This window comes from Paenibacillus sp. FW101-FHT12H11 (assembly GCF_058790355.1).
In genome coordinates this window covers 230687-288357 of sequence record NZ_JBYTCO010000010.1, presented here as the reverse complement: position 1 = coordinate 288357, position 57671 = coordinate 230687, and the positions used below count along the sequence as shown (strand labels likewise).

Annotated in this window: 51 protein-coding genes, 1 other RNA gene and 1 pseudogene (1 of these 53 cut by a window edge); 49 read left to right on the top strand and 4 right to left on the bottom strand. The window is 47.6% G+C overall.

Annotated elements, in window-relative coordinates; all coding sequences use genetic code 11:
- Positions 1–507: 507 nt before the first annotated feature.
- From AC3WTJ_RS29460 to AC3WTJ_RS29430, 7 genes are all read left to right on the top strand, one after another.
- Positions 508–1626 (top strand): citrate synthase, encoded by a 1119-nt coding sequence (locus tag AC3WTJ_RS29460; RefSeq protein WP_492524744.1) that lies wholly within the window; start codon positions 508–510, stop codon positions 1624–1626.
- A gap of 180 nt (positions 1627–1806) precedes the next feature.
- Positions 1807–5334 (top strand): helicase-exonuclease AddAB subunit AddB, encoded by a 3528-nt coding sequence (addB, locus tag AC3WTJ_RS29455; RefSeq protein ID WP_492524743.1) that lies wholly within the window; start codon positions 1807–1809, stop codon positions 5332–5334.
- 25 nt (positions 5335–5359) lie between these two features.
- Positions 5360–9322: a helicase-exonuclease AddAB subunit AddA gene (gene addA, locus AC3WTJ_RS29450; protein ID WP_492524742.1), complete on the top strand. Its 3963-nt coding sequence runs from the start codon at positions 5360–5362 to the stop codon at positions 9320–9322.
- A gap of 15 nt (positions 9323–9337) precedes the next feature.
- Positions 9338–10525 carry an exonuclease SbcCD subunit D gene (locus tag AC3WTJ_RS29445; protein WP_492524741.1) on the top strand — a complete coding sequence of 396 codons (1188 nt, stop codon included), beginning with the start codon at positions 9338–9340 and terminating at the stop codon, positions 10523–10525.
- Positions 10512–13985 (top strand): SbcC/MukB-like Walker B domain-containing protein, encoded by a 3474-nt coding sequence (locus AC3WTJ_RS29440; protein WP_492524740.1) that lies wholly within the window; start codon positions 10512–10514, stop codon positions 13983–13985. Before AC3WTJ_RS29445 ends, AC3WTJ_RS29440 begins: the two co-directional genes overlap by 14 nt.
- A 198-nt stretch (positions 13986–14183) precedes the next feature.
- Entirely contained in the window at positions 14184–15281 is a 1098-nt protein-coding gene (locus AC3WTJ_RS29435) for a chymotrypsin family serine protease (protein ID WP_492524739.1), read from the top strand.
- A 127-nt stretch (positions 15282–15408) separates the two neighbouring features.
- Positions 15409–17355: a stalk domain-containing protein gene (locus AC3WTJ_RS29430; RefSeq protein WP_492524738.1), complete on the top strand. Its 1947-nt coding sequence runs from the start codon at positions 15409–15411 to the stop codon at positions 17353–17355.
- 64 nt (positions 17356–17419) lie between these two features.
- Here AC3WTJ_RS29430 and AC3WTJ_RS29425 read toward each other — a convergent pair whose 3' ends face one another.
- Complete coding sequence (locus tag AC3WTJ_RS29425; protein WP_492524737.1) at positions 17420–19342, bottom strand: FAD-dependent oxidoreductase; 1923 nt, start codon at positions 19340–19342, stop codon at positions 17420–17422.
- Positions 19343–19533: 191 nt separating this feature from the next.
- Between AC3WTJ_RS29425 and rsgA the strand changes: the two genes are divergently transcribed.
- From rsgA to rnpB, 26 genes and pseudogenes are all read left to right on the top strand, one after another.
- Positions 19534–20595 (top strand): ribosome small subunit-dependent GTPase A, encoded by a 1062-nt coding sequence (gene rsgA, locus AC3WTJ_RS29420; RefSeq protein WP_492524736.1) that lies wholly within the window; start codon positions 19534–19536, stop codon positions 20593–20595.
- 82 nt (positions 20596–20677) lie between these two features.
- Entirely contained in the window at positions 20678–20989 is a 312-nt protein-coding gene (locus tag AC3WTJ_RS29415) for a hypothetical protein (protein ID WP_407867938.1), read from the top strand.
- A 162-nt stretch (positions 20990–21151) separates the two neighbouring features.
- Positions 21152–21502 carry a histidine triad nucleotide-binding protein gene (locus tag AC3WTJ_RS29410; RefSeq protein WP_492524735.1) on the top strand — a complete coding sequence of 117 codons (351 nt, stop codon included), beginning with the start codon at positions 21152–21154 and terminating at the stop codon, positions 21500–21502.
- 114 nt (positions 21503–21616) lie between these two features.
- Complete coding sequence (rpsU, locus tag AC3WTJ_RS29405; protein ID WP_029195880.1) at positions 21617–21790, top strand: 30S ribosomal protein S21; 174 nt, start codon at positions 21617–21619, stop codon at positions 21788–21790.
- An 8-nt stretch (positions 21791–21798) separates the two neighbouring features.
- On the top strand, positions 21799–22242 hold the full coding sequence (locus AC3WTJ_RS29400; RefSeq protein ID WP_127451853.1) for a GatB/YqeY domain-containing protein: 444 nt from the start codon (positions 21799–21801) through the stop codon (positions 22240–22242).
- Between the two features lie 137 nt (positions 22243–22379).
- Entirely contained in the window at positions 22380–23054 is a 675-nt protein-coding gene (locus AC3WTJ_RS29395) for an NfeD family protein (RefSeq protein ID WP_492524734.1), read from the top strand.
- 12 nt (positions 23055–23066) lie between these two features.
- Entirely contained in the window at positions 23067–24059 is a 993-nt protein-coding gene (gene floA, locus AC3WTJ_RS29390; protein WP_157321664.1) for a flotillin-like protein FloA, read from the top strand.
- 15 nt (positions 24060–24074) lie between these two features.
- A complete protein-coding gene (locus tag AC3WTJ_RS29385) occupies positions 24075–24533 on the top strand; it encodes a YqfB family membrane protein (protein WP_492524733.1) in 459 nt (152 codons plus the stop codon).
- A gap of 159 nt (positions 24534–24692) precedes the next feature.
- Entirely contained in the window at positions 24693–24971 is a 279-nt protein-coding gene (yqfC, locus tag AC3WTJ_RS29380) for a sporulation protein YqfC (RefSeq protein WP_145656990.1), read from the top strand.
- A gap of 28 nt (positions 24972–24999) precedes the next feature.
- Positions 25000–26193, top strand: a complete 1194-nt coding sequence (gene yqfD / locus AC3WTJ_RS29375) for a sporulation protein YqfD (RefSeq protein ID WP_492524732.1) — start codon at positions 25000–25002, stop codon at positions 26191–26193.
- 6 nt (positions 26194–26199) lie between these two features.
- Entirely contained in the window at positions 26200–27165 is a 966-nt protein-coding gene (locus tag AC3WTJ_RS29370; RefSeq protein WP_127451865.1) for a PhoH family protein, read from the top strand.
- Between the two features lie 40 nt (positions 27166–27205).
- Positions 27206–29434 (top strand): HD family phosphohydrolase, encoded by a 2229-nt coding sequence (locus AC3WTJ_RS29365; RefSeq protein ID WP_492524805.1) that lies wholly within the window; start codon positions 27206–27208, stop codon positions 29432–29434.
- Between the two features lie 33 nt (positions 29435–29467).
- A complete protein-coding gene (ybeY, locus tag AC3WTJ_RS29360) occupies positions 29468–29995 on the top strand; it encodes an rRNA maturation RNase YbeY (protein WP_127452390.1) in 528 nt (175 codons plus the stop codon).
- Positions 29995–30699 (top strand): diacylglycerol kinase family protein, encoded by a 705-nt coding sequence (locus AC3WTJ_RS29355; RefSeq protein ID WP_407867932.1) that lies wholly within the window; start codon positions 29995–29997, stop codon positions 30697–30699. The genes ybeY and AC3WTJ_RS29355 overlap by 1 nt, the downstream gene beginning before the upstream one ends.
- 13 nt (positions 30700–30712) lie before the next feature.
- Positions 30713–31144, top strand: a pseudogene (locus tag AC3WTJ_RS29350) (cytidine deaminase); the annotation flags it as partial.
- Positions 31145–31150: 6 nt separating this feature from the next.
- A complete protein-coding gene (era, locus tag AC3WTJ_RS29345; RefSeq protein ID WP_315951450.1) occupies positions 31151–32050 on the top strand; it encodes a GTPase Era in 900 nt (299 codons plus the stop codon).
- 96 nt (positions 32051–32146) lie between these two features.
- The gene (locus tag AC3WTJ_RS29340; protein WP_127451872.1) at positions 32147–32299 is read left to right on the top strand and encodes a YqzL family protein; all 153 of its coding nucleotides are present in this window, start codon (positions 32147–32149) and stop codon (positions 32297–32299) included.
- Positions 32300–32344: 45 nt separating this feature from the next.
- Entirely contained in the window at positions 32345–33094 is a 750-nt protein-coding gene (recO, locus tag AC3WTJ_RS29335) for a DNA repair protein RecO (RefSeq protein ID WP_157321654.1), read from the top strand.
- Positions 33095–33277: 183 nt separating this feature from the next.
- Positions 33278–34093, top strand: a complete 816-nt coding sequence (locus tag AC3WTJ_RS29330; RefSeq protein WP_492524731.1) for a pyruvate, water dikinase regulatory protein — start codon at positions 33278–33280, stop codon at positions 34091–34093.
- A gap of 93 nt (positions 34094–34186) precedes the next feature.
- Complete coding sequence (locus tag AC3WTJ_RS29325; RefSeq protein WP_492524730.1) at positions 34187–34651, top strand: YaiI/YqxD family protein; 465 nt, start codon at positions 34187–34189, stop codon at positions 34649–34651.
- Between the two features lie 49 nt (positions 34652–34700).
- Positions 34701–36548 carry a DNA primase gene (gene dnaG, locus AC3WTJ_RS29320; protein ID WP_157321652.1) on the top strand — a complete coding sequence of 616 codons (1848 nt, stop codon included), beginning with the start codon at positions 34701–34703 and terminating at the stop codon, positions 36546–36548.
- A 37-nt stretch (positions 36549–36585) separates the two neighbouring features.
- Positions 36586–37701, top strand: coding sequence for an RNA polymerase sigma factor RpoD (gene rpoD / locus AC3WTJ_RS29315; RefSeq protein WP_127451881.1), 1116 nt, complete (start codon positions 36586–36588; stop codon positions 37699–37701).
- Between the two features lie 112 nt (positions 37702–37813).
- Positions 37814–38644: a hypothetical protein gene (locus AC3WTJ_RS29310; RefSeq protein WP_127451883.1), complete on the top strand. Its 831-nt coding sequence runs from the start codon at positions 37814–37816 to the stop codon at positions 38642–38644.
- A gap of 3 nt (positions 38645–38647) precedes the next feature.
- Positions 38648–39412, top strand: a complete 765-nt coding sequence (locus AC3WTJ_RS29305; protein ID WP_492524729.1) for a tRNA (adenine(22)-N(1))-methyltransferase — start codon at positions 38648–38650, stop codon at positions 39410–39412.
- Positions 39388–40497, top strand: a complete 1110-nt coding sequence (locus AC3WTJ_RS29300; protein ID WP_492524728.1) for a Nif3-like dinuclear metal center hexameric protein — start codon at positions 39388–39390, stop codon at positions 40495–40497. Before AC3WTJ_RS29305 ends, AC3WTJ_RS29300 begins: the two co-directional genes overlap by 25 nt.
- A gap of 89 nt (positions 40498–40586) precedes the next feature.
- Positions 40587–41004: RNase P RNA component class A (gene rnpB, locus AC3WTJ_RS29295), an RNA gene on the top strand.
- A gap of 110 nt (positions 41005–41114) precedes the next feature.
- Here the strand turns inward: rnpB and AC3WTJ_RS29290 are convergent.
- Complete coding sequence (locus AC3WTJ_RS29290) at positions 41115–43055, bottom strand: S8 family peptidase (RefSeq protein ID WP_492524727.1); 1941 nt, start codon at positions 43053–43055, stop codon at positions 41115–41117.
- Between the two features lie 173 nt (positions 43056–43228).
- Between AC3WTJ_RS29290 and AC3WTJ_RS29285 the strand changes: the two genes are divergently transcribed.
- The 9 genes from AC3WTJ_RS29285 to AC3WTJ_RS29245 all read left to right on the top strand — a co-directional run bounded on the left by AC3WTJ_RS29285 (position 43229) and on the right by AC3WTJ_RS29245 (position 51388).
- Entirely contained in the window at positions 43229–43729 is a 501-nt protein-coding gene (locus AC3WTJ_RS29285) for a YpuI family protein (protein WP_127451891.1), read from the top strand.
- A gap of 78 nt (positions 43730–43807) precedes the next feature.
- Positions 43808–44902 carry a glycoside hydrolase family 15 protein gene (locus AC3WTJ_RS29280; protein ID WP_492524726.1) on the top strand — a complete coding sequence of 365 codons (1095 nt, stop codon included), beginning with the start codon at positions 43808–43810 and terminating at the stop codon, positions 44900–44902.
- Between the two features lie 47 nt (positions 44903–44949).
- The gene (locus tag AC3WTJ_RS29275) at positions 44950–45165 is read left to right on the top strand and encodes a DUF1540 domain-containing protein (protein ID WP_274469359.1); all 216 of its coding nucleotides are present in this window, start codon (positions 44950–44952) and stop codon (positions 45163–45165) included.
- A 2-nt stretch (positions 45166–45167) separates the two neighbouring features.
- Positions 45168–45593 carry a hypothetical protein gene (locus AC3WTJ_RS29270; RefSeq protein WP_492524725.1) on the top strand — a complete coding sequence of 142 codons (426 nt, stop codon included), beginning with the start codon at positions 45168–45170 and terminating at the stop codon, positions 45591–45593.
- A 350-nt stretch (positions 45594–45943) separates the two neighbouring features.
- Positions 45944–47236 (top strand): hemolysin family protein, encoded by a 1293-nt coding sequence (locus AC3WTJ_RS29265; RefSeq protein ID WP_157322301.1) that lies wholly within the window; start codon positions 45944–45946, stop codon positions 47234–47236.
- A gap of 142 nt (positions 47237–47378) precedes the next feature.
- On the top strand, positions 47379–48077 hold the full coding sequence (locus AC3WTJ_RS29260) for a lytic transglycosylase domain-containing protein (RefSeq protein ID WP_492524724.1): 699 nt from the start codon (positions 47379–47381) through the stop codon (positions 48075–48077).
- Between the two features lie 164 nt (positions 48078–48241).
- Positions 48242–49420 (top strand): cysteine desulfurase family protein, encoded by a 1179-nt coding sequence (locus AC3WTJ_RS29255; protein ID WP_492524723.1) that lies wholly within the window; start codon positions 48242–48244, stop codon positions 49418–49420.
- A complete protein-coding gene (thiI, locus tag AC3WTJ_RS29250; RefSeq protein ID WP_492524722.1) occupies positions 49417–50625 on the top strand; it encodes a tRNA uracil 4-sulfurtransferase ThiI in 1209 nt (402 codons plus the stop codon). The genes AC3WTJ_RS29255 and thiI overlap by 4 nt, the downstream gene beginning before the upstream one ends.
- Positions 50626–50707: 82 nt before the next feature.
- Positions 50708–51388 (top strand): TerC family protein, encoded by a 681-nt coding sequence (locus AC3WTJ_RS29245; RefSeq protein ID WP_492524721.1) that lies wholly within the window; start codon positions 50708–50710, stop codon positions 51386–51388.
- A 93-nt stretch (positions 51389–51481) separates the two neighbouring features.
- Here AC3WTJ_RS29245 and AC3WTJ_RS29240 read toward each other — a convergent pair whose 3' ends face one another.
- Positions 51482–52690 carry an MFS transporter gene (locus AC3WTJ_RS29240; protein WP_492524720.1) on the bottom strand — a complete coding sequence of 403 codons (1209 nt, stop codon included), beginning with the start codon at positions 52688–52690 and terminating at the stop codon, positions 51482–51484.
- 217 nt (positions 52691–52907) lie between these two features.
- Between AC3WTJ_RS29240 and AC3WTJ_RS29235 the strand changes: the two genes are divergently transcribed.
- The 6 genes from AC3WTJ_RS29235 (at position 52908) to AC3WTJ_RS29210 (ending at position 56841) form a co-directional block, all read left to right on the top strand.
- Positions 52908–53390, top strand: coding sequence for a LiaI-LiaF-like domain-containing protein (locus AC3WTJ_RS29235; protein WP_492524719.1), 483 nt, complete (start codon positions 52908–52910; stop codon positions 53388–53390).
- A gap of 164 nt (positions 53391–53554) precedes the next feature.
- Complete coding sequence (gene typA / locus AC3WTJ_RS29230; protein ID WP_157321625.1) at positions 53555–55396, top strand: translational GTPase TypA; 1842 nt, start codon at positions 53555–53557, stop codon at positions 55394–55396.
- Between the two features lie 135 nt (positions 55397–55531).
- A complete protein-coding gene (locus AC3WTJ_RS29225; protein ID WP_157322294.1) occupies positions 55532–55810 on the top strand; it encodes a YlaH-like family protein in 279 nt (92 codons plus the stop codon).
- Entirely contained in the window at positions 55807–56235 is a 429-nt protein-coding gene (locus tag AC3WTJ_RS29220) for a hypothetical protein (RefSeq protein WP_492524718.1), read from the top strand. Before AC3WTJ_RS29225 ends, AC3WTJ_RS29220 begins: the two co-directional genes overlap by 4 nt.
- Before the next feature lies 1 nt (position 56236).
- Positions 56237–56518: a hypothetical protein gene (locus AC3WTJ_RS29215; protein WP_492524717.1), complete on the top strand. Its 282-nt coding sequence runs from the start codon at positions 56237–56239 to the stop codon at positions 56516–56518.
- 179 nt (positions 56519–56697) lie between these two features.
- Positions 56698–56841, top strand: a complete 144-nt coding sequence (locus AC3WTJ_RS29210; protein ID WP_157321620.1) for a hypothetical protein — start codon at positions 56698–56700, stop codon at positions 56839–56841.
- Between the two features lie 42 nt (positions 56842–56883).
- Here AC3WTJ_RS29210 and AC3WTJ_RS29205 read toward each other — a convergent pair whose 3' ends face one another.
- On the bottom strand, positions 56884–57429 hold the full coding sequence (locus tag AC3WTJ_RS29205) for a YhcN/YlaJ family sporulation lipoprotein (protein ID WP_127451914.1): 546 nt from the start codon (positions 57427–57429) through the stop codon (positions 56884–56886).
- Positions 57430–57539: 110 nt separating this feature from the next.
- Between AC3WTJ_RS29205 and AC3WTJ_RS29200 the strand changes: the two genes are divergently transcribed.
- Positions 57540–57671, top strand: partial view of a PhoH family protein gene (locus tag AC3WTJ_RS29200; RefSeq protein WP_127451916.1) — the 5' end (the start) only. The gene runs 1200 nt beyond the window's last position; 132 of the gene's 1332 nt are visible here — the first part of the coding sequence; the start codon lies at positions 57540–57542; its stop codon lies beyond the right edge, outside the window.

The window sequence follows — 57671 nt, the reverse complement described above, 5'->3', positions numbered from 1 at the left end:
AGACCCCTGTGACAGTCATTTCGGTCGATATTCGTGGAATAGTGGCCTGTAGTTCCGCCTATTTAGTTATCAGGCACCTTTTTCTGAAAATAGCGGATGCTAGTTCCCTATAGTGACCCCCCATTATAGGATTCTCCCTAGGAATTAGGGATCTCAATGGATGAAATCCAATGAAAACGCCAAAAGTAGCTCAAAATTGCTCATTTGCTTGGACAAAATCCAACGTAATGGAAATATCTGGCGCTACAACACCGCGATTAACCGACCTCATTGGATTTTATCCAGCGAGATCAATAATTGAGCTATTAAATCACTATGTTCGTTGGATTTCATCCAGTGAATAAAAGGTAAGCACTGCTTTCAACATAAACGAATATAATCACTTGGTTTCAAGTGAAACATTTCATTTATCATAACGAAAGAAAACGCGAATTGGATGAACATGTCATTTCCGAATATGATGAAGAAAAGCGATTTCACACTTCAATGCGAAAGGAAAATGATGAGATGGCATCCGTAACCGGTTTGGACGGCATTATAGCCGCAGAAACAGAATTGTCCTTGGTTGATGGTCAGAATGGCGTTCTGGTGTATCGCGGATACGAAGCGAAGGAGCTCGCACTGCAAAACAGTTTTGAGGAAGTCGCCTATTTATTGTGGCATGGTAAGCTTCCTTCCACGGACGCACTCAATGCGTCCAAAAAGCGATGGGCGGAACACCGCAGCATCCCTGCTGAACTGAAGGCGGTACTGGATTTGCTGCCTAAGGAAAGTGAAATGATGAGCGTACTTCGCACAGCTACCTCAGTGCTAGGTACAATCAGCCATCGTGAGGCTGAATGGCCGCTGCATTTTGAGCAGATTCTTGCGAATACTCTCATGCTGCCAACAATCATTGCTTATCATTATCGGAGGTCGCAAGGGTTATTGCCCATCGAGCCTGACCTGCAGTTAGATCATGTGGCCAACTATTTGTACATGCTGACAGGTTCCGTGCCGCAGCAGGTTCATGTGAAGGTATTAACAGCTTATTTGATTTTAGCTATGGAGCATGGGATGAATGCTTCCACCTTTGCCGGACGTGTTGTGTTATCGACACAATCCGATCTTGCTTCTGCGCTCTGCGCTTCAATAGGCGCAATGAAAGGACCCTTGCACGGAGGAGCGCCATCGGAAGTTCTTCATATGCTGGATGCGATTGGAGACAAAGAGAAGGCGGAGGCGTGGCTGCGTGATGAGCTGATGGCCGGTCGAAAACTCATGGGCTTTGGTCACCGCATTTATAAAACGAACGATCCCAGAGCGGAAGCGCTTCGCCAGCTCATGACCGAGTTAGCTGCTGAGGATCCGTGGTTCGATTTGGCCATCCACGTAGAAAAGGTAGCTGTCGAGCTGCTAAATGAATATAAGCCTGGCCGGAAATTGTACGTGAACGTAGAATTTTATGCTGCAGCCGTGATGCGGGCTATTGCGCTTCCGACGTCTCTCTTCACACCTAGCTTCACGCTGAGCAGAATGGTAGGGTGGACGGCTCATTTATTGGAGCAAACGAGTTGTAATCGTATTTTCCGGCCGCAATCCGTTTATATCGGCGAATTGCCGCCGTCACTGCGGAATCATGCCTAACCAACTGAAGACTTATAAATAAAAGCCTTTCTCCCTTGTCAAGAATTTTCAAGCCAAGGAGGATAGGCTTTTTTGTTATGCCAGCTTAAGCCCATCATCTGCCACGCCTCTTTTCTACCAAAAGTATGATAGAATAGATAAGATTGATATCTTTTGAAATCAGCTTGAAGGAGGCCCTGTATGTCTATTCGTTTCGTGATCGGCAGAGCCGGCAGCGGAAAAAGTGAACGTTGTTTGATAGAAATGAAACAGCAGTTGGCGGTAGAGCCGGAGGGTGACCCGCTCGTGCTATTAGTGCCGGAGCAGGCAACCTTTCAGGCTGAGCATGCCATTGTGTCCGATCCTGGCATTCGGGGAATGATTCGCGCCCAGGTGCTAAGTTTTCACCGATTGGCATGGCGTGTCATGCAAGAAGAAGGCGGTACAGCGAGGCTGCCGATTGATGATATGGGGAAGAAATTGCTGCTTACAAGCATTTTACATAAACAGAAAGAAAAGCTCCGCTTATTCGGCCACTCGGCTGAGCAAATGGGATTTGTAGATCGTTTAAACCAGCTTTTTACGGAGATGAAAAGGTATTGTGTAACGGCTAAGCAGCTCGAAGAGCATGAGCAGAAACGGGCTCCCGTACTTGGGGAGAGCGGTTTGTTGCGAGATAAAATGCATGACATTCAGCTGATTTACCGCCAATTTGAATCTGAGTTGTCCCGGCAGTATTTGGACGGTGAAGATTATTTAACCCTGCTGGCGGAGCAAATTCCGAATTCCGCTTATTTGCGGTCTGCTTCGGTTTGGATCGATGGCTTTCACGGTTTTACGCCGCAGGAGTTTGCCGTGCTTGGCGCGTTATTTTCGACCTGCAAGCAGGTGACGATTACGCTGTGCCTCGATCGGGAGCTGCAAGCAGGGGATGCGCCGGATGAGTTGGATTTATTTCATCCTACGGCAACGACGATGGTTCGGCTGCAGGAGCTTATTTGGCAGCTCGGACTGCCGTCAGCCGAGGTTCATCTCCTCGCGCCGGATCGCTCGCCACGTTATGACGATAGTCCGTTACTCGGATATCTGGAGCGCAACTTCGACCGTCGGATTGGCGGTGGAGCTCAGCGTTATAAACCGGCAGCGCATGAGAAAACTAGCGATCAGCTCGTGATTGCTGAGGCTGTCCACCGCCGTGCTGAAGTAGAGGGCGCTGTGAGGGATATGCTCCAGTTGGTTCGTGAACATGGCGTGCGTTGGCGTGAAATCGCCGTCATGGTTCGAAATATGGAAGGTTATCAGGATTTATTGAAAGCGGTGCTGACCGACTACGAAATCCCGCACTTTTTTGATCAAAAGAGGACCGTTCTGCATCACCCGCTGGTTGAATTTATTCGTTCGGCACTGGAGGTTGTCCAGCACAATTGGCATTATGATGCCGTATTCCGCTGCGTCAAAACGGATTTGCTTCTGCCGAGCGAGGCGGCTGATCAGCGAACCGAGTTGGATAAGCTGGAAAACTATGTGCTCGCTTTCGGTATTCAAGGCTACAGGTGGACGGATGGTAAGCCATGGAGTTACAAGTTCCGGGCCAACCTGGAAGAGGCCGATGAAGGTGTACAAGAGCAAACGGCTGAATTAGCCGCTTTGAATAGAAGCAAAGAGTGGGTGGTTAGGCCGCTTCTTGCTTTTGCCAAACGATTGCAGCAAGCCGGGTCAGTGAAATCTCAAGTTGAGGCTCTATATGAACTTCTCATTGCCGTTCAGGCTCCCGAAAAATTGGAAGCTTGGAGTCAGCAAGCGATTCAGGAAGGCAAGCCGGAGAAAGCACGTGAGCATGGCCAAATGTGGAACAGTGTCATGGAGATGCTGGATCAGCTCGTGGAGACGATGGGGGACGATGAGTTGTCTCTTGAGATTTTTAACAGCCTCGTAGAGACGGGCATGGAAAGCATGAAGCTAGGGTTAGTGCCGCCTTCGATGGATCAATTATTGATTGGCAGCATGGATCGGACCCGCTCAAGCGGTATTCGTTATGCTTACATATTAGGTGTGAACGATGGCGTAATCCCTGCCCAAATGCCGGAAAAAGGGGTTCTGACGGAAGCGGAACGGAGCGTTCTGATGGAATCCGGCCTTCCGATGGCGGATGGAAGCCGGCGCAAGCTGTTGGATGAGCAGTTTATCGTGTATACGTCATTAACCGTGCCGGGCAAAAGACTGTGGATGAGCTACCCGCTGGCAGATGAAGAGGGCAAATCGCTGCTGCCATCCGAGCTGATCAAACAAATGCGTCAACTATTCCCTGGGACCGAGACACCGCTTTTGCTCGCTGAACCGGCTGCTGAATCTCCGGATAATGAGCAGGCAGCTTATATGGCTCATCCGAATCAGGCGATCTCTTATTTGGCTGTACGCATGAAGCACTGGATGCTGGGCGGCCGTATGGCGGATTTGTGGTGGGAGACCTACAACTGGTATGCAGATAAGCCCGAGTGGCAGATGAAACTGCAATCCGTCGTTCAGGCACTGCGCTACACGAATAAAGAGAACAAAATATCTTCCAAAACGAGCAAGGCGTTATACGGTCAAAATCTGCGGGCGAGTGTCTCGCGTATGGAAAAATATGTGGCCTGTCCGTTTTCCCACTTTGTATCGCACGGTTTGAGGCTGCAGGAAAGACGCGTCTACCGGCTGGATGCCCCGGATATCGGGCAATTGTTTCATGCGGCATTAAACCAATTTGTCCAAAGATTGCAGCAGGATCAACTGGATTGGGGATCGTTGTCTGCAGAGGAATGCATGGAGCGTTCCGCACAGGTTGTGGATGAGCTTGCCCCGAGACTGCAGGGGGAAATTTTACTCAGTTCCAGCAGATATGCCTATATCGCGAGAAAATTGAAGCAAGTTGTAGGCAGAGCGGCTGTTGTTCTAGGTGAACATGCGAAACAGGGCCAGTTTGAACCGTTAGGTCTGGAAATCGACTTCGGCCCGGGCAAAGAGCTGCCGCCTTTAACCTTTGATTTAGAGAATGGCTGCACAATGGAAATCATTGGACGTATCGACAGAGTGGACCGGGCGGATGGCGAGCAAGGCGTATTGCTGCGAGTCATTGATTACAAATCAAGCTCAACCTCTTTGCAGTTATCTGAAGTGTATTACGGGCTATCCCTGCAAATGCTCACCTATTTGGATGTCATTATTACACACGCAGAGCGTTGGCTGGGCATTGCGGCGAAGCCGGCGGGCGTGCTTTATTTCCATGTGCATAACCCGATGCTGCAGCAAAAAAATGCGCTGGACCCTGCGGCCGTCGAGAAAGAACTTCGGAAACGTTTTAAAATGAAAGGTTTGATCACGGCTGACGCTGAAGTTGCTGGATTGATGGATCGTGAGCTGTTAAAAAGCGCTGGGCACTCGCAATTAATTCCAGTTGCTTTGAAAAAGGACGGAAGCTTCTATTCAAGCTCCTCCGTTGCCACGGATGAACAGTGGGACACGCTTAGGAAATATGTGCGTAAGCAGGTAAAAGGAATCGGAACGAGCATTACCGATGGTCATGTCGACATTGCTCCTTATCGGCTTGGCAAAAAAACAGCCTGCTTGCACTGCTCTTATAAATCAATTTGTCAGTTTGATCCGTTGTTTGAAGGCAATGAAATTCACGTTTTGAGACAGCGGGGGAAAGACCAGCTCTGGTCCGAATTGGAGCAAAATGTTAACCCGTGAGGAAGACGGAAAGGAGTGCAACGAAGTGAATAAACAACAACAGCCCAAGCCACCCGGCAGTACGTGGACGGATGATCAATGGGACGCGATTACCCTCAAGGGTCAAAATATGCTCGTTGCCGCTGCGGCCGGATCAGGCAAAACCGCCGTACTCGTGGAGCGAATTATCCGGCGAATTTCCGATGAGTGGGAGCCCATCGATGTAGACAGGCTGCTGGTCGCAACCTTCACCAAAGCAGCGGCCTCGGAGATGAAACATCGTATACGCGAAGCGCTGGAGAAAGAGCTGATGAAGCAGCCGCACTCGCAGCATTTGCGCAAGCAGATCGCGCTGATGGGGCGCGCCTCAATTACCACGCTCCACTCCTTCTGTTTGGAAGTTGTGCAGCGTTACTTCAGCCTCATTCGTCTTGATCCCGGTTTCCGGATTGCGAATGAGACGGAAGCAGAGCTTATGCGCCAAGATCTGCTTGGCGAGATGCTTGAGGAATATTATGCCGTAAGCGGAGAGAACAGCGCCTTCTGGCGGCTGGTCGATTCGTTTAGCGGCGAGCGGAACGACGACGCGATCATGCAGCTTATTCAGAAGCTGTATGATGTGTCGCGCAGTCATCCGTGGCCGGAGCATTGGCTCAGAGCGACGGCTTCAATGTTTGGGGAGCCGGAGCCTGCGCCGCAGGAAGTGCCGGATGAGGCAGCTGCCGTTATACAGGAGGCGCTGCCGTATGTTGCCGCTGCGTCGGCGCCGGCAGACTACGGGATCTGGGAGCAAAGTCTGATTCGCGACCTTGTTTTGGAGTTGGAAGGAGCCGCTGACTTATTGCGGCAGGCGATAGAGATCGCCGATTCGCCAGGCGGGCCAGCTCCTTATTTGGACAATTTACGAGAGGATTTGCTGCTCGTAAATAACCTGCTGGAAACGACAACATATCCGTGGTCCGTTCTGTATCGGGGTTTTCAAACGGTCGAGTTTGGCAAGCTCAAAGCATGCAAAGGCGACGACTACGATAAAGCGATGCAGGAAGAAGTGAAAGAGCTTCGCAATAGAGTCAAAGAGCAAATTAACAAAATACAAGAAGAACTGTTCGGCCGAACCCCGGAGCAATTCCATCAGGAAATTGCCGACATGGCGCCGCTTTTGCATACGTTAGTAGATTTGGTTGCGGATTTTGGTCATCGTTATCAGGCAGGTAAGCAAGCGAAAGGCTTGATCGATTTTGCTGATTTGGAACATTACTGCTTACAAATTCTAAGCGCGCCTGGCTCCATCCCCGGTGAATTGGTTCCATCTGAGGCAGCGCAGGCTTATCGGAAGCAATTTGCTGAAGTACTGCTCGATGAATATCAGGATACGAATCGTGTGCAGGAAGCGATTGTAGAATTGATTTCGAACGCAAACCCTGGAAATCGATTCATGGTTGGCGATGTGAAGCAAAGTATTTACCGATTCCGGCTTGCGGAGCCAGGTCTCTTTCTTGAAAAATATAAAGCTTACCGCTCGAATAAAGATGAGCCATTCGAAGTAACGTCCGCAGGCGGCAGAATTGATCTGGCGCGTAATTTCCGCAGCCGTATCGAAGTCGTGGACGCGGTCAATTTTATTTTTAAACAAATGATGAACGAAACCGTAGGCGAAGTCGCTTATGATGAGCGTGCTGAGCTCGTATATGGAGCGGGTTATCCGCCACCTGCCTCGGATTGTTCCGTCGAAATGCTGATCATTGATCGAGGAACAGATACGCCAGACCCGAGTGAATCTTATTCGGCCGATTCAGAAGAAAATGAAGAGATAAATGCTGAAGCTTCACCCGAAGGTGCTGCTGTTGATCCTGTTTTGGAAGCGCAGGAGCTGGAAACCGCGCAATTGGAAGCACGAACCATTGCCCGCCAAATTCAGGGGCTGATGGGTACCGGCGGCAAGAAAGCTTTTCAAGTATTTGATAAAAGAACCGGCGGAGACCGCCCTGTCACGTACCGGGATATCGTCATCCTGCTGCGCGCCACGCAAATGTGGTCGCCTATCCTCATAGAAGAACTCAAGAAGATGGGAATACCTGCATACGCTGAGCTAAGTACGGGATATTTTTCCGCAACAGAAGTGGAAGTCATGTTATCCCTTTTGAAAGTCATCGATAATCCGTATCAGGATGTACCGCTTGCTGCCGTATTGCGGTCACCGGTGGTGCAGTTAACGGCCGAAGATCTAGCGCAGATTCGCATTGCAGATAAATCGGTGCCTTTCTACGACTCTGTGCTGCAAGCCGCTTGGAGCGAGAAGACCGAAGAAAATGAGGTTTTGCTGCAAAAGCTGAACTACTTCCTGGAGCTGCTGGAAACGTGGCGGACCGAGGCGAGACAAGGCTCTTTGGCGGATTTAATCTGGCATATTTACAGACAAACAGGCTACTACGACTTCGCAGGCGGTTTGCCGGGTGGCGTGCAAAGGCAGGCTAACTTAAGGGCGTTGTACGATCGTGCCAGACAATATGAAAGCACATCCTTGCGCGGGTTGTTCCGATTCCTTCGGTTTATTGAAAGAATGAAAGAAAGCGGCGGGGATCTAGGCACAGCGCGTGCGCTCGGAGAACAGGAAGACGTTGTAAGGATCATGTCGATTCATAAAAGTAAAGGGCTGGAATTCCCTGTTGTTTTCGTGGCGGGGATGGCCAAAATGTTTAACCAACGGGATCTGAACGATTCGTTTCTTTTGCATAAAGAGCTTGGGTTCGGTCCGCGTTTTGTTGATACGGCATTACGTGTGAGCTATCCAACCCTGCCTTCCCTTGCGATTAAAAGAAGGATGAAACTGGAGCTGCTCGCGGAAGAAATGCGGGTGCTCTACGTAGCATTGACAAGAGCCAGAGAGAAGCTTTATTTGCTTGGGACTGTCAAATCATTGGATAAGCTCTTGCGCGGATGGGGCAGACATCTGTCCAGAACGGAATGGTATTTGCCCGATTTTGAACTGGCGAAAGCCAAAAGTTATCTGGATTGGGTAGGTCCAGCGCTGCTGCGGCATCCTCACGCCGGTCTCTGGAGGGAGCGTCTGGGCATTAGCGAAGCTTCATCAGGGGTTCGATTATTGGATGATCCTTCGGCATGGAAGCTGACGGTTATTAAGCCTGAGAGCCTGCTGACGGATGAAACGTTGGAAGAAAACAACGTGGCCCCTGACGGAGACCGGATGGACAGCATTCGCCGAATTGAAACCGTAACGACATCGGGGGAATGGCAGGAGTGGCTCGATGACCGGCTGTCATGGTCGTACTCGTTCCCAGAAGCACCTAAACTTTTTGCGAAGACGACGGTTTCCGAAATGAAGCGGTTGTCGGAGCTGAATCGAATCTCCGATGAGATGGAAATGCCAGTTGCAGCAGAAGTCATTGCTCCAGGAGCTGCGGCGCCGACTTCCGGGAACGGAAGGTCCATGATTTGGCGCAGGCCTAAATTTATGGAAGAGAAGAAGCTGTCAGCAGCGGAAAAAGGAACTGTCGTTCACGCCGTCATGCAAAATCTCTCCCTGCAGGAAGTACCGACGGAGGCAAGCATTCGGGGGACACTGCAAGAAATGCTAACGAAGCAAACGTTGACCGCTGAACAAAGTGAAGTGGTGGATATTCCGGTTGTATTGCGTTTCTTCGAGACCGGAGTCGGACAACGGATGCTTCAGGCCAGGAATGTACAGCGTGAGGTGCCTTTCAGCTATGGGCTGCACGCAGACGAGGTTTACACGGGAACAAACCGTTCCACTAGTGGTGAAACGGTACTGATTCAAGGCGTCATCGATTGTTTGTTCGAGGATGAACTCGGCCTGGTTCTGGTTGATTATAAAACGGATGCAGTGAAAGGCAGCAGTGATGAGGAGCTGAAGCTGCGGTATGAGCAGCAAATCTCCCTCTACACGCGTGCTGTGGAACATATTTGGAAACGTCCGGTGAATGGAAAGTTTCTGTATTTCTTTGATGGAGCAAAGCTGCTCGAAATGTAAGATGGAGGATGAGGTATGCGAATTTTACACACGGGTGACTGGCATTTTGGCCGATCGTTGGAAGGACGAAGCCGTCTGGAGGAGCAGTCCGCTTTTGTAGACGAGCTGGTAGGTATCGTGCAAGACCAAGAGATTGACTTGGTCTTAATCGCCGGCGATGTGTACGACAGTGTCAATCCTCCGGCAGCTGCGGAACAGCTTTTTTATGAGAGTATGGCCCGTCTCGCCGATGGCGGCAAACGTCATGTAGCCATCATCGCAGGCAACCATGACCATCCGGATCGCGTCGCTGCAGCAGCACCGCTTGCAGGAAAACAAAACATAACATTGATCGGTTTGCCTGTGTCTGAAATCCAGTCGATAGGTATCGCTCGAACCGGGGAGCTTGCTCGTCTTATTGCGCTGCCTTATCCATCGGAATCTCGCCTGAAGGAACTTCTCTCGGATGTAGCAGAGGAGGAGGCACTGCGGAGCAAGTATTCCGAACGGGTAGGGGCGCTTATTCGTAAACAGGCTGCTTCGTTTGAACCGGGGACGGTCAATTTGATCATGAGCCACCTCTATGTGCTCGGAGGCCTCGAAACCGAATCGGAACGGCCGATTCAAGTGGGCGGCGCATATACCGTAGATACAACAGCGCTGACAGCAGGGGCGCAATATGTGGCGCTAGGTCATTTGCATCGGCCGCAGAATGTAAAAGCAGCTTCGCCTATCCGCTATTGCGGATCGCCAATTGCCTATAGCTTCTCGGAAGCCGGACAGGCCAAGTCCGTGACGGTGCTTGATCTGCAGCCTGGACAGGCGGCTGAGCCGAAGGAAATTTTTCTGACCTCTGGACGCCCGCTGGTCAGCTGGAAAGCTAAAGAGGGAATAGGGCAAGTTCACCAATGGCTGGAAGAGAAACGGGATGCTTCCGCATGGATCAACTTGGAGATCAACATGACTGAAGCCATGTCGATCGAACAAATTCAATCGCTGCGCAAAGCGTATGATGGTTTTATTCATATTCGTCCCATTTATCCGGAGATGGAGGCTGTCAGGGCAGCAGCGCCGAAGGCGGATCTGTCCATGGAGGAGCATTTCACGCGCTTCTACTCCCGGCAAACCGGAGGCGCCCAGCCAGAGCCTGAGCTGATACGGCTGTTCTTGGAGCTGCTGGAGGAAAAGGAACAACTAGGAGGACCTGAATATGCGTCCAATTGAACTGCAAATGTCCGGGCTCCAAAGCTATCGGGAACTGCAAACGATTGATTTTAACCAACTGCTAGGAGCGGGTGTGTTCGGTATTTTTGGACCGACGGGGAGCGGGAAATCATCCATTCTCGATGCCATCACGCTATCTTTGTACGGGAAAGTCGAGCGGGCTAGCGGCGGCACGCAAGCGATCATGAATCATGCAGAGCAGATGCTGTTCGTTTCTTTCACTTTTGAGCTCACGAATGCAGCGGGCACAGAACGTTATCGCGTAGAGCGGCAATTCAAGCGCGGTACGGAAATGTCCATTAACGGAACGATCGCCCGATTATTGCATTTGCAGGACAAGGAGACGATCGTACTTGCGGATAAAGCAGGTGAAGTCAATCAGAAAGTGCTGCATATTCTTGGTCTGTCTATGCAGGATTTTACGAGAGCCGTCGTGCTGCCGCAAGGAAAATTCGCCGAGTTTCTGACGTTGACAGGCAAAGATCGCAGGCAAATGCTGCAAAGGCTTTTCCATCTCGAACAATACGGCGATCAGTTGAGCGCCAAAGTAAGCTCCAAAGTGAAAGAAACGGATAGCCTGGTGAAACAGCTTGCGGCTGAACAGATAGGCTTAGGCGACGCCTCGGAGCAAGCGCTGCTAGCAGCAAATGAGCGGCTTCAAGAAGCTGAACATGAAGCGGTGAGAAGCCGTCTGCACTTGAGTGAGCAGGAAAAGTGTTACGAGGAGCACAAGCAGATTTATCATTGGCAGCAGGAACAAACCGTGCTTGAATCGGAAGCGCAAAAACTGCAGGAGCAAGAGCCGCATATACGCGAAAAAGAGCTTCTCTTGGGGCATGCAGAGAAAGCTGAAAAAGTTAAACCTTATCTGGAACAGCATGAATTAGCTGTCAAAGATGTCACAGGCGGCCAGTCGAAGCTGGAGGCTGCAAAAGTGGGCCAACAAGCATCAGAGGCAGCGTACCAGCAAGCAACGGAGCGATATGAACAAGCACAGCAAGAGCTTTCGCTGAAGGAAGGTCCTCTGTTACTGAGGTTAGACCAATTGCATCAGGCCCTGGTTATTCAGCAGGAGCTGGACCAGGTTGACCAGCAAGTGAATCTTGCCCAGCTTCAAGAGAATGAAGTGAAAACAGCGTTAGCAGCGCTGCAAATGGATCTTAAGAAGAGCAGTGAGACGAAGCAAAAAGCGATTTTAAAACAAACGGAACTAAAGGAACAACTCAAGCAAGTGGAGACTAATACGGCGACTACTCAGCTGTTACATAAAGCACTTCAGGAGAAAAAGGCGATTGAACAGCTCCAGCTGCAGAAGGAAGACGCTCAAAAGTCGTTCGAAGAGAGAGGGCGTTCGCATGCTGCAATCGAGCATAATCAATTGCAGCTAGCCGATAAACGGAAAGCAATGATGAACAAACTGCACGGATGGCTGCAGCGTTCAAGTGAAGTCAGCTCGGAGGGGCAGCAGCAAAACGCTTTATCCCATGCCTTTATTCCTGTCTTGCAAGATGAGCTGGCACAGATGAAGCAGCATTGGAAAAGGCAAGAACGTCATGCGCTTGCCGCTATTTTGGCCGGTGAGCTAACGGATGGAGAACATTGTCCAGTGTGCGGAGCAACCGAGCATCCTGCCAAGCTCATCCCATTGGCAGAACTGGCAAATGGAGAAGACATCGAGCTGCAGCTTCAACAAGGGGAAGTGCTGCTTCAACGGGTTAAGGAGCGATTATATACCCACGAGCAGCGTTTAATTCGAATGACAGCTGTTATGCAGCAAGCTGTTGAATTGGCGTCGCAACCATCACGATTACCTCTGGCTGACCACGAAGTTGGGCAAGTCTGGAAGGAAGCGGCAGCAGGTCTGGAAGGGGCTGTATCTCTCCGTGTGGCTGAGTCACATGAAGAATCTGGACTCTCCGGCTTGGAACATCGATGGATGGACATGGAAAAAGAATGGGAAGCGATAATCTCCCGTGCCAATGAATTCGAACAGTCGTTTCAAGTTTTATCCAAAGAGTATAGTGCACTAGAGCAACAAAATGTGCAAGCAGCCGCGCAGCAGCAAGCAGCTGTGAGTCTATTAACCGAGGCGGAAGCCAGACTGACAGCTGTCCAAACAACAATGAACGAACAATTGAAGCATTGGCAGGATAGATATGCTGAGCTTTCTTGGGAAGAGATTGATCAGCAGCTGGAACAACTGCTGGCCAAGGAAAGGCTGGCTGAGGAGCTTCGTGCACGCATCGAGAAAAGCGTGCCCTTCCTGGACGAGCTGGCCGCGAAGATCGATGAGCTTCAGCGTGCTGCTGCGGAGCAGGATCGGACCGCCCTGCAGCTGCACGAGCGTCTGCTGGGCCTTGCGCAGCTAGCCGCCGACAAGTCGCGGCAGCTCGCGCAGTTCGCGCAGCGCGCGCCCGGCGCGGCTGTGCCGCAGCTCATCGCGGAGGCGACCTCCACGCTGGAGCAGCTGCGCCTCGCCGCGCAGCAAACCAAGCTCGCGCACGCTGCTGCGCAGCGCGAGCAGTCCCTGGCGGCGCAGCGTTACAGCGCCGCCGCCGAAGCCGCTGCCGCCGCCGCGCGGCAGCTGGCGCAGACCGAGCGCGCGCTGCACGGCGCGCTCGCGGAGAACGGCTTCGCGTCGCGCGAAGCCGCTGAAGCTGCGGCGCTGGCACCTGAGCAGCGCCGCCAGTGGGCTCAGCTCGCGGCGGAGCACCGCGAGCGCGAGCAGGCGCTGCGCGCCCAGCTGGCGCAGCTGGCAGCGAAGCTGCAGGGCCGCGCGCTGAGCGCGGACGCGTGGGCGCAGACGCAGGCGCTGCTGAGCGCCGCGAAGGCCGCTGCGGAAGCTGCGCTGGAGGCGCGGGCCAAGGCGGCCCAAGGCGCCAGCGAGCTGGCGGCGCGGCACGCGCGGTGGTGCGAGCTCGAAGCGCAGCGCGCGGAGCAGGCGAAGCAGCTGGAGCGGCTGGGCAAGCTGCAAGCTGTGCTGAAGGCGAACGCCTTCGTGGAGTATTTGGCCGAAGAGCAGCTGATGCAGGTCAGCCGCGCTGCTTCCGAGCGGCTGGGTGAATTGACGAGGCGACGGTATGCGATTGAAGTCGACTCCGGCGGAGGGTTTGTCATCCGTGATGATGCCAATGGAGGTGTCAAACGCCCGGTCAGCACACTGTCCGGCGGCGAAACCTTCCTGACTTCGTTAGCCCTGGCGCTCGCGCTCTCTGCGCAAATTCAGCTCAAAGGCGAATATCCGTTGGAATTTTTCTTCCTTGACGAAGGCTTCGGCACTTTGGATCAGGAATTGCTGGATATGGTCATTGGCGCTTTGGAAAAACTTCATATGGACAGCTTGGCGGTTGGCGTCATTTCTCACGTGCCGGAGCTGCGAGCTCGTCTAGCCCGCAAATTAATCGTTCAACCGGCGGAGCCCTCCGGGCGCGGAAGCCGCATTGTGCTTGAGGAGCAATAACGCACGAGCCTTTACTATATGTCTTTTGTCTTTTTCACAATATGCCTTTTGTCTTTTTCACAATATGCCTTTTGTCTTTTTCACAATATGCCTTTTGCCTTTTTTAGTCTCCTTTCCTATGTGTTAGGTAAAATCATCAAGCCGATTCGTACAAGTTGGCATACACTGCTACATCTTTTACGAAGAGGAGAATGGTGAATGGCTACTTTTCATGAGGCTTTGAAACATAAGAATAGAATTTCACCTGTTTTGTTGAAGCGTGCGGAAGTTGTTGCGGTAGGTGTCGGTTATGTGGACCCAAACAAACCTGCGCTAGGTTCAGGTGTCGTCGTGTACACTCAGAAGAAAATCGTTCCCTCTAGTATGAACAGCCTCAAAGGTGCACTTGCCAAAGCGGGATCGTCAGTACCCATTCGTTTTGTTTCTGCTGGTGAATTCAAGCGGCATGCTGCAGCTCCAAAACCGAAAGCAGCGAAAATGGGCGGCTTTCAAGGCAAACATCGTCCTGTTCCAGGAGGTGTAAGCTTGGGGAAAGTAGATCCGGAATCCACAGGAACAGGCGGCCTTATCGTAACGAAGAACAATCAGCTCTATATTTTGAGTAATAACCATGTACTGGTCAAAAATAACACATCAGCGTCAGTCACAACGGTACAACCTGGCCCCGCGGACGCCGGTCAAGCGCCAGAAGATACGCTAGGAAGACTTTTTGAGTTCACCAAATTAATCCCTAACGGAGTCAACTTCCAGGATTCTGCGCTTGCAAAGCCAACTTCGAACAGCTTGCTGAATCCGAGATATTTAATCAGTGCATCGGGTCGTTTGATTACGGTGCCAGGTCATGTGAAAACTTACCCTGTCGGGTTGCAGTTAATGAAGTCAGGCCGTACAAGCGGATTTGTCAGAGGAATGATTGAAGCTAATCATGCTGACGTGCGAGTGACTTATGGAGGGTCACTTGGCGATCTGACGTTCCGTAATCAATTGGTTATTCGCGGTACTAAAGGGCCAGTTTCCCTTCCGGGCGATTCCGGATCGGTATGGCTGCGTTCGAGTGATAACTTTGCTGCAGGGCTTAATTTCGCCGGGAGTGATAATGGCATGCTTTCGATCAGTAATCCGATCGATGTCGTCATGTCCCGCTATGGGGTGCGGACCGCTGTTCCTGCGGCCAGAGGCACATTCAAAGCAGGCGTAATTAGAGGACATGTGGCTCGGGGAAGTCGTCCTCTTGTGAAGCCTCTCTCTGTAGGACAACGCAAGCGCATTCGCGCCGTGCGCGTTATTTCTAAGTGAGACGGAGCAGGAAAGGATATAAATCCTTTCCTGTTCTTTTTTTGCCTGCTAGTGCTACTTTCCGTTCATGTCTACGTATGAAGTATAGGCTTAACACTTGTCAGAAGGCTGAAGGGGGTCACTTTTATTGAAAAACATATATAAAAAAATCAGCATCATGTCGCTCGCCGTAGGCCTATTGGCTGCCAGTTTGTCTAGTTCCCCTGCGCCTGCACATGCGGACATCGTATGGGATCACTGGCAGAAAGCGGAATCGCTCGTTGCCGGCGGCAATGAGGCGGAGGCTGTCTCGCACTGGCAGTTTCTTGCAGATCACTATGGGAGCTCCGGTGAATGGGAGAATGCCGCGCTTTTTTACGGGAAATTAGCTGCGTATTTCGATGCCACCCGAGATTATGAACAAGCCATCCAGTATTACGAACTGGAAAATGAGTACTGGGTCAAAGCGGGCCGGGATTGGGGAGCCGTTAAGCTGCAGCGTGCGGATCAAATTCGGACAACTGTTGAGCTATATAGACAGGAGCGCGATCAGTCCGCTGTCCGGGAGCTAACAGTTCCATCAAACGGCAAATTGGCCAAGTTTGAACCCGCGTTCGGTACATATCTGGGGATGTATTCGGAACAGGATTCCAAAGTGGGCAACACCTTTTCGAAGACGGAATCTGTTTATGGTAAAAAACACGCAATCTATTTGGCCTATGCGCATTGGGGTCAGAACTTTCCGGCTATGTACGCGAAAAGAGCCAAGGATGCAGGCGGTGCGCTGCAGATCGCTTGGGAGCCTGATGACGGTTTGGATCCGGTAGCGGATGGAGCATATCTGCGGAAATGGGCGCAGGATGCGAAAGCCGCGGGTATTCCGATCTTTTTACGTTTTGCGGGCGAAATGAATGGCGCTTGGGTCAAATGGCACGGGAACCCCGCTCAATATATTGCAAAATTCCGCATGCTGCATGATGTATTTGCGGCTGAAGCGCCGAATGTGGCGATGGTATGGAGCCCTGGGGACGTTCCTGCGAATGATATCGATCCGTATTATCCGGGTGACGACTATGTTGACTGGGTTGGCGTCAGTTTATATATTGAGCCTTATGAAAACGGAGACCCGTCACTGCCTTCTATGTTAGCTACAAGCAATGTGGAGAGACTGACAAGGCTATACAACACGTATTCCGACCGCAAGCCGTTAATGCTCAGCGAAACGGGAGTTCCGCACTATCAGTATGCGGCTGGAGAAGATTTCACGGAATGGGCGAAGCTGAATTTGCAGCGGCTTTATGAAATTATGCCTTACAAATATCCGAGGCTAAAAGCCATTACTTACTTTAATGTGAATCAAGGAATGAATAACGCCAAAAATGATTACTCCCTGTCCAGCTCATCAGATATCCAAAATTACTACTCCAAACTGATTGCCAATCCCTATTTACTCTCGAAAGTGAGCGATTCCGTTCAGCCGGCGGATGGGGTTGGGTATGTACCGGTCGATGCGGACCATCCGTCATTTACGAAAAAAACCAAATTCGTCCCTTTTATTAAAATACCCGAGGTTTACATTGGGAAAGTCGAGTACATCCTCAACGGACGAGTCATTGCTGCTCAGACTGAACTGCCCTATGGATTGGAATTGCGTGCTGGAGAGGTTCCCAAAGGTTCTGTTCTTCAAATCCGTGTGTTGAACAAAGCAGGCAAGCAAATCTCCCTACGTACTTTTGGCATATCATCTCAGGTTTCTGTCGAAATTGATGGAAAAGATCAAGTTTTCGAACAGGCTCCGGCCATCGTTAATGGATCTACACTCACACCACTTCGCGCCATTTTTGAAGCCATGGGAGCGAAAGTGGAGTACGAAGCAGCGACAAGAACGGTGAACGCCAAAAAAGGAAACACAACTGTACGCTTAACGCTTGATCAGAAAACGGTATATGTGAACGGTAAAGCCGTTCAGCTTGAAGAGCCCGCGCGGCTCGTAAATGGCTATACGCTGGCTCCAGCCAGATTCGTGGGAGAAACATTTGGCGGCAAAGTGGCTTGGGATGGCGGCAGCCGGACGGTCACCATTTCAACAAAATAGCGCCAGGCAAAAAAAAAGGCTCCAGCCTTGACTTAACGTCAGTGCTGGAGCCTTTTTCATCGATTTATACGCTTTGAAGAGCTTGCTCTACTTCTTGAACAACCGCTAAGGCAGCCGTGCGTGCGCTTGAGAATGCACGTTCTGCGAGTTCTCCTTTGCCCGTACAACCGTCTCCGCAGAAGTAGAAAGGCACATTTTCCACACGAATAGGGAGGAGATGGTTCGTCGAAATGTTTTTGACGCTGGATACCATCGCTTTCTTGGACACCCTTTTCACCGCGGTGAAATCGCGCCAGCCCGGATAATGCTTATCGAACAAAGCTTCCATCTGCGTATTTTTATTCTCGAGATAGGATTTGCGTTGTTCGTCGCTTTCGAATTGATCGCTCAAGTAGGCGATACCCTGCAGCAGCTGTCCGCCTTCCGGCACTAACGTGTGATCCGTTGCGGAAACATCGCTGATAAAAAGTTTGTTGTCCATGTCGCTAATATAACTGAACGGTCTTGCAACCACTTTGCTAAGTCCCACGTCGTATACCATAACTTCAGTCGCCGTGTTGGACTCATATGGCGCCAAGAATGGCTCCCAAGCTGTTCCTTTCAACAATTTGACGACTTGCTGTACCGGCATTGCGAAAATCACTTTATCAAAAGCTTCTTCCCGGTTTTTCGTTTGAAGAACGAATTTCCGGTCTGCGTAACGCAGGCTTTCCACGCCTTCTTGAATGGCGATTTCCCATCTGCCTGATGTTGTGAGCTTTTGCTTAAGTTGGTTGGTGATGACGGCCCAGCTTCCAAGGATATAGTTAACCGGTTTGGAAGAAAGGAACAGGTTATGATAGTACTCGCTGATCACCGCGCCGGATACATTGCGCGCATCTTCAGGAGTGATGAAGAAGTTGGAGCAAACGAGATGCTCCCACAGCTCTTTGACATCCTCGTCCGCATTGGATTCAGCCAAATAATCAGCTAAAGTAGCATAATTTTTCAGATTATGAATATTTGCAATAATGGCGGCTATTTCCCCGACGAATCGAACTTTCTGCGCTGTGCTAAGCAAATCCGTTTTGAGAAGGTTGATGGCATCTAGCGGAGCGGTAGTCAATTGATTATGCTTCGCATAAACGACCTTCCGTTTATCGACTTGCTTGGAGGAGAAAGACAATCCGAGTTCCCTCTCCATGTTCGTAATGGTATGACGATCTATTCCGTAAATGGCGTGCGCGCCATAGTTAAGTGTGAAACCTGCTTTTTCATAAGTAAATGCACGGCCGCCAAGCTGCGGACTGCGCTCAAAAAGGATCCCTTCAATATGCGGATTCTCCGATAAATAAGCGGCCGCGGTTAATCCGGCTAAGCCTCCACCAATAATAGCTACTTTCATTTTGTGTTCCTCCTTGGGGACTGGTTCTAGCTGCAGTGGTGCGTTAGGCTCACTTACACGAATGCCTACCCACATCCAAGCTAAGTTGTTTTTCATCATATCGACTAAATCAGAATGCTCCTGGTTGCACCAAGTGCGAATCGTACCGTTATACATGCACACGAGCAGTTCTACTTTTTTCGGTTCAGGCAGCCAATGCAGCAAGCTCTCAGAGAGTACATGTAACTGACGCTGTTCCTCCGTTTTTACGGTTTCATTTTGTAAGGATAAGGCTTGTAAACTGCGGATGAGAAGTGGTGAAACGCGAATATTAGACGCCAAGTCTAAAAATAAGCGATTGATATGCCCTTCAAGCGACTGCACCTTGGAAGGAGTCATTTTCACCCATTCCTGAATCAGTTGGATTTGTTTGCTGTAAAGATCAGCGATGATGGCGTCTTTACTTTTGAAATAATGGTAAAAAGTACCTTTGGACGTTCCGGTTGCTGCAATAATGTCGTCAACAGACGCGTTCTCGTAGCCTTTTTCCATAAACATCGATAAGGCGACGTCCATCATGACATCACGCTTTTTGCGGGTGGTTGCCCTCATGAATTGGCTCATCCGCTCACTCCATTCCAACTATCGATTTATTCCTATTATATGCAAAATTAGACCGATAGTCTACAAGCGAATTGACCGATGTATAAATTCTTTATCAGGAAAAAACAATCTAAATGATTGTTTACCGTGTGATGGTGATATCCGTAGTCTATACTTCTTGTTAGAACCACATGAGAGGATGAATTTTACACTTGACCAAAGAAGAATTAGGCTGGAATTTATTTTTTGAAAAAGCATTCGAACCTTATCTGGAAGAAGGATATCAAGCTGGACGTGTATCCTTGGAACATAAACATATGTACCGCGTTCAAACGGAATCCGGTGAAGCACTCGCAGAGGTTTCAGGGAAGATGCGGCATCTTGCCGTTCGTCGCGAAGACTACCCCGCTGTAGGCGATTGGGTTGTTGTCTCTGTGCGTGAAGAGGAACAACGAGCAACCATCCATGCTGTTCTGCCGCGCAAGAGTAAGTTTTCCCGGAAAGTTGCCGGTCAAGTCACGGAAGAGCAAATAGTCGCTACTAACGTAGATACTGTATTTCTGGTAACTGCGTTAAATCTGGATTTTAATGTGCGGCGTATAGAACGGTATTTAGTGCTCGCATGGGAAAGCGGGGCTAATCCCGTAATTGTCCTTAGCAAAGCGGACTTATGCGAAGATCCGGAGGCGCTTGCGGCGGAGGTAGCGGCAGTTGCGGTAGGCGTACCTATTCATATCATCAGCTCTGCCGAAAACAGAGGACTTGAAGAATTGGCTGCTTATGTAACACCGGGTCAAACAGTTGCGCTGCTCGGATCTTCAGGTGTGGGCAAATCTACCTTAGTGAACCGCATTTATGGCAAAGAAATTTTAGAAACGGGAGATATCCGTGAAGGCGATGACAAAGGGAAGCATACGACGACTCACCGAGAACTGATTACGCTGCCTGGAGGAGGTATCCTCGTCGACACGCCCGGCATGCGCGAACTGCAGCTATGGGATGCGTCCGAGGGTCTAAGCACTTCCTTCCAAGACATTGAAGAGCTGGCAGAGCAATGCTATTTCCAGGATTGCAGACATGAGAATGAACCCAAATGTGCTGTAAAAGGCGCATTGGAGGATGGCACACTTCCACAAGAACGGTTTTCCAACTATGTAAAATTGCAGAAGGAGCTCGCTTATTTGGCGCGCAAAGAAGATAAAGGGCTTCAAGCTGCCGAGAAAGCGAAATGGAAGAAGATCCATCAGTCTTTGAAAAGCCAGATCAATCGCTAAGTTGTTTGCAAATTATTCATGTGTGCAAAGTAGCCTTTTGCCTATAGCTGAATATGCTGTAGAAAAAAGGAGGCATGAGCCCATGAAACATCCTGAAATTCATGAGATTTGCAAAAAACATATGTACCGTTATGTCAGTGTAACGATGACGAACGGTGCCGTTTATGATGGCATTGTCGAAAATGTGGATGACGACAATTTATACTTAGCTGTGCCAATCGGTGGTATGGATCATGAACAAATGAGAGCATTCCTGCCCTACGGCGGTTATCCGTTTCCGTTTTATGGCTACCCGTACCCTGGTTACGGATATGGTTTTGGACGCCGGAGATTTGCAAGGCAAGTACTGCCATTAGCGGGTTTACTAGCTTTATCATTACTTCCTTATTATTAATAGAAATCCAATTTTTATTGAGAAATCTCGCCTTGCAGCTGCGGGGTTTCTTTTTTTTGCTATTGTTCCTTGTAATAGGACGGAATGGGTTGGATTTTTTCACGTGTTTCCGATAAAATTAAACGTATAGATGTTAAAGAAATTGGAGGGACTAGCCCATTTATGAGTGATTGTATTTTTTGCAAAATTGTTGCGGGGGAACTGCCCTCGAAAAAGGTGTTTGAGAATGAGGAAATTCTAGCATTTCATGACATTCAACCAGCCGCCCCGATCCATGTGCTTATTATTCCTAAGAAACACATCGCCTCACTGGCGGACGCGCAAGCGGAAGATTGGTCTACTATTGGGCAAATGCAAGCAGCTGCGGCGCAAGTTGCTAGAGAACTAGACGTTGAAGAGTCAGGTTATCGTGTCACTACAAATGTGGGTGCAAATGCGGGACAGATTGTTCACCATATCCATTATCACTTGATGGGCGGGGCGCGTTTAGCTCCTTTAGGCGTACATAATTAGGGTTAACTTTAGGGAAACCTAACTATTCGATTGACACCCTAATTACTATCACCTATAATGAGATTTGATGAACCGTTTGATCCTAGATGGTCTGTTCGGAGGGAGGGAAATCTGTTGTCAGAAACTCGAGTTCGTAAGAACGAAACTATAGATGCTGCACTTCGTCGCTTTAAGCGTTCCATCGCTAAGGATGGCATTCTAGCAGAAGTTAAGAAACGTAAACATTATGACAAGCCTAGCGTTAAGCGTAAGCTTAAATCTGAGGCTGCTCGCAAGAGAAAGTTCTAGGAGGCAATATGAGCTTAAGCGATCGATTGAACGAAGATATGAAGCAAGCGATGAAGAGTCAGGACAAGTTCAAACTCTCTGTAATTCGAATGGTTAGATCAACAATTAAGAATTCTGAGATTGATCTGAAAAGATCCTTAGATGACAATGAAGTGCTTGACGTACTAACTCGTGAAATCAAGCAGCGTAAGGATTCCCTCCAAGAATTTACGAAGGCCGGCAGAGATGATTTGGCCGAGAACCTGCAGGCAGAACTTGTCATTCTAGCTGAGTACATGCCGCAACAGCTTTCTGAGGAAGAAGTGAAAGCCATTGTACAGCAGACCATCCAGCAAATTGGTGCTTCTTCCAAAGCGGATATGGGCAAAGTGATGACGGCATTGATGCCACAGGTTAAAGGACGCGCTGATGGTAAGCTTATCAATCAGTTGGTCCAACAATTATTGGGATAATACTTAATTATGTTTGAATGACAAGACCGAGCGGATACAATATCCTCTCGGTCTTTTTATTTTCCGGCAAAACGAAACAGTTTATTGGGTAAGACGTACATATTAATGATAAGGAACAATCAGGAAAGGAGTGGAAGATGATGTTTGCAGAAAACTTATCGGCCTTTCTGACCCATCCCGTTACTGCGACCGTGTTATTGATGGTCGGTATTATTGGAATTGCTTTAGAGCTTCTTTTCTTCAGCAGCGGTTTACTTGCATTAGCAGGGGTAGCTGGTTTTGCGCTTTATTTTCTCGGGTTTTACTTGGCGGGGTTTGCCGGGTTCGGCGACTTGGCCGTGTTTGGAATTGGCTTAGTGCTTCTTATCTTGGAACTGGTCCTTCCCAGTTTCGGGATTCTGAGTGTGCTGGGTGCCATATGCCTTTTTGGCGGGGTGCTGCTCGCTTCTTCGAACCCTATGGATGCCGCGGTTATGCTGGGAATCGCGTTATTGGTTGCCATCGTTGTCATTGCCTTTGCCATTAAAACTTTTAAACACCGCGGGGTGTGGAATCGTTTTATTTTGAAGGAGCAGCTGACAACGGACAAGGGCTTTACGTCCAGTCCGGACAGAACGCATTTAATAGGGCTTACAGGGCAAGCGGTAACGCCACTTAGGCCGGCTGGCACAGCGATCATTCAGGGAGAACGCGTAGATGTCGTGACGGACGGGAGCTTTATTTCGAATGCCAAGGAAATTATCGTTGTAGACGTTGAAGGAGCCCGTGTTGTTGTGCGAGAGATTGAAAATAACCATGCAAATCATCTTTAGGAGGTAAAATGAATGAATATTGAACCAGGGTTATATTTGGTACTGCTTGCAGCTATCATCATTATTGCGCTTTCGATACTGCTCAGTGTTGTTCCGGTCATGTTGTGGATTTCAGCCCTAGCATCAGGAGTGCGGATTAGCATTATTACTTTAATTGCCATGAGACTGCGCCGTGTTACACCAAGCAGAATCGTGAACCCGATGATTAAAGCGACCAAAGCCGGCCTTGATTTAAGCATTAATCAGTTGGAGAGCCACTTCCTTGCCGGCGGTAATGTCGACAGAGTTGTTAACGCTCTGATTGCTGCCCACAGGGCCAAAATCCATTTGGAATTTGAACGTGCGGCAGCAATCGACTTGGCGGGCCGCGATGTGCTGCAAGCCGTACAGATGAGTGTCAATCCGCGTGTCATTGAAACTCCGAACGTTTCAGCAGTTGCCAAGAACGGGATTGAAGTCAAGGTTATTGCCAGAGTAACGGTACGCGCGAATATCGAACGTTTAGTCGGCGGCGCCGGGGAAGAAACCATCATTGCGCGTGTCGGCGAGGGGATTGTTACCACGGTTGGTTCCAGCGATTCACATAAAGATGTTCTTGAGAATCCGGATCTGATTTCCCGCACGGTTCTTGGCAAAGGATTGGATGCCGGTACGGCTTTTGAAATTCTGTCTATCGATATTGCGGACGTTGATGTCGGGAAAAACATCGGTGCACATCTGCAAACGGAACAAGCCGAAGCTGACAAGCGTATCGCCCAAGCGAAAGCCGAGGAAAGACGGGCCATGGCGGTTGCGGCTGAACAGGAGATGAAAGCCAAGGTCGTAGAGATGCGTGCGAAAGTAGTTGAATCGGAATCGCAGGTGCCTCTTGCGATGTCAGAAGCACTGCGCAGCGGCAAACTCGGGGTCATGGACTATATGAATCTCAAAAATATTGATGCAGACACCCAAATGCGTTCAACGCTCGGTAAAATTAACGACGGGAAGAGCGAGAAAGACTCCTAGGCATGAGGTGATTGCGTGGAACAGCTCATTGTATTTTTATTTAAACATTGGTATTTGGTTATTATTGCGATTACTTTTTTGTATCAACTTCAGAACAAAGGGCGCCGAGCGAGTCAAAAAGGGCAGCGAATGGGCATGCCGACATTTGGGGAGTCCCCTGGCCAAGCTCAGAGGCGTCCTGAGGCCGGGGAGCTGGAGCGGAAGGCTAATGCTCCATCCCAGCCTTCTGGAGGCTTACGAGACGAACTCCGTCGTCCTAGCACGTCTCAACATGCAACGTCTAATCCAAAGGCGAAAGTTTCTCCTTTCAGTTCCCCTAAGCAGGCGGAAATAGGCGGCTCGTCCGTTTATGCCGGTGATCTTACAGCACCAGCTCCATTTCCAGAGTCACCTAACCAAGATCAGCTTCTGCAAGGTGTAGTGTGGGCCGAAATTCTGGGCCCTCCACGGTCAAAAAAGCCTTATCGCAGATAGCAGCCAAAGCAACAGGCACCTCTCTCGATCAATCGGGAAAGGTGCTTTTTGTTTTCCAGTTTTTTCACATAAATCCCGGGCAAACCGCATAATTTGGTAGAAAGCTATGCGACTTTTCTGTCGTTATGATCTTCCAGTCAGAGGGGGGAGTGCCCAGCTATGCGTCGCTTGAGCCGCAAATGGAACCAGTTCACGGCCAAAATTCTGGATCTTCCCCAGGATGTGGTGCAGGACTTGCCGCGAATCACGATGATCGGCAACGTGCAGCTTTATGTGGAGAATCACCGGGGCGTACTCCATTTTTCCAGTGAAAACTTAAAGCTTGAGTTAACGAAAGGGACGCTAGAAGTGTTCGGTAAAAACTTGGTCATTCGAGCGATTCTCTCGGAGGAAGTTTTTATTGAAGGCTTGATCGATGATGTCAGATATATACCATAGATGAAAGACCGGGAAGGGGAGCTGGGTTATGAAACAATCGATGTTCATTGCCCGTTTGCGCGGGTATGTGCGCATTCAAATTCGGGGAACTGGATGTGAAAAGTTGATTAATCCCATGATGGAGAAGGCGTTCTCCATTTGGGATATTCAAGCTGCCGAGGATGGCAAGCTCGAACTCAATATTCTGATTAAAGATTTCTTCAGGCTTAAGCCGCTGCTCAAACGGACAGGCTGCCGGGTGCATGTCCTAGAGCGGTACGGGCTTCCTTTTTTTATGGAGAGATTGGGGCGTAGGAAGGTCTTTCTTGGCGGAATAGCCGCGTTTATTATCGGGTTATACGTATTGACCTCCCTCGTCTGGCAAATTACCGTGGAGGGCAATGACCGGATCTCGGAAGCGGAAATTTTGCAAGCGGCCTCCAAACAAGGCATCCATATGTATCAGTGGAAATTCCGGCTGAAAAAGGCGGAGGATTTGTCGCGAGAGATACAAGGGATGCTGCCTGGAACGGCATGGGTTGGCGTTGAAATACGCGGTACTCATATCACCATTAAAGTCGTCGAAGCGACGATACCGGATAAACCGGATCTTAAGAATCCGCGGAATCTCGTTGCCGCTAAAAACGCGCTTGTAACAGAGATTTTATCTGAGAAAGGCAAACCGATGGTAAAGCCCAATACGTATGTGAAAAAAGGGGACGTGCTTATTTCCGGCACGATCGGAGATGAGCAGAATAGCCAAGTGGTCGTTGCTAGCGGGAAGGTAAGAGGCGTCGTTTGGTATACTTCCCGAATCGAATCCCCGCTTACGAAAACCTATAAAGCCTATACGGGAGAAGCGACTAATCGCAATTATCTTGTTTTCGGTACCAGAGCTTTACAAGTTAGCGGTTATGGAAAACTGGGATATGAGCATTTTGAAACAATTCCGGAACGTAAAACTTTGGCCTGGCGCTCTTTTACATTGCCTATCGGTTGGTTGCATGAAAAGGTCATGGAGGTTGAAGTCGTAGAAGAGCCCATTGATCCCGCGATCGCGAAAAAGACAGGCCTGGAGCAGGCTAGAGCGAAATTACTCGGCGCTACTGGGCCAGATGCTAGACTCGTAGGTGAAAAAATTTTGCATGAAAAATCAGAGAATGGTAAAATTTATATAGACGTGCATTTTGAAGTCGAAGAGAATATCGCCGAAGAGCAACCAATTGTCATACGAGGAGAATGAGACCTGTTGGTAGAAAACGCACAATCCGTAAAACTAACATTGAAAAACCCGAACGAAGGGCTGGCATTGTTTGGTCCCCAGGACAAGTTTCTGCATGTGATTGAGAGAGAGATTAACGCGCAAATTTTTACGCGCGAAGCCGAAATAACGATTCAAGGTCCGGCTGCGGAAGTGAATTCGCTTCAGCAGCTTTTTGAGGTTCTTCTGCAGCTCATCCGCAATAACTACACGTTGACAGAGCGAGATGTGCTGTATGCCGTTGAGCTCGCCAAGCAGATGAAAGCGGATCAATTGCTGGATTTGTTCAAAGGTGAGATTACGACAACGCACCGCGGCAAACCGATTCGCGTCAAAACGATTGGACAGCGGAAATACGTAGAGACGATCAAGAAGAAGGATATCGTATTTGGTATTGGACCTGCCGGTACGGGCAAAACCTATCTGGCTGTCGTACTCGCCGTCACGCGTCTGAAAGAAGGCGCTGTCAAAAGAATCATTTTAACACGGCCGGCGGTTGAAGCAGGAGAAAGTCTGGGCTTTTTGCCCGGAGATCTACAGGAAAAAGTTGACCCCTATTTGCGCCCATTGTATGATGCTCTTAATGATGTCTTGGGACCTGATCAGGTAGCGAAATCTTTAGAGCGCGGTCTGATCGAGATTGCTCCTCTGGCGTATATGCGCGGGAGAACCCTGGACGATTCATTTATTATCCTAGATGAAGCCCAAAATACGACACCTGAACAAATGAAAATGTTTCTGACACGGCTCGGTTTCGGATCCAAAATGGTCATTACCGGTGACGTAACGCAAATCGATTTGCCGCGCGGCAAGTCATCAGGACTTGTAGAAGCTGCTCGAATTCTTGATGGGATTGAGGAGCTTGGCTTTATTTACTTTGATGAGCAGGACGTTGTGAGACATTCACTCGTTCAGAAGATCATTGTGGCCTACAATGCTGAGAAGGAAAAGTAACTGTGCTGGTTTGTCAGGTAGAGAGGAATGACCTTCCGTGATGAAAAATGAAGTGCAAATGAAAGGTAAATTTCATTACCAGCTGAACGGATGGAAATACAGTACGGGCATTCGGATACTGTTGTTTCTCTTGCTGGCTTTAGTTTTCTATATATCTCTTTATGCAAAGCTCGTTCCTCAGGTCTATGACATTGAGCTGGGAACTACCAGTGAAACCACGATTTATGCGCCAAGGCAAATTGAGAACGCGATTGCAACGGAACAAGCGAAAGAAGATGCAGCTAAGCGGGTTCAGCCTGTTTATCGCATCGTAAATCTCAAGAATGATGCGATGATTGACGCCATTTATGATAAATTATTACAAATTAATGCCGATGATGAAGTAAAGTTCGATGACAAAGTAAGCATTTTCCGTCGTGTCATTCCACAGTTGATCAGTGATTTGGAGAATCAGTCGATCAAATCGCTCAGCACAAGCGCTCAGTACAATGAAACGCTGATTGAGCAGATTCAACAGAGTTTAGCTGAGCAGCAGTATCCGCTGCCTGAGGAGTCTTACTTTAAGCTTCCCCGATTAACGAAGGATGACTTGACGGCGATGCTCCCTGTAACCAAGGATATCGTTGCGAAATTGATGAACGATCAAATTCTTGACGCTCAGACGGCCAGGGCCAAAGTTGCCGAGATGGTAAATACGTCGAACCTGGCGAAAAATACGATGCGCGAAATGGTTACAGAGATTGCCCGGGCCGTTATCACGCCGAATAAGTTCTTTGATCAGAAGGGTACCGATGATGCCAAAGGACAAGCTAGAGAGAATGTGAAACCGGTGTACATCAACAAAAATGATGTGCTCGTGAAAGTCGGAGATGTCATCACCGAAGAGATTTATGCAAGACTGGACAAACTGGAATTGCTCAAAAGTAAAGCGAATCACTTGCCCCAAATTGGTTTAGCGATTCTCTCCGCTTTATTGTCTTTTGTTGTTTCTATGTTCGTTCGGCAGAGCCAGCTAGCTATTAAATACAATAACTCTCAGCTTCTGATGCTGATTTTGATTTTTTTAATCAATATCACGTGTATGAAAATCATCTCACTTGTCCAAAACTTGGACTATCCGTTTATCGGTTACCTGGCACCGACTGCATTAGGAAGTATTCTGATTGCCATTTTATTGGATTCTCCGTTGGCTTTTATTTCATCGGTCTTATTCTCACTAATGGCAAGTATTATTTTTAATGCGGAGCATACGCTTCTTTTTGACTTCCGGTACGGATTAGTGTCGTTGGTTATTTGTTTCAGTGCGGTTTTTACGATTCAACGAGCCAGCCAGCGCGCTACAATTTTGAAAGCAGGCCTGATGATTGCCTTTTTCGCAATGCTTACGATCACTTCCATGCTGCTTTTGGAAGATCATTTCCAGCAACGAGAAGCGATCATGTCCCTTTCCTTTGCCGCTGCGGGCGGATTATTAACGGTTGTTTTCGTTATTGGCTTGCTGCCGTTCTTCGAGGTTGCCTTCGGCATACTTTCACCGCTTAAACTGGTGGAGCTTTCGAACCCGAATCATCCTTTGCTGCGGAAGCTGCTTACGGAGACACCTGGAACGTACCATCACAGTGTCATGGTCGGCAATTTATCCGAGGCGGCTGCTGAATCCATCGGTGCAGACGGACTTCTCTGCAGAGTCGGCTCTTATTATCACGATATCGGCAAGACAAAGAGACCAAGTTATTTTATCGAAAATCAGACCAATATTGAGAACCCGCATGACCGCATTGATCCGAATCTAAGCAAATCCATCATTATCGCCCATCCTCGTGATGGGGTTGAGATGCTGAAGGATTACAAAATGCCCAAAGCGATCAGAGACATTGCGGAACAGCATCACGGCACAACGCTGCTGCATTTTTTCTATCATAAAGCGGTGAAACAAGCCGAAGAAGAAGGCAGCGAGAAGGAGATCCGCGAAGAGGATTTCCGTTATACGGGGCCGAAAGCACAGTCCAAGGAAGCCGCGATTGTGGGAATTGCTGACAGTGTTGAGGCAGCCGTTCGTTCATTGCGCAATCCAACATTGGAGCAAATCGATTCCATGGTGCACAAAATCATCAAATCCAGATTAGATGATGGCCAATTCAATGAATGTGACATCACGCTCAAGGAACTGGATAAAATCGCCAAAACGTTGAACGAGACCTTGCTGGGCATTTTCCATGCGAGGATCGAGTATCCAAACGAACTGTCGCCTAAGAAAACAGGGACATAACGAATTGACAGGAGGGTGCCGCATATGGCAAGTATGGATTTAACGCTTGAATGGAGCAGCGAGCAGGAAGTGAAAGAGATCACACCGGCTTTTATAGAGAAAATTGAGGAATTGCTGCGTTTAGCTGGTGAGCTTGAAGGCGTTACAGCCGGTGAAGTTGCCCTTACATTCGTAGATGATGAAGCGATCCAAGAGCTAAATAAACAGTATCGCGATCTGGATAAGCCTACCGATGTGCTGTCTTTTGCCATGAGCGAGTTTGGTGAAGATGAGATTCAAATTAACTATGAAGATAATGAGCAGGATAGCGGAGAAGGATCCGAAGATGATGAGACGGTGTCCGAAGCATTCATTGAACCGCTGGGGGATATTATTATTTCGGTTCCGCGTGCAATTGCTCAGGCGGAAGACTATGGACATTCCGTAGAACGCGAACTCGGCTTCTTGTTCGTGCACGGTTTCTTGCATTTGATCGGCTACGATCACCAAAGTGAAGAGGAAGAAAAGATTATGTTTGGCAAGCAGGAGGACATATTGCAGAAAGCAGGTTTAACCCGCTAATGTCAGACGGCTTCCGTAAATGGCGCAGAAGCTTCCGATATGCCTATGAAGGAATCAAATATGCCTTAGATACGCAGCGCAATATGAAGTTCCATTTTTGCGTTGCTTTTCTTGTTTTGTTGGCTGCTTTGTTTGCACGATTGCCCAAAACGGATATTCTGTTTATCTTACTGGCCGTAACCTTAATGATAGTAACAGAATTGATTAATACGGCTGTGGAAAAGACGGTGGATCTGGCGATGCCGGATCGCCATCCGTTAGCCAAGATCGCAAAGGACGTCGCAGCGGCGTCCGTCTTGGTGTCTGCCGGTTTTGCAGTCATCGTTGGGATGATTGTGTTCTATGAACCGATTGATCAGCTATTGCGTGCATCCAGGACGCAAGATACGCAAATATCCGCAGGGACAATTTGGGTACTCATCGCCTTGGTCATTCTGACCGTTATTGTTATCGAAACGCGTTTCTCGGACAAAGGGAAATTAGTCCGCCCAAGTTTATTGACGGCAATAGCTTTCTCGATCTCCACGGTTATTGTCATATTTGTCTCACAGACGATTGTTGCGCTGCTGGCGTATACGCTCGCTGCACTTATATTTATTATGCTGTACGACAAAAAGACACGTCCATTTCCTGCGCTTTTTCTAGGTGCGCTGATTGGTACGGTTGTCACCATTCTAGCTTTATCTTGCCTAAACATGTTATAACGTTACTAATACAGAAAGAAGGATGATGGCCATGAATCACCAAGAACTCATTCAACACGCGAAAGAAGCGATGAAGAGAGCTTATACGCCATATTCTCATTTTAACGTAGGCGCGGCTCTTCTGGATGCGGATGGCCATGTTCATTACGGCTGTAATGTAGAGAATGCCGCATACGGGCCTACGAACTGCGCTGAGCGGACTGCGCTTTTCCGCGCAATTGCAGACGGGCACAAAGCAGGCTCCTTTCGGGCCATTGCTGTCATGGGCGACACGGAAGATCCGATTTCGCCTTGTGGCGTATGCCGGCAGGTACTAGTTGAGCTATGTGGGCCGGATATGCCCGTTTATCTGGGTAATCTCAAAGGCGATTTTGCTGAAACAACGGTTTCCGCTTTATTGCCGGGCGCTTTTACAACGAAAGATTTGCATTCAAATGGAGGATAATTAGAAGTGGCTAAAAAAGAATTTAAATCAGGCTTTGTCGCAATCATCGGACGTCCGAACGTTGGGAAATCAACGTTGATGAATCAAATCATCGGACAAAAAATCGCCATCATGTCAGACAAGCCTCAAACGACAAGAAACAAGATTCATGGTGTCTATACATCAGCCAATGGACAGATTGTCTTCTTGGATACTCCGGGTATTCATAAGCCGACTTCCAAATTAGGTGATTATATGAGTAAAGTGGCTCATGGCACCCTTGGCGAGGTAGATGCTGTTCTTTTCCTAGTTGACGTTGTTGACGGTATTGGCGGCGGAGACAGATATATTATTGAGCAGTTAAAGCATGTTGAAACGCCGGTTATTTTGGTCTTAAACAAAATTGATCTTGTGCAGCCGGAAGCATTGCTTGCCATCATCACACAGTACAAAGATCTATATAACTTTGCAGAGATTGTGCCGGTTTCGGCGCTCAAAGGAAATAATGTAACAACGCTTTTAGAGCAAATTATTAAGTATTTACCGGAAGGGCCGCAATACTACCCAGCTGATCAGATCACTGATCATCCGGAGCAGTTCGTATGTGCAGAGCTTGTTCGCGAAAAAATACTGCATTTGACCCGTGAAGAAATCCCGCATTCCATTGCTGTCCAAATCGAGGATATGCGCGTTGAATCTAACGGTGTGGTGCATATTTCAGCAGTTATTTTTGTTGAACGTGACTCCCAGAAAGGTATTGTTATCGGGAAACAGGGCAGCTTGCTCAAAGAAATCGGCCGGCAGGCCCGTAGAGATATCGAAACGCTGCTTGGCTCCAAAACCTTTTTAGAGCTTTGGGTAAAAGTCAAGAAAGACTGGAGAAACCAAGACAGGGTGCTGAAGGATCTCGGTTTCCGCCACGATTAATTCGCAATTACCTAAGTGTTCCAGTACTTTGTCCGCATAGAGAAGCTTTCTCTGCACATCCTATGAACATCACGTTCGATGGGGAGGATGCTGAACATGAAAGATTTTTCGTGGACGTATTTTTCAAAGACCGGTGATGTAGATGCCTATCTTTTGTACAAACAAGTTACCGGGCAACCCGGCATGGACACGGATGTACAGGAAGAGGATCAAAGTAATGAAGAGCCGCTTGAAGGTCTGAATTTGTAGATGAACGATTCGTAAACCCAGAGCGGCACACATGGGGGAAATCATTTGCTGCGTAGTGTACAGGGGATCGTACTCCGTAGTATGGACTATGGAGAGGGGAACAAGATCATTAGTCTGTTCACCCCCGAGCTGGGTAAGGTTGGAGTCATGGCTCGGGGTGCGAAGAAAGTGAAAAGTAGACATGCCGCCGTTACGCAGCTTTTTACGTACGGCGATTTTGTTTTTTTTAAAACGCGCGGCCAAATGGGATCTTTGAATTCTGCGGAAATCATTGAAGCGCATCACGCTTTGCGAGAGGATTTGCACATGTCCGCACATGCCTCATATTTGGCTGAAATGACGGACCGCATGCTTGGCGATGAAGAAGGCAGCACGTATCTGTTTGAGCAGCTGAAAGCGGGTTTAATGGCGATCGAAGAGGGCAAGGATATGCAAATCGTTGTTCACCTCTATGAAATGAAAATGTTTGAGTTGGCCGGTTATTTGCCTGTAACTGACGCTTGTGTTTCTTGCGGTGAAACCTCAGACATCACCCACTTCAGCCCTTCTATGGGCGGCACACTATGCAGTAGATGCCGTTATAAAGATACGGTCGCAATTCGTGTTGGGGAAGGCGCGCTCAAGCTGCTTAAATTATTCCCACGCATGGATATGCGTAGGCTTGGCGCCGTGCAGGTCAAGGATGAAACAAAGGCACAGCTTAAGACATGCATGAGGACTTATATGGATATACATATCGGTGTGAAATGGAAATCAAGAGACTTTATCGAACAAATGGAAAAATACAATATATAAACTTGGTCTTATTTGACATGTGTTGTTCGCTTTGATATGATGTGGTGGAAAACACCTCGCCTTTGTGCTGTCCGCATATCGGTGAGTTTTTTTATGCTCACGTTCTGTTTGAATCTACTTCACATACAAATGCTAATGTAGGGCCTGGTCCCTGCTGATATGGTTGAAAGGGGCTATAGGAAAATGGATCATCCATTACCTACTCGGGTTTATGTCGTTTCTGACTCTGTCGGGGAAACAGGGGAGTCTGTTGTACGGGCAGCTGCCATGCAATTTCATCCCGTTCCTGTGGAGATTGTTAGGGCGCCGTTTATTCATGATATCGAAGGCATCGATAAAGTCATTAATGCGATTCGCATTCATGGCGGTATCGTTGTTTTTACCTTGGTCATACCGGAACTACGTGACGATCTGATTGCCAAAGCCAAAGAGCACGGCATCCCGCATATCGATCTTCTTGGGCCCGTGGTGAGCACCTTGGGGCAGGCACTGCGCCAAGAGCCGCGTAGACAGCCAGGTATGATTCACCCGCTTGATGAAGATTATTTTAAAAAGGTTGAAGCGGTTGAGTTTGCGGTTAAATATGATGATGGCCGAGATTTTAGCGGTATTCAAAAAGCAGACATCATCCTTCTCGGCGTGTCCCGCACATCCAAAACGCCTTTATCCATGTATTTAGCACACAAAAGATTTAAAGTGGCTAACGTACCTTTAGTGCCTGAAATGCAGCCTCCTGCTGCTATCTATACGGTTTCAAAGGATAAAATTATCGGCCTTCGGATTGATCCGGATAAGCTGAATGTTATTCGCCAAGAGCGGCTTCGGACACTTGGACTTGCAGAAAATGCAACCTACGCGAATGTAGAACGTATTAAAATAGAACTGGCTTTTGCTGACAAAATTATGAGCAAAATCGGTTGTGTCATTTTCGATGTCTCGAATCGCGCCGTTGAAGAAACGGCCAGTCTGGTTATGGATCATATTGAACATGTCCAGTAAGGTTTTATGTTTCTACTTGCAGGATTTTTTAGAAGTTCATCGTATATAATAGTACGGTGAGATTTCGTCAAAAAAGGGCGTGGGCTGAACCGTATGGGTGCGAGAAGTATAATCGTTGATGCCGATGCTTGTCCCGTGAAGTCCGAAATAGAAGAAGCAGGCAGGCAGTTCGGTGTACAAGTTGTTCTAGTTGCTTCGTTTGATCATCGGATGAAGACGAACCCTGGTGTTAGGGTCGTACAAGTGGATCGCTCCGATCAATCCGTTGATTTGTACATCGCCAATCAAATTAAGTCTGGTGATATTTTGGTGACGCAGGATTTCGGTCTCGCAGCGCTAGGTTTAGCGAAAGGCTCGTATTGTTTGACGAATCGGGGTCAGGAATATACGGACAGCTCGATTGATTTCTTATTGGATCGCCGTCATACTTCAGCTAAAATGCGAAGAGCGGGCAAGCATTCAAAGGGGCCAAAACCCCTTACGGATGAGGATCGTAAATATTTTCTACATGGTTTGACAAAACTTTTAAAAAAATTGCAGGAAATCGAAAAAGAGTAGCGAATAGTACTTAGTCGGAAAAGCGACCTGAATTGTGGGTGGAAATAACATGAGGTACGGACGCATACCTGAAGAGGTTATTGAGGCTGTACTGAAGCGCCATGACATCGTTGATGTGATTGGCAGGCACGTACATTTGAGCAAACAAGGGCATTATATGAAAGGGCTATGTCCTTTCCATTCAGAAAAGAGCCCTTCCTTCACAGTCACGCCGGAAAAACAAATTTATCGTTGTTTCGGGTGCAATGTTGGTGGGAATTTAATTCGTTTCGTTATGGAAATAGAAGGCCTTAGTTTCTCAGAAGCCGTTACGAAGCTGGCGGAAGAAGCGGATATCCCAATTACGTGGGAGGAAGCGTCCGAGGAGCAGACCGAGCAGCAGCAAGAGAAAGCAGTTTTGCTGAAAGCTTATGACTTTGCTGCTAAACTTTATCATTATATTTTAGGCAACACAGAGCAAGGCAAAGTGGCAAAAGGGTACTTGGCTTCAAGGGGTATTTCGGATAAGCTGATCGATACGTTTCAAATCGGTTATGCCCCTGCAATGTGGGATACGTTAGTCCAGCAACTAGTGAAGCGTGAGTTCGATCTCTCCCTAATGGAGAAGGGCGGATTAATTTCGGCCAAACACGAAGGAACTGGCTACGTGGATAAATTCAGGGAGCGCATTATGTTCCCCATTTGCGATGCTGCCGGTAAGGTCATTGCATTTGGCGGAAGGTCAATGGGCGATGCTCAGCCCAAGTATCTAAATAGTCCTGAGTCTGCTCTTTTTAATAAAAGCAGGACCATGTATAATCTTCATTTGGCTAGACCCAATATGCGAAAACTGCAGCAAGCGGTCCTTTTTGAAGGCTATGTAGATGTTATTAAAGCTTGGGAAGCAGGTATTAGCAACGGTGTCGCCACGATGGGAACTGCACTGACGAAAGAACACGCGGCGCTGCTGAACCGTAACGCCGATCAAATCGTCGTATGTTACGACGGGGATAACGCAGGACAATCAGCTGCTTTCAAAAGCATTCCGCTCCTGGAAGAGACGGGAAGCCGAGTTACCGTAGCGATGCTGCCGGATGGCAAGGACCCCGATGATTATGTAAAACAATATGGTTTTGACCGATTCGTACGGGAGATTATTGAACCTGCCGTACCGTCGATGAAATATAAGCTTTTGTACATCCGCAAAAATTTTAAGTTGCATGAGGACGGTGACCGACTTCGTTATCTGCAATCCGCTGTGAAGTTAATTAGTGAACTACATTCTCCGATGGAAAGAGAACATTATTTGAAGCAGTTGGCTTCTGAATTCCCGGATTCTTCGTATGAGGCGATGAAGTTAGACCTTCACGAAATCTTGCTGCAATCGGAAAAAAACCGACCGGATGGGGATAATAAACCAATTCTGTGGAATAATGTTATGAATAATGGGAGAACAGCGGAACGAACACGCAAGAAAACGCCTTCGCTTTTGCCAGCTTATCACAATGCTGAACGATTGATTTTGGCTGTTATGATGCATGATCGTGATGTTTGCGCGCATGTGGAAGAACAGTTGGGAGATCAATTCAACGTTGAAGCTCACGCAGTCTTAGCTGCTTATTTATATGCTTACTACGCTCAGAATGCTGAGCCGGATGCAAGCCGATACATTGCCATGCTGCAAGACGAACAGCTGGAGAGCTTGGCCAGTTCCATCGTTATGATGGGAGCGGGTCATGGAATGAACGAACAAGTGATTGACGACTATATTCGCCAAATTCGTAAAGTTCCAATGCAAGAAGAAATTGAACGTAAGAAAGAAGAACGTGTTCGCGCTGAGCGCGAGGGCGACCATCTTCGAGCAGCACAAATTGCAATTGAAATTATCGCCCTAGAAAAACGATTGAAGTCAACGTAGAACTACTGTATTGACTAGGGAGGAGGGAGTCCGTACTATGGCGAATGATCAGCGTACAGAACTAGAGACAGAGTTGACCTTGGACCAGGTGAAAGACCAGCTTATCGAGCAAGGGAAAAAGCGGTCCTCACTAACTTACAAGGATATTATGGAAAAATTAGCTCCCTTCGATCAGGATCCTGAGCAAATCGATGAGTTTTTTGAGCAGCTATCGGAGCAAGGTATCGATGTTGGGAATGAATCGGATGACGATTCCATGAATCCTGAAGAAAACGATCGCGATGAATTTAACTTCGATGATGATCTGGCTTTGCCGCCAGGGATTAAGATTAATGATCCAGTTCGGATGTATTTGAAAGAAATTGGTCGTGTACCGCTTCTTTCTGCGGAAGATGAAGTGGGTTTAGCCAAACGGATTGAGAACGGGGACGAAGAGGCGAAACGACGCCTGGCAGAAGCGAACCTAAGACTCGTTGTAAGTATCGCCAAAAGATATGTAGGACGCGGCATGTTGTTCTTGGACTTGATCCAAGAAGGAAATATGGGGCTTATTAAAGCGGTTGAGAAGTTTGACCACACGAAAGGTTACAAGTTCTCTACGTATGCAACTTGGTGGATTCGTCAAGCCATTACCCGCGCAATTGCAGACCAAGCGAGAACGATTCGTATTCCTGTACATATGGTCGAAACCATCAACAAATTGATTCGTGTTTCCCGTCAATTGCTGCAAGAGCTGGGGCGCGAACCTACTCCTGAAGAAATTGCAAAAGAGATGGACCTAAGTACGGATAAAGTACGTGAAATCATGAAAATTGCTCAAGAGCCTGTATCATTGGAAACACCAATTGGTGAAGAAGATGACTCGCATTTGGGAGATTTCATTGAAGACCAAGAAGCGCTGGCACCGGCAGATGCTGCTGCTTATGAACTTCTGAAAGAACAACTAGAGGACGTATTGGATACGTTGACTGAGAGAGAAGAGAATGTGCTTCGCTTACGTTTCGGTCTGGATGATGGCCGTACACGCACATTAGAAGAAGTAGGTAAAGTATTCGGTGTTACACGTGAACGGATTCGTCAAATTGAAGCAAAAGCATTGCGTAAATTGAGACATCCTAGCCGTAGCAAACGCTTGAAGGATTTCTTGGAATAAATCGCTGTGAGAGGGCCCTGCCAGTTTCGGCGGGGTCTTTTTTTATTACAAAAGTACTACTAAAACCTAAGCATGAAATCACCGATAAAGTAGTAGGAAGGTGAGCGATGATATGGATACAGAGAAAAGAAAAGTAATAGTTAAAGAAATCGATCACTGGCGGAGAAGCAAACTGCTTCCTGAACACTATTGTGATTTTCTGTTGAATTTGTACATGGATGAAACAACTCCGAAACCTGCATCCATCATGGGGGTTTCAGCATCTTCAATTGCAAACAGTTCTTGGAAAATATGGTTGGGCATAATGGCGGTCATAGCCGCTCTGGCCTTATCTGCTCTTAATTTTAACTCTTTTGGAATGCCAATGCAAATTGGAATTTCCGCACTTTTTGTCATCGTTTGCTATGCGTTTGCGTATCGTCAATTTCCTAAATCCCCCGTGATTTCTTATCTGCTTTGCGGTGTTTCTTCAATAGCTTTGCTGTTGCTGGGGCTATATTTAATGGATATGTATCAAGTGAATTCTCCTTATACGTATATTGGTTATTTAGCGTTTTGCAGTGTAGTGTGGTTAATCAACGGCGTAATAGGAAAAATGGGGATTTTCCAATTTTGCGGTTGGTTAGGGTTGGTTGGAACTTATGGTTGGTTGCTTTTGCAAAAGCTGAGCAATCCAGGTTGGTTCTCTCTTGAAATTAGTTGGATTCCGGTTAGTATTGTACTTATATGGATTGCTTGGCTTGCGCATCATACCAATAAGCAAGCAGCGAGTGTGCTTTTAGTTATCGGCGTGTTGGTTTGGTTTATCCCTGAAGCGATGACGTTTCTTACAGATGTTGATATGAGTTCCCGCGTCATTCAATTATCGTTTACAGGGAAGTTGGTTTCGGCGGGCGCGGCGTTTTTCTTGCTGCGTAAAAAATGGGTAGAGTGGGTCGTTTAAGAGATGGTAAAATTATCGAAGAGATTGCAAATGATCGCAGATCGTGTACCAGCAGGTTCTAAAGTGGCGGACATTGGTTCCGACCATGCTTTGCTGCCGACCTATTTAGCGCAACATGGCGTGATTGTGTTTGCCGTTGCAGGTGAGGTGAATCCTGGTCCTTTCGAGGCGGCGACACGTCAAGTGCTTGAGAGCGGTTTGTCTAAAAAAATAAGCGTTAGATCCGGTGACGGTCTGGCGGTTATTGAACCAGGCGAAGTTAATGTCATTACGATTGCCGGTATGGGCGGCAGTTTAATGGCAAGTATTTTAGAAGCAGGCAAGCAAAAGCTCGAGGGTGTTACGCATTTGATTTTACAGCCGAATGTCGGCGAAGATCAGGTTCGCAAGTGGCTGCTTGCAGAGGGCTGGAACTTGGACGCGGAAGCGATCCTTGAAGAAGACGGGAAGATCTATGAGATTTTGACGGCAACAGCAGGAAGTGCTCAGGACAAGAACTCGCAGGAAGCTCTTTATGCCGAACGTACATTATCTGGAGGTATCGTTGTCAGTAAGGAGCGGCTGCTCCAAATGGGACCTTACTTATTGGAAGAAGCTCCTGAGGTATGGTTTAGTAAGTGGGATAGCGAATTGAAGAAATTGGCGATGATTGAAGGCCAGTTGAAACTTTCAACAGCGGAAGCATCAGCCGTGAAAGCAGAGCAAATCGCGCAAGAGATCAAGGAAATAAAGGAGGTACTCGCTTGTTTGCAAAAGGTCAAACCGTAATTCAGCTGTTTGAACAGCTGGCGCCCAAGCATTATGCGATGCCCGATGATAAAATTGGCTTGCAGCTGGGCTCTCTGCAGAAGGAGATTCACAAGGTGTTGGTTGCCCTTGATGTTAATGATGAAGTGGTGGATGAAGCGATTCGACTAGGCGCTAATCTTATTATTGCTCATCATGCGATTATTTTCAGGCCGCTTGCCCATCTGCAGACGGATACGCCGGCAGGCAGACTCTATGAAAAATTAATCAAAAACGACATCGCCGTCTATATCGCACATACGAATTTGGATGTCGCCGAAGGCGGCGTCAATGACATGATGGCGGATAAACTCGGCCTCAAAGAGCTCACGCATCTGGAGGATGTGCATACAGAGAAGCTGCAAAAGCTGGTCGTCTTCGTCCCGGAGACGCACCACCAGGCTGTGCTGGATGCCCTCTTCACCGCGGGAGCGGGGTGGATCGGGCAGTACAGCCACTGCAGCTTCAACATCCCCGGAACGGGGACGTTCCTTCCACAGGAAGGGACTCACCCGTATATCGGGGAAGCAGGAAAGCTTGAACGCGTACAGGAAGTACGCGTTGAGACGATCGTAACCGCCAGCGTCCAGCGCAAGGTGGTACAGGCGATGTTGAAGGCGCACCCCTACGAGGAGGTGGCCTATGATCTCTACCCGATGGATCTCAAGGGTAGAGTGTTCGGTCTCGGGCGCGTGGGCAAGCTGCCCGCGCCGATGACGCTTCGCGAGCTGACGGAGCTCGCGAAAACGGCGTTCGACGTGCCGATGGTGCGCGTCGTAGGCGATCTATCACGGCCCATCCGCAAGGTGGCCGTGCTGGGTGGTTCCGGCGGCCGCTATATGCGGCACGCCATGTTTGCCGGCGCCGATGTGCTGGTCACCGGCGACATTGACTACCATACCGCGCACGATGCGCTCGCGGCAGGGCTGACTTTGATCGACGTGGGGCATAACGTCGAGAAGATCATGAAACGCGGCGTAGCGGACTATCTCGCCGCGCAATTAACCAAAACGGATACGCAAGTGCTGGCCTCCGAAGTGAACACGGAACCTTTCCAGTTCCTGTAGGATACTCCTGAAGGATGTCGATGGCAGGCGAGGAAACGAACAATAGTTGTATTTCGGAGACATTCCTAGTATACTAGCAAATGCGTCGGAAAGTTTGACAGACAATCGCTGGCTGTGGGTAAGCCACAGCGAGAGGAAAGTCCGGGCTCCATAAGGCAGGGTGCTGGATAACGTCCAGTCAGCGCGAGTTGAAGGATAGGGCCACAGAAATGGACCGCCGATGGCTCATCTTCGGATGAGATCAGGCAAGGGTGGAACCGTGGTGTAAGAGACCACGAGGTTCTATGGTGACATAGATCCTGGTAAACCCCACTTGGAGCAAGACCTAGAGGAACGCTAGCTGTCTTCGAGACAGCAGTCTTCGCCTGAGACGCGTTCGGGTTGGTCGCTTGAGCTGTGCAGCAATGTATGGCCTAGATAGATGATTGTCGCTTCAATGGTGGCAGGGGACAGACGCCCGTTATGACCACCGGAAGTACAGAACCCGGCTTACGGCAAACTTTCCATACTGTCGGTTACCCGCAAGGCTTCGGCTTTGCGGGTATTTCATTTTATTGCAACCCCAAAAAGGCTGCCCTGGGTATCGAATGAATCGAAACCAAAGGGCAGCCTTTTTATTATTTTTGCAGCGTAACTCCTGCATATTTCTTCGAAACAAGGTTCATCTGCCGAAACCAGCGGGAAGGCCAGTCGAAGCCGATATTCGGTTGTTCTTCCGCTTTTTGCACGGCTTTGACAACGTCGATCAGACCATACCCGAAGTATTTATCCTGACCCGGGGTACCAATATCTTGCGCAGTGTCTCTCATGATTTGATAAACTTCCGTGTTTTTCAAATTAGGATTTGTAGAACGGATTAATGCTGCTAATGCCGTCACATGGGGGCTCGCCATGGAAGTGCCTGACAACGCGGCATATTGATTGTTAGGATACGTACTTGCGATACTTACGCCCGGCGCCGTTACATCAATATAGTCTCCGTAATTGGAAAAAGGAGCTTTGTTGTTCTCTGAATCGCTGGCTGCGACAGCGAACACCTCCGGATAAGCGGCCGGGTAGCCTGGCCGTTCCGTATTATCATTTCCGCTCGCCGCGATCAAGGCCACGTCTTTGTCGTACGCATATTTAATAGCATCATGCAGAAATCCGGAATCCGCGTAGTTACCTAGGCTTAAATTCATTACTTTGGCGCCATGATCAGCAGCCCAGATAATGCCTTGAGCCACGGAATAGGTGCTGCCTGCCCCGGTTTGATCCAAGACTTTAACCGGCAGTACTTTGTTATACCAGCTGATTCCAGCTACGCCTAAATTATTGTTAACGAGTGCTGCGATAACTCCTGTTACGTGAGTTCCGTGTCCAACATCATCCTGTGGTTGATCATCCCCGCTAATTACGTTATAGCCAGGCAGGAGCTTATCTTTTAAATCTGGATGCTGCAAGTCTACGCCCGTGTCTACAACGGCCACAATCACATCTTTGGTGCCTCGGTTCAACTGCCAACCTTGTTCGGTTTCAATCAGTGGCAAATTCCATTGATACCGGCTGTACAAATTGTCATTAGGCTTGAAGTTCGGGGCAATGCTCGTTGTTTCATCAGGGCTTGTTGTGCTGTCCGTGCTATCGGTATAGTCGCTTGACTCTTTTTCATCGGACGCTTCTTGATCATCATAATAATCATTGGTCAAATATAAGAAATGAGGCTCCACATAAGCAACATCCCATTTTTTAAAATAGGCCATTAACGCTTTAGCTTCCATGCCTTCCGTACGGAAAACATATGTGTAGCCCAGCTTCTGCATCGAATTAGCTTTGATTTCTGACTTTATTTGAGACAATTGAGCCTCGGTAGGGTCTTTCTTGAACTTAACGACAACTTCGTTCTGATGATAGTGGCTTGTACCTTGATTATCCTCTGGATGATCCACCACTTTATCTTTTAAAGTATCGGTATCTACCGACTCGACTTTCCAACGATTTTCGTTTGGATAAGGCTCTAGACGTAAATTTTTCATCTGATGGTCAGTTACATGGTGAAGAATGTCTTGATGAATAACGCCTATGAGCGAAGAATTACCATCAGTAGATGGCGTCCCCTGCACAAAAAACACCTGCTGCGCGGCCCCGAATTTCGGTGACTGATAATGCTTGCCTGATTCTGTAGCTGCTTTGGCCTCCGCTAAATATTTGCTTGCTTGATCCTTATAGGAGGCAGGAATTTCTCCAACTTTTATTCCTTGATCCAAAGCTTGTTTGTTTTTTGACCAAATCAGAACATCCATTTTTTCATGCTGTGTCTTCATATCCCCAAGCACTTTGGCTGCGGACTCACCAGATTCAATTTGGGAGATCATCTTGGAGTAATCAATGGAGCACTGGGAGCGGCATAAATCATCAGTTAACTTTACATCTTGCTGCAGTAAGGAAAGCTTCTGCTCCGTCTCATACTTCGCGCTGTAAACCTCAGGACCGGGTGTATTCTCGTTATTCGAGTGGTGGGGAAATAGAACGAAACCTAATCCAAGAACTAGACTAATAGAAGATAAATAACGCCACATCGATAGTCCTCCTTCTTAACTCGTTTCTCCGCTTCTGTCAGCAAATGCAGTGTCTTTAATTAGAGTGAGGTTCGAAGGATTGTTTTATGCATGGAATCGGGAGTTTTACATATACCTTTTCAGGTTAATTTATGGTAGGATAGGAATAGCGCAATTAGAGGAGGTCTTCATAAATGGCTGTTTTTAATGTCAAAAATATTTGTGATTCAACACGTACGAAGTTAAAAGAAACAACCGCTAAAATGGAGCTGTTTCTGAATCAACATTCGCTTTCACAACTCAATGTAGAGAATGATCCCGCTATGGATGAATTTTATCGTGGTTATCTCCAAGATACCCGTCATCTATTAGTTTTCTGTGAAGTGGCCTATGAGAAATTGGGCGTAAGTTTGAGACGACCAACTTTTAATGTTGATTTTTCGGAAAAAGTATTGTATGAGGTATATCATACTTGCGTGAATACATTTTTCTATCCTAAGAATGAGTGCTATTCCGAGGATGGGCGTTACGCTTATACCGGACAAGATGCTATTCGTTTCCGCAAAAAGCCTTCCCGTGATGTGAGAGATTTAACCATTGAATTGTCCAAAGTATTCGAAGAGCTTCGCGAGGATCTGGCTTATTATGAGACAGATTACATCACGCAGCGCCGTATGCAAGGTGAAAAAGTATAATTGTGATGCAAAATTACAAAAGATATAAGGGATGCGGCTAGCAGCGCATCTCTTTTCTTTTAAAAGGGGACATGGTGCATGCAACGTGAACAGTTAATCAACCATTCGATCTCGATTATTAAAGGCAATCAGCATCCTCGCGGAGGCTACATCGCATCTCCACTTTTCCCGCCTTATGCATACAGTTGGCTGCGAGACGGCACATTTATAGCTCATGCAATGGATTGTACGGGGGAGACAGACAGTTCAGCTCTTTTCCATCGATGGGTTGCCGGAGTGCTGAAGAACAAACGTTCGCATGTTGATGCGCTTATACATAAACATAATAACAAAGAGTGGATCGATCGTTCCGAGTTTTTGGGGACGCGTTATCATTTGGATGGCCGAGACGATGTTTCCGAATGGGGCCACTTTCAATTGGATGGTTATGGGGCTTGGCTGTGGGGACTTACGGAGCATGTGAAAAAAACCGGGAACAAAGAAATGCTGAATGAACTCCGGGAAAGTATTGAGATTACGGTTGATTATTTGATGACGTTCTGGCATTATCCGAACTTTGATTGTTGGGAAGAGTTTCCAGATTATGTGCATCCTGCAACGCTAGCCTGTGTGTATGGCGGTTTGAAGGCACTGGGAGAATTAGAGCAGCGTCCTCAGCTGTTGGAGAAGGCGTCTATGATTAAGAACTTCATACTTAGCAATTGCGTCTACGAGGGCCGTTTCGTGAAGTCTGTTCACTGTCTGGATGAAATATGGAAGCCGGCTTTAATAGGGGTAGATGCAAGTCTGCTGTGGCTTGCCGTTCCTTTTGGGGTATGCGTAGCGGACGATTCTATTATGCGGAAAACGGTGGAATTGATTGAAAGTGAACTGAAACACGAGGGTATTCAGCGCTACGTAGAAGATCGTTACTATGGCGGCGGTGAATGGCTTCTGCTAACGGCTTGGTATGGATGGTATCAGAAAGAGCTTGGGAACCGTGAAGAGGCGCAGCGCTGTCTGGAATGGATCATAAGCAAGGCCGATCACCTTGGGCGTCTTCCCGAACAAGTTCCCGATGAGCTTAGAGAACCTTCCGCTTATTCAGAGTGGTTGGGCAAATGGGGGGAACCTGCACTGCCGCTGCTATGGTCTCACGCGATGTTCTTGGTGCTATCTGACAGTCTGTCCTGAGCATAGCTCGCCCTGATAGCGGGCAAATTGTTAGTGGGGTGATGACTATGCCAGATGTCAAATGTTCAGTTGCCAACTGCGAATATTGGACGCAAGGGAACAACTGCAACGCAGGAACTATCATGATTGAAGTAGATCAGCATGCCAACGCCAGTTACAATGAAGAATTTGCAGGGGAATCATTCGATACCGATCATCAAGATGCAGCGAGCAAAGCCGCGAACACTTGCTGCCACACCTTTCAAGCAAAGAAGAAGCAGTAATCATGCGCCAGCATGGAGGCAATTTGGATAAAACCACCAAGGAGCGGTTCCAGAGGGAGCAGCTTCGGACTGAAAGTGGTTTGAACAACAAAGAAGAATATGCAGCCGAGATAACAGCGCCCTCGCGGAGAATCCAGTATGCCGAGCCCTATCAAGCGAAACATGCAGAGGTTGAGAAGTCGGAAGTTTCCGATGAGGAAATCGACGATTTAGTTGAAGCTGTTAAGCGAAATAAAGCGGTAGGATACGTCGCTTTGTTCGTCGCATTGGCTTCCCTCTTTGTGTGGCCTGTACTGCTTGGCGTATCGGGCATTATTTTAGGGGTTATCGCATTCCTGATGGGCAACAAGGGAATCGGAACCTGGTCAGTCGTGCTTGGATTTATAGCTGTTGCTGCCTATTTTTTACTGTTTCCTTTTTACTCTTAGTGTTGGATAAACATGGTGGAAAAGCAAGCCGAGACTTCGGCTTGTTTTTCTTTTTCAGAAGGAAAATCGGGTATATTCGTGTTTTAGGGGGATAATTAGCGGGTAAAGACTCATTATGGCATCATTTTAAACCCTATACTCCCGTTTGCTCGTACTATTTGGCTTCAAGAGTCATATTCGCACCTTTGAATGATTACAGTATTATTATATAATGAAAAGTGATAATTCAACTTTAAATTAAAATTAAGGGAGGTGTACCTACTCTCCTTGGTGCGTCTAACCGCGCTTGACAGGGGATAGGTAAGGTATTGGAAGATCCTTTGCCCGAAACGTTAATTAGCTTCTTATTAATGTTTGGACTGGTGTTACTGAATGGTTTTTTTGTCGCAGCTGAATTCGCGATGGTGAAAGTAAGAGGTAGTCGAATTGATTCCCTTGTAGATGAAGGTCGCCGTAATGCGAAATTTGCGCAAGGAATTATGAACAATCTCGATGCGTACTTAGGTGCTTGTCAGCTCGGGATTACACTTACTTCGTTGGGACTTGGTTATGTCGGGGAGCCGACCTTTGCAAAAATTTTGGAACCTCTATTCGCTCCGCTGAATTTACCAGATTCGGTGTTCCACACGATTACCTTTATTATTGCCTTTTCATTGATGACTACTTTGCATATTACACTGGGCGAGCAATTCCCCAAAACCTATGCCATTCGTAAAGCTGAACAGATCACGTTGCTTTCCTCGGGACCGATGGTCTTATTTTACAAAATCATGTATCCATTTATTTGGTTGCTAAACGGGATCTCCAATTGGATGCTTCGCCGTGCCGGCATTGAACCGACAACAGAACATGAATCAGCGCATACGGAGGATGAAATTCGCGTCCTCATGAAAGAAAGCCACAAAAATGGACTTATAGATAATACAGAGCTTACGCTTGTTGATAATATATTCGGATTCGCCGAGACAACAGCTAGAGAAATAATGATTCCAAGAACTGAGATGGAATGTTTGTATGCTGGGCTTTCCTATTCGGAGAATCTAGCGATAGCGATTAAGGAAATGAGAACACGTTATCCGGTATGTGATCCGGACAAAGACAACATTATCGGCTTCGTTCACATCAAGGATTTACTCAAGCCGGATGCTAATCTGAAAGGCATTAAGAAAATTATCCGTCCGATTACGACGGTACCGGATTCCATTCATATCAGTGACTTGCTGAAAATGATGCAAAAAAGAAAAAGCCAGATGGCCTTGCTTATTGATGAGTACGGCGGAACATCAGGGCTTGTCACACTGGAAGACATCATGGAAGAAATCGTTGGTGAAATTCAGGATGAGTTTGACGAGGAACGTCCAACGATCGAAATCAAAGACGAGAACACGTTTTCCATTGACGGCCTGCTTTTGATCGATGAAGTGAATGATTACTTCGGGCTGGATATCGAGTCCGACGATTATGATACAATTGGCGGTTGGATCTACTCACAGACAGAGATTCCGCCTAGCAAGAATCAACAAGTGACCTATAACGATGAATTCTTGTTCATCGTGGAAGAAACGGATCACTTGCGAATTTCAAGATTAATTGTTAGAAAAATGACGGAGCAAGATGAGTTTCTACAACAAAACATATCTTGAACGGGTAGGGGGACAGTCGAATGACTGTCCTTTTTTTTATTTTTCGGGACTCGCGGGGAGGAAACGGAAATTTTAGGATAGTCGGGAGGGCACAAAACGTGTACAATAAAAACAACGAATGATATGAAACGAGGTCTGACGGATGAACGGCACGAACAGCATTGATCCAAGAGTTCTGAAAGAGCTGCTGCAGCTTCAGGTGATGGGAAGAATTAATTTGTTATCAGGGGATACAGATACATCCGGCACGGATGATTCCAGTGACTTCAGCACGCTGCTGAATACGTTAATGGGACAAGCTTCCGGTTCTGCTCTTGACGGTCAATCCTTGCTCAATCCGATGACGGCGAATAACATACCTAGCTCCTTAGGCGCTTTGAATAAAGCCTATAGCCCGCTCCAAAGTTGGAGTCGCACGACGTCTACTTCACAGTTTGATGATTTAATTAAAGAGGCCAGTGCGAAATATGGCGTCGATGAATCGCTCGTGAAAGCGGTCATTCAACAGGAATCCGATTTCAATCATCAGGCGGTTTCCCCGGCTGGCGCTAAAGGTCTCATGCAGCTTATGGACGGCACCGGACGCGGCTATGGCGTGACGAATCCGTTTGATCCTAAGCAGAACGTGGATGCCGGTACGCATTTCTTGAGCAATCTGATCCAGAAGTACAATGGCAATGAAGGAGTTGCTCTTGCTGCGTATAATGCGGGTCCAGGCCGTGTGGATCGCTTAGGAATTAAGAACGATCAAGACCTATCTAATAAATTGCACCAATTACCTAAGGAAACGCAAGCATATGTTTCTCAGGTATTAGGGCATAAGATGAAATTCTCACTCTAAGCGGCAATTTCAAGAAGCTGATTTTCGCATGAATCATGCGGAGATCGGCTTTTTGCGTTCATAGGCATGCTTGAGTTATGAGCGGTTTTAAGTTTTAATGATGGAAGGAAATTATTTTGATTGCGCAACTGCAGGGCATGGAAAAAAGGGGAATCAGCAAGAACATGTTATATTTGGATAACGCGGCAACCACGCCGCCATATAACGAAGTCGTCGATACGATCGCTGAAGTTATGAAATTGCATTATGGAAACCCATCCTCCATTCATGGATTAGGTGTCCAAGCAGAGAAGCTGCTGCAGAGCGCTAAAGAAGTGATAGCGGGAGCTTTAGGCGTGATGCCGGCTAGTATTATCTGCACATCCGGAGGAACGGAGAGTAACAATCTAGCAATCCGGGGTGCTGCCTATCAATATCAGAATCGAGGCAAGCATCTAATCACTACACAAATTGAGCATCCTTCTGTGAAGGAAGTTTTCCTTAGTTTAGAGCGAGAGGGATTTCGCGTCACCTATTTGCCCGTTAATCGAAACGGTTGTCTGGAAGTAGAGACGCTTCGCGAAGCCCTTTGTGAAGATACCATATTGGTCAGCGTCATGTATGTCAATAATGAAGTCGGCACAATTCAGCCGATTCAAGCAATCGGGCAGTTACTTGCCAAGTACCCCAAAGTGATGTTTCATGTAGATGCCGTGCAAGGCATCGCAAAACTGCCCGTATCGATGAAGGAATGGGGCATAGATATATGCAGCGTTTCTGCGCACAAGTTTCGCGGACCCAAAGGGGTGGGCTTTTTGTACCGCAGAGAGGGCGTACAACTGAAGCCGCAGCTCGTTGGCGGGGGCCAAGAAGACGGGCTTCGTTCAGGAACGGAGAACGTTCCGCTCATCGTTGGGATGGCCAAGGCGCTGCGCCTATCCATGCAAAACTTGCCAGCGAAGCTGGAGCATAAATACCGTCTTAGACGCCATCTTGTAGACGGTATCCTAACGATTCCGGAGCTTACCTTAATGGGCTCCGACCGACATGAGGAAATGGCACCGCACATTGTCCATTTTGCTTTTACCGGAATGAAAGCGGAAGTTGTCGTTCATGCGTTAGAGCAACGACAAATCTATATTTCAACGAAATCAGCTTGTGCTTCAGATGCCACTGATCCCAGTGAAGTTATGCTGGCGTTAGGTTGTACGCGTGAGCAAGCGGTCAGCGGGCTAAGAGTGAGTTTTTCCGATGAGCATCAAATAGAGGATATGGAACAATTTTTGTTAGCACTTAGAGAAGTTGTTAATGAACTTTCTCCCATGCTAAACAAATCAACAGCCAGAAAGGGGCAGCAAAAATGAAACCGGATTGTTTAATCTTGCGTTTTGGTGAATTAACACTGAAAGGCAGGAATCGTAAGCGTTTTGAGCATAGTGTCATCAAGCAAATTCGTAAAGTTTTAGGGGCATTTCCAGATTTGAGGTATATTCCGGAGTACGGGCGCGTATATGTGGAGCTAGGGGGAGCAGCGTATGAAGAAGCTTCGGAGGCCTTGCAGCGCGTATTTGGACTTGCATCGTTCAGTCCGGCCTACCATGCTCCTATGGAGCCAGAGGCCATTAAAGAAGTGGCACTGCGTATTATGCAAAATCTTCCTAAACCTCCAAGTACCTTTAAGGTGAATGTCCGGAGGGTCAATAAAGCTTTTCCGTTAGACTCCCAGGAAATGAATTATCTCATCGGCGGCTACATTCTTGAAGCAATCCCTGGTTTGCAAGTGGACGTTCGTCATCCAGAAATCGAACTTCGTGTGGAAATTCGTGAAGATCAAGTACTTTTGTATGCAGAAGTGATTGAGGGAGCGGGAGGATTCCCGGCAGGCACGAGCGGTAAGGCGCTGCTGATGCTTTCCGGAGGGATTGACAGTCCTGTAGCAGGATGGTTAGGGATGCGAAAAGGGCTGACTCTCGAAGCGATACACTTTCACAGTTATCCGTATACAAGTGAACGGGCAAAGGATAAAGTGATAAATCTGGCTCACCAGCTTTCAGGGTATACAGATTCTATTAGGCTGCATCTCGTGCCATTTACGGAAGTGCAGACGTCCATACACCGTGAATATAAGGATAACTTATTAGTCACGCTGATCCGAAGAGCTATGTATCGCATTGCGGAGCAAATTGCCGATCGTGAAGGTCTAAGCGCGTTGGTAACTGGAGAAAGCTTAGGGCAGGTGGCCAGTCAAACGCTGCCAAGCCTGAATGTGATCGGCCGCGTCGTCACTTTGCCGATTTTGCAGCCGCTGATGATGATGGACAAGCAAGAAATTATTCGAATTGCCGAAACCATCGGCACGTTCCCGATTTCCATTTTACCTTATGAAGATTGCTGCTCCTTATTTCTTCCTCCTTCTCCGAGCACCAATCCGAATCTGCAAATGGTCGAGCGAATCGAGAACGGCATGAACTTTTTGCCGGAATTAATCCAGAAAGCCGTGGAACAAACCGAAACAATTGAAATCGTACATGGTCAAATGAAGAAGGTGCCCGATCAGCATTTCTTCTAAATGCTTCTACGGCGCCGAACGGTAGGTGACTTCATCACCACTCTTCACCAGCTCGCCATGCATCCCGGGAGGAAGATAAAGCATGATTGATGCGCTCATTTTGTTTTTACAAATTATGTTGATCAATATTGTGCTCAGCGGCGATAATGCGGTTGTTATTGCGCTGGCGAGCAAAAATCTTCCCGTCGAACAGCGTAAGCTGGCCGTGTGGTGGGGGGCTTTCGGAGCCATAGCGTTACGGCTTGTGCTGACGTTAGTCGCTGTAAGCCTGCTCGATATTCCGTATATTCAAGCGGGTGGTTCGATCTTATTGTTCTGGATTGCCATTAAACTACTGACCGATGATGACGGCCATGCGAATGTGAAAGAGGCTTCAACGTTGGGCAAAGCGATCTGGACCATTATCGTCGCGGATTTCGTGATGAGTCTGGACAACGTGCTGGCGATAGCAGCCAAAGGCAACGGCAATAATACGGTCATCATACTGGGGATTGGACTTAGTATTCCGATCATTATTTGGGGAAGCACACTTGTTATGAATTTGCTGCATAAATATCCGGTTCTTGTTCTTTTGGGCGCAGGCATTCTTGGGTATACAGCTGGTGAAATGTTCGTAAAAGACGAGAAAATGATCGATTGGTTCCTTCATGATTACGAATTTCTACATGTCTGGATTCCGATTGTAGCATCCGCGCTTGTTATCGTGATTGGGGTTTCCGCGAAATGGTTGAGATTGCTGCAATTAAAAACAAGAAACGAATAGAGAAAAGGAAAACCGCCAAGCTGGTCTTATCCAGCGAAGCGGTTTTATTGTTGTAGGAGAACCTCGGCACAGAGTCTCAGTAGGCTACATTCCTTATCGCTGTGGAAGCTGTACGCTGCGCCAAACGTGCCAAAAGCTCCATCCGTATATAAGCAGAAAAACAATGATTAGTACGCTTGAGAAGCGGTACATGAGCGCATAGCTGCCGCTTAAGTTCGCTAAGGCGCCAAGCACCATGGCACCAAGTCCGATGCCTAAGTCGTTGGCGGAGAAGAAGGTTCCGTTGGCTGCGCCGCGGCGATCAGGGGCTGCACGAGCAATCGTCCACGCCTGCAAGGCAGGCTGGATGGAACCAAAGCCGATCCCATAGCAAAGTGCCGCAATTGCCAAGCTGAGTTCTGTGTGAGCGTATGAAAGCAGAAGGAGTCCGGTTATCGTGAAAAGTGCTCCAGGCAGCAGCACCCATTCAGGACCTTTTCGATCAAAGAGCACGCCTGTTATAGGCCGTACAATAAGCACCATAGAAGCATTGCACAGAAAAAACCAGCCTACATTTGAAATGCCGGCTTCAAGGCCGAACAAAGTAATGAAAGTCACGATCCCTCCATAACAAATGGCTGTACACAGCAGTAAAACCGAGGGGAGTAAAGCCGTACGTTCCCATAAGCGATCAATAAGCTTAGGCTTTTGAATCGACTTTTCGATAGGCACAGGTTTGGCGTAGGAAATAAAAAGTGAACTAAATAAGGAGAGCACGGCCAGCAGGGTAGAAATCAAAAGAACGCGATGGAAACTGTACGTTTGCATGATCCATAATCCGGTAAGCGGAGCAAGCGCCATGGCAAAGGTATTGGATAATCCGTAATATCCCATACCTTCCCCGCGACGTTCTGGCGGAATGATATCAGCGATGACCGTTCCTAAGGACGTCGTAGAGATGCCCCAACCAATCCCGTGAACGAACCGCGCGGCAAGGATGAGTGTAATGACAGCCATATAGGAATAACCGGCTATCGTAAGCGCACAGATCGTTAATCCAACAAGCAGCACGTGCTTTCTACCTAGCAGGTCGAGCGCCCTGCCGGCAAATGGACGAGTTAGCAGCGATGAAATTGTAAAAATTCCGATTACGAGTCCGACTTGAAAGTCATCCCCCCCTAACTGTGATATATGTGTAGGGATGGTTGGGATCAGCATTTGAAAACTGAAAAAAAGCAGTAAATTGGACAATGAGGTGACGAGAAAAGCTTTGGTCCAGAGCGGTTTTCGTTTTTTCTGTTCATTTTCAGATAAAGATTTCATGTGGCCTCCCGTGTTGAACGTATGCCAACCTGCTAGATCGAGGGAAATCAGGCAGCACGCCTTTCAGTATGCCCCAAGGAAGGTAAATGAACGCAAAAAAACGGCGTGCCCGCAAATAGGTTGCAGGCTAGCAATTTTGAGCAAGGTACGATAAACTACTTGTTGAATGGTGTCGAAAGTGACATCGAATTGACAAGTGAAATAGGAGGGAATTGTAATGGCTAGAAATAGCTACTCCATCGGTATCCTGTTAATTGGCCTGGCCGTATTATTGCTTCTTGGAAAATTAGGCGTTATTCACTTTATTTTTTCCTTCTTCTGGCCTCTTGTTTTGCTTGCACCCGGACTGCTTTTTCACATTTTGTTCTTTAATCGCACTTGGCCGGCAGGCGTGCTCGTCCCTGGAGGTATTCTGACGACATATGGCTTGATGTTCTTTTTCTGCAATATATTTGGTTGGGGTTCAATGAGCTATCTCTGGCCAGGATTTATACTCGGCGTAGCCATCGGATTATATGAGTTGCATCTGTTTGATCGTGGAAGTGACCGTGGAGTGTGGATCGGCGCATTAGTGCTTGGTATCCTTGCAGCAGTGCTTTTCGGAATTACGCTGCTTGTCAAATTAGGGATATATGTAATCGCTTTGATCCTTGTTGCAGCTGGGCTTCTTATGATTTTCCGCAGGAAAAATGTGTGGTAAACCGTATGTGTTTTATGTAAAAGTTTTATGTTGCTCGTCAATTATCTTGCATAATGTCGAGAAACTGCGTATAATAAACATAAATGTCAAGCGTCGGCGCTTTTGTCCGACGCTTGTTTTATGAACAGAGACGAAAATTATAGGGTAGAGAGGGTTTGACATTCATGCAAGCAAGAGAAAAGATCCGCAATATTGCAATTATCGCTCACGTTGACCACGGCAAAACAACACTCGTTGATAAATTACTTCAACAATCCGGTACATTCCGTGACAATGAAGCTGTCCAAGAAAGAGCGATGGACTCAAACGATCTCGAAAGAGAACGCGGTATTACCATTCTTGCAAAAAATACAGCGATTAATTATAAAGATTTCCTTATTAATATCGTAGATACACCTGGACACGCCGACTTTGGCGGTGAAGTAGAGCGTATCATGAAGATGGTTGACGGCGTTTTGCTCGTTGTTGATGCCTTCGAAGGCACAATGCCGCAAACAAAGTTCGTTCTTCGTAAAGCCCTTGAAAGCAATCTGAAGCCAGTTGTTGTCGTGAACAAGATTGACCGTCCGAACGCTCGTCCAGCTGAAGTTGTAGACGAAGTTCTTGACTTGTTCATCGAGCTTGGTGCGACAGATGAGCAGCTTGATTTCCACGTGGTTTATGCTTCCGCATTGCAAGGTACTTCCAGTCTTGACCCTGATAAACAAGATCAGAACATGGAAGCTATCTATGAAACGATCGTTACACACATTCCTTCTCCAACTGAAGATGTGGATCAACCGCTGCAATTCCTCGTTACATTGATGGATTACAACGAATACCTAGGTCGTATCGGCGTGGGCCGTGTGAACCGCGGTAAAATCCGTCAAGGCCAAACCGTTGCGGTAATGACTCGTGAAGGCGGACAAAAACAAGCAAGAATCGAGAAGCTATTCGGCTTCAATGGTTTGAAACGTATTGAGATTGAAGAAGCAGCTGCAGGGGACATTATTGCCATTGCCGGTATCAAAGATATCAACATTGGTGAAACAGTAGCAGATCCAGCGAACCCTGAAGCTTTGCCGGTATTGAAAATCGATGAGCCTACACTACAAATGACATTTGTCGTGAATAACTCACCTTTCGCAGGTCGTGAAGGTAAATGGGTTACTTCCCGTAAAATCCGTGAGCGTCTGTACAAAGAGCTTGAAACAGATGTAAGTTTGCGCGTTGAAGATACAGACAGCCCAGATGCTTTCATCGTATCTGGCCGCGGTGAGCTTCACTTGGGTATTTTGATCGAAAACATGCGTCGTGAAGGTTTTGAATTGCAAGTTTCCAAACCGGAAGTTATCATTCGTCAAGTTGAAGGTCAAAAAATGGAGCCAATCGAACGTTTGATCATCGACGTTCCAGAAGATAGCATGGGTTCCGTTATGGAGAGCTTAGGTTCACGTAAAGCGGAAATGGTTAACATGATCAACAACGGCAGCGGCAACGTTCGCCTTGAGTTCCTGATTCCAGCGCGTGGTTTGATCGGTTACAGAACGAACTTCCTAACATTGACTCGTGGTTATGGAATTATGAACCACGCTTTCGACAGTTATGGTCCATACCAAGGAGCTAACGTTGGCGGACGTCATGAAGGCGTACTTGTATCCAGTGAAACGGGCGTTTCCACGTTGTACGGTATTCTTTCCGTCGAAGATCGCGGTATCCTGTTCGTTCATCCGCAAACGGAAGTTTACGAAGGCATGATCGTTGGTGAGCACACACGCGACAATGACATCATCGTGAACATTTGTAAAGAAAAAGCGGTAAACAACATCCGTTCCGCGAACAAAGAAGAAACCGTGAAAATGAAAACTCCTCGCGTATACTCTTTGGAGCAAGCTCTTGAGTATTTGAACGATGATGAGTACTGCGAAATCACGCCAAAATCCGTTCGTATCCGTAAAAAGATCTTGAACAAAAGCGAACGTGAACGTGCTGAGAAACAACGTAAAGTGGCTGAAGCGAACGTCTAGTTCACAAAGTGTTCTTAATAGGGGAAATGTCAGCCTTCCGGCGGCATTTCCCTTTATTTATTTGCGCAATTGAGCGATAATACAATAAGTTGACTTTACTTTTTAAGCGAAATGGAGTGTATGGTATTGACAGCGTTGAATGAATGGTTTGGAAATCACATTTACATCACTTATTTGTTAATCTTCATATTTATGTCTTATGTGTATAACAAAGTTTTTCGAACTCGCAAATTACCGGTTCTTAAGACAGCCGTTGTTTACTTGCTTATGGCGATCGGGTCCATCATGCTGCTCGGTTTTCAGCTGGTAGGGCTGCCAATTGTACTTTGCTTGACCGTGGCGATTTCTCTCATGTTTCTAGTTCGGGTACGTTATTTTATCGAAAAAAGAAGCGGGAGCAGCAGCCCGGAATGACGAGATACTGGTTAACTCCCATTGTGAATGATTCGCCCTTAGTTCTTGGGGCAGACCGTATCCATTGTACGCCGCTGCAAGCGTTGGAGTCGTTCCGAGAATTGGCAAATGGGAAGCATCCCAGATTGCTTGCGATGTTTAAATCCAGCCTGCTCTTAAGCGACGACGAGGAGCTATGCGGTTCAGAACTTGTAGAGCTGGATCTCGAGCAGTTTGAGGCGATCAGCTTTGATGGTAAGCCCTTTCATCTCTCGCATTGTGCTGAAGCCTTTCTTGACCGTTTACTTACGCGTAAAGAGGCTCTGGAGCTTGTCTCTTCCTTGAAGTGTGATGTGGATTCTGAACATGGCAATTGGATCAATCAATGGCTTCGCTGGTTGGAGTCGGGTTATGATGTCATTTTACTCAGAGAGGATGGGCATTAAGATGAATCTCCAAGATACTTTTTTCAATTGGCTGCAGATGCAGATCGTTAGTGAAGCCAGACAAAACGACGAGGCTGCCAAAGAAACTCTGGATTTTTTCGCAATGATACTTCATGAGGATCATGGAGTCAGCCATATTGAACTCGTTGATGTAACGGATCCAATGAAAATTCACATTTCCTATGAACGCGAAGGAATCAAGAGTAGACAGAGCTTTGATCGCGAATCCGCTGAGAAGCTATTGGATGATATTAATGCCAATCCTATTTACAATAATCAATAGATAGGAATTTTGGCGACATAACTTTTTTAATCCAACGTACAATAAGGTATATCTGGGTTAAAAAGGAGTGTTCGCATGACCTGAAAATAGATACATAATGGTGGAACGCTTGCCACCAGCTATGCTATACTGTTAGTGTAAGTAGCGTTTTCAACCACCTAGTAGGAGGCGCAAGCGATATGGCTGAACACATCACAGCTTTACCGGAGCAATTAATTGATCGCGCCCCAATGATGACAACAGTTGAATATGAGAAAACTTTTGCGTGCCGAGTATCTGTCAAGCCACCCGGCCAAGTTTTTGATGCGATAAAAAAAGCCTAGATCTGCTGTGTGCAGTCAGGCTTTTTGTTATCTTTCCGCGAATTATGGATTTGGATTCCCGGCCTGGTTCGCGTCATTAGGTCCTGTATTGTCTTGGGGATTGCGTATATCACGCGGCAGTTGCGGCATAGCCCGGCCCATGATATCCGCCATTTGCTCAGCGAACCCGGTAATCGGCCTTCCTGCTCTTACGTTATCCCGAATGTTGCGCAGCCGTTGATCTAGATCAAGATCTGCTGTTACGATGGCATTCACACCATAGGGATCTTTTTTGAGAGCTTCTGCTACCGAATATTTGACGGTGCCTACTCTCGAACGATCCATATCTTTTCTGAGGTTGATGCCAACGACAGCGGTATTGCCGAATACAACACAATGCGCACTTTCAACCTGCGGGATACTGGTGGCTAGGCTTTCCAATCGTTCCGCAACAGCTTTAGAATCTTTGATCTCCAGCTTTTGTGGAGCAATTTGTTGTACCTTTACCTGTCTTTGATTTGTATCTTGAGAGGGGGCACCGCTTTTCGGCGCTTGACTACAGCCAACCGCGAGGGTCAGTACCAACGATAATACGCACAATAGTCTCACTTGAATCGATCCTTTCCTTGAATCTCGCGTTTAGTTTGTCCTGCACAGCTAGGTTGTATGTATGAAATATAACCAATGATCTGACGCCAAATCTGGGAGGGGACACACCAATGAAAAAAATTTACGTGTTAGATACCAATGTACTGCTTCAGGACCCTAATGCATTATTCGCGTTCGAAGATAATGAAGTAGTCATACCCGCCGTGGTGTTGGAGGAAATCGATTCTAAGAAACGAAATGCG

Bases quoted from the DNA above. Each gene is read 5' to 3' on its own strand.
- AC3WTJ_RS29260 (WP_492524724.1), top strand. From the start codon at position 47,379: ATGAACGGCACGAACAGCATTGATCCAAGAGTTCTGAAAGAGCTGCTG.
- AC3WTJ_RS29210 (WP_157321620.1), top strand. From the start codon at position 56,698: ATGGCTGAACACATCACAGCTTTACCGGAGCAATTAATTGATCGCGCC.
- yqfD (WP_492524732.1), top strand. From the start codon at position 25,000: ATGAAACAATCGATGTTCATTGCCCGTTTGCGCGGGTATGTGCGCATT.
- floA (WP_157321664.1), top strand. From the start codon at position 23,067: ATGAATATTGAACCAGGGTTATATTTGGTACTGCTTGCAGCTATCATC.
- AC3WTJ_RS29240 (WP_492524720.1), bottom strand. From the start codon at position 52,690: ATGAAATCTTTATCTGAAAATGAACAGAAAAAACGAAAACCGCTCTGG.
- AC3WTJ_RS29400 (WP_127451853.1), top strand. From the start codon at position 21,799: ATGAGCTTAAGCGATCGATTGAACGAAGATATGAAGCAAGCGATGAAG.
- AC3WTJ_RS29275 (WP_274469359.1), top strand. From the start codon at position 44,950: ATGCCAGATGTCAAATGTTCAGTTGCCAACTGCGAATATTGGACGCAA.
- AC3WTJ_RS29220 (WP_492524718.1), top strand. From the start codon at position 55,807: ATGACGAGATACTGGTTAACTCCCATTGTGAATGATTCGCCCTTAGTT.
- AC3WTJ_RS29410 (WP_492524735.1), top strand. From the start codon at position 21,152: ATGAGTGATTGTATTTTTTGCAAAATTGTTGCGGGGGAACTGCCCTCG.
- AC3WTJ_RS29305 (WP_492524729.1), top strand. From the start codon at position 38,648: ATGGTAAAATTATCGAAGAGATTGCAAATGATCGCAGATCGTGTACCA.
- ybeY (WP_127452390.1), top strand. From the start codon at position 29,468: ATGGATTTAACGCTTGAATGGAGCAGCGAGCAGGAAGTGAAAGAGATC.
- AC3WTJ_RS29255 (WP_492524723.1), top strand. From the start codon at position 48,242: ATGTTATATTTGGATAACGCGGCAACCACGCCGCCATATAACGAAGTC.
- thiI (WP_492524722.1), top strand. From the start codon at position 49,417: ATGAAACCGGATTGTTTAATCTTGCGTTTTGGTGAATTAACACTGAAA.
- AC3WTJ_RS29215 (WP_492524717.1), top strand. From the start codon at position 56,237: ATGAATCTCCAAGATACTTTTTTCAATTGGCTGCAGATGCAGATCGTT.
- AC3WTJ_RS29280 (WP_492524726.1), top strand. From the start codon at position 43,808: ATGCAACGTGAACAGTTAATCAACCATTCGATCTCGATTATTAAAGGC.
- AC3WTJ_RS29310 (WP_127451883.1), top strand. From the start codon at position 37,814: ATGGATACAGAGAAAAGAAAAGTAATAGTTAAAGAAATCGATCACTGG.
- AC3WTJ_RS29285 (WP_127451891.1), top strand. From the start codon at position 43,229: ATGGCTGTTTTTAATGTCAAAAATATTTGTGATTCAACACGTACGAAG.
- AC3WTJ_RS29440 (WP_492524740.1), top strand. From the start codon at position 10,512: ATGCGTCCAATTGAACTGCAAATGTCCGGGCTCCAAAGCTATCGGGAA.
- AC3WTJ_RS29270 (WP_492524725.1), top strand. From the start codon at position 45,168: ATGCGCCAGCATGGAGGCAATTTGGATAAAACCACCAAGGAGCGGTTC.
- AC3WTJ_RS29325 (WP_492524730.1), top strand. From the start codon at position 34,187: ATGGGTGCGAGAAGTATAATCGTTGATGCCGATGCTTGTCCCGTGAAG.
- AC3WTJ_RS29265 (WP_157322301.1), top strand. From the start codon at position 45,944: ATGTTTGGACTGGTGTTACTGAATGGTTTTTTTGTCGCAGCTGAATTC.
- AC3WTJ_RS29340 (WP_127451872.1), top strand. From the start codon at position 32,147: ATGAAAGATTTTTCGTGGACGTATTTTTCAAAGACCGGTGATGTAGAT.
- AC3WTJ_RS29460 (WP_492524744.1), top strand. From the start codon at position 508: ATGGCATCCGTAACCGGTTTGGACGGCATTATAGCCGCAGAAACAGAA.
- AC3WTJ_RS29245 (WP_492524721.1), top strand. From the start codon at position 50,708: ATGATTGATGCGCTCATTTTGTTTTTACAAATTATGTTGATCAATATT.
- AC3WTJ_RS29395 (WP_492524734.1), top strand. From the start codon at position 22,380: ATGATGTTTGCAGAAAACTTATCGGCCTTTCTGACCCATCCCGTTACT.
- AC3WTJ_RS29425 (WP_492524737.1), bottom strand. From the start codon at position 19,342: ATGAGCCAATTCATGAGGGCAACCACCCGCAAAAAGCGTGATGTCATG.
- AC3WTJ_RS29415 (WP_407867938.1), top strand. From the start codon at position 20,678: ATGAAACATCCTGAAATTCATGAGATTTGCAAAAAACATATGTACCGT.
- AC3WTJ_RS29445 (WP_492524741.1), top strand. From the start codon at position 9,338: ATGCGAATTTTACACACGGGTGACTGGCATTTTGGCCGATCGTTGGAA.
- AC3WTJ_RS29235 (WP_492524719.1), top strand. From the start codon at position 52,908: ATGGCTAGAAATAGCTACTCCATCGGTATCCTGTTAATTGGCCTGGCC.
- AC3WTJ_RS29365 (WP_492524805.1), top strand. From the start codon at position 27,206: ATGAAAAATGAAGTGCAAATGAAAGGTAAATTTCATTACCAGCTGAAC.
- AC3WTJ_RS29435 (WP_492524739.1), top strand. From the start codon at position 14,184: ATGGCTACTTTTCATGAGGCTTTGAAACATAAGAATAGAATTTCACCT.
- rpoD (WP_127451881.1), top strand. From the start codon at position 36,586: ATGGCGAATGATCAGCGTACAGAACTAGAGACAGAGTTGACCTTGGAC.
- AC3WTJ_RS29290 (WP_492524727.1), bottom strand. From the start codon at position 43,055: ATGTGGCGTTATTTATCTTCTATTAGTCTAGTTCTTGGATTAGGTTTC.
- typA (WP_157321625.1), top strand. From the start codon at position 53,555: ATGCAAGCAAGAGAAAAGATCCGCAATATTGCAATTATCGCTCACGTT.
- dnaG (WP_157321652.1), top strand. From the start codon at position 34,701: ATGAGGTACGGACGCATACCTGAAGAGGTTATTGAGGCTGTACTGAAG.
- AC3WTJ_RS29330 (WP_492524731.1), top strand. From the start codon at position 33,278: ATGGATCATCCATTACCTACTCGGGTTTATGTCGTTTCTGACTCTGTC.
- yqfC (WP_145656990.1), top strand. From the start codon at position 24,693: ATGCGTCGCTTGAGCCGCAAATGGAACCAGTTCACGGCCAAAATTCTG.
- addB (WP_492524743.1), top strand. From the start codon at position 1,807: ATGTCTATTCGTTTCGTGATCGGCAGAGCCGGCAGCGGAAAAAGTGAA.
- AC3WTJ_RS29355 (WP_407867932.1), top strand. From the start codon at position 29,995: ATGTCAGACGGCTTCCGTAAATGGCGCAGAAGCTTCCGATATGCCTAT.